Genomic DNA, 57671 nt, shown 5'->3' on the forward strand with positions numbered 1-57671 from the left:
TTTTTCATAGCACCCGGATATTGTTTCCAGCCCTCATTATCCTGCGCGGTAAATGCTTCAGCTGGTACTAATGATTTGCCATTCACATGCCCTATTGAGGTAGCCTCAATACAACTGAATGATGAATTAAAGCCAAGCCCTTTGTTCCAAAACTCAGCCATAGGTACATCCGCCACAGAACCAAGCTCCAGATCGGCGGTCGGGTTCATATCGTAGGGTTCGATAGATAGCTCCAGACCGAATTTATGCGCGTATTTTTTTACCTGTCCGGCATGATTTTCCAATACCAGTTCCTGGGCGGTTTGACGCAGGTCCCATAAAAAGCGTTCGCTTATTTCTTCGCTTTCAACAACATTCCCGGCATAAACAGGATAATAGGGCAATGGATCATACCCTCTCCGTTTTTTAAATTCTTCACGAAAATGGGGTGTCCAGTTCTGTGCTCCCATTTCCCAACTATCCATGTGTAACCTTTTTAAACCTCCCGCCTCTCCTACATCTGGTCTGCCAGTTTTATTTACCAATTTGCCTACGTAATTATCCAAATGGGCATTCAGGGCCACGGTATCAAACTTATCCGCTTCAAAACCCAAACCTGGCACAGGCGCCGGGCGGGTTATAGCGCCATTGTTTCGGCGGCCAAAACGTATGATAGTCCAGTTTCCTTTCGGGGCCGTCCAGTTCAGCGTACCATCTGCCCGTAATTTATCAGTAAGATCAATGATTTTACTTTTATCAATCGCCGCGTTCTTAGGCATATCTTTATATTCGGCAACCGTTGGCAGATACTGCTTCACTCCTTTTACAGAAGAATAAGGCGCACGGTAATACAGGGCCTTTTCATCAATATCTGTTATTTTTGAAGAAGGCAAAGATGGCGTTGGATAAGCAAGTACCGCTACATCTTCATAAAAATCATCCCATTGCTTTTTCAGCTCAGGAGTAAACGCTCCCTCCCCAAAATATGGTGGTTTGGGTGCCGGTATAGGCAAGTTGATTGCTCGTTTCCCTCCCCCGGCTATGTTTACTGTACTACTTACTAAATGCTGCATCGACTGCTCAATTGGTACCCATGGCCCACCACTACCTGTCCATCCGGGCCCGATACCTAATGTTATTTCAATGCCTAAACGTTTCGATTCTTTTACCGCGTGAGCAAATAATTCCTGCCATTCGTCACTTAAAAATTCCACCTTCCCACGTGGAATACCCACGTTTACTTCCAAAAATACGAGGTTACCGATGCCAGCTTTTTTCATGGCCTCCAGGTCTTCTGATATAGACCGGGCTGACATATTTCCATCCATAAAATACCAGTAAACACCAGGTTTAGCAGAATCTGGCGGATGAAGAAACCCTTGTTTAAGCTTACTTATCTGGGCATTAACTGCATTCAGATAACAAGAACCTAAAACAAGAACTGATATAAAAACTCTATGCATTATTAAATATCATTAAGAAAGAATTCAATTTATCGGGATTGGTGGTTTATACATCAAAAGTATGATATGGATTTTTTGCTGCTATAGCCTGGTAAACTTTTTTTTTATACTTTTTGACATATTGGATGATATGTTGTAAAAAAAACGCTCTCATACGCAGCCCTTTACTATTTTTAGAAACCTGTGTTCAAACTATTTGAACCAGAGCGGGCTTGAAACCGTACAATTGTAAACATAGGATGAGCACTTATAATTTAATGTTTTTTTGAAATCAAAGGCCAACTATAACTCTTAGCGGTAGTTACTCTTATATATGCGTTTTTTAATTTTTTTATTTCTTGGGACACTTTTTGTTTTGACCTCTTGCTCCAGCAAACAATATCAATCTCTCTTTGAACAAAATAAAATCCCTCCAGATAGCCTTGTGCAGAAAACACCATTAAACAACTTTACTTATCGCATAAAACCGCAAGACATACTGCAAATCAGAAATTTACAAAGCGTTAAGTATATCGTTGACGAAGCACCACCTGCAGGGAACATTACTACCGGTGGCAATGCCACTACCGGCCAAACCTATCAGGTTGAAGACGATAGCACCGTGGCCCTGCCTGTTATTGGTCATGTAAAGGTGGTAGGCCTTACCCGTGCCGAAGCGGCAAAACAAATTGAGGCTCTTTATCGTAAAAGTTTATTAAAAGACCCACAGGTTTATCGTGCCCGGCACAACCATCATCTGGAAACAGGGCCATATCTTAGAAGAAAACCTAAAAGAAAACGATATCGCTTTTTGGATAAATAAACATAACCGCTACAGCGATTTGGTGGCCCAGGAAGAAGTGGAGCGTATGCAAAATATAAGGCGTCAAACGCTCAAACCCAACCTATTTGGCTCGCCCGATGAGCGTACAGCATGGCTTAAGCAATTGTGGTGGCAACTGCCACGATATGTAAGGCCAGCGTTATACTTTTCTTATCGTATGATATTTCAATTGGGAATATTTGAAGGACGTACCAGTGTAATATTTCACTTTTTACAGGGCTTCTGGTTCCGGCTTGTGGTTGATATAAAAATTGACGAACTTCTTAAAAACAAACAAAAACAAGCCTCAACCAATCAGATCTCGCCGTTCAAATTCGCATTGAAGTTTGTAATGCTGTTCCTTGTATTGTACTACTTCAACATCTTGTTTCTCGGCGTTACAAGTCCGGGTAACCACTACAGTAGTTTTTTAGCCACACATCTGAATTATATTGAAGGTTTGCGTTCCCTTTTACTATCGTGCAGCGCCCTTATTATTAGCTGGCTTGGTTTTGATGTTATCCACAATCATATCGACTTGTTGGTGGCGGGTAAAGGCGCTATTCGTTTAGCTTATGATTGTCTGGGTCTGGCGATTATGAGCTTTGTAACAGCTTTTGTATTTGCTTATCCCAAAAAGCTAAGGCAAAAACTTATGTTCTTAATTCCGGCTATTTTGGGGATACAGCTATTAAACGTAACAAGGCTGGTTTTACTGGCTTTATTCTGGAACAGGAAGGCAAATAAGGTAATTGATCATCACACGCTGTTCAATATCATCCTGTATATCCTTCTCATGATCAGCCTTTACTTCTGGATCAAACACAACCATCACCGCAAAGACACCATAGCAGAAACCAATCTGCCGGTCTCTGCTTAACTTCCCTCCCCCCGTAACTTTTCCCGTTAAAATTTCACCTGCAGCTTCTCTGAAGTAAGTTTCCCGTCTTTATAGTATTCAAAAAACCAGCTGTCATTCTTTTTCAAAACTATTCCGTTTGCCGTCGCATTGCTGGCTATAAAATAATCCTGTACCGAGGTTTTCAGGAGCGTTAAAACTATTTTTGGTGTGGTGTCAATCAATTGATAGCCATTGGCTATCGCCTGTGCATATAAGGTTCCTACCGGTGCTGATGGCTGACTTACTACAGTTTCTTCCGCAGCAGATTTTACCGGCGGAGTAACGACTGGTGAAACTCCAGCAGGTGGTGTCGCACTAACTTCCGGGGAGGCTACCGCTGTTTCTGCCGCTGCTGTTTTTACAGCTGGTGGCGAAGCTACCGCCGTTGTAGTAACTGCCGGCTGTCCTCCCTGTTCGTGCGTAGCACCATTGTACACATACTTGGTTTCATCCATCGATGTAAAGGCATCCCTTAATGCGAGATTATAGGATACCCTATACTCCTTTTCCCGGCTCTTGCCTTCTTTGCTTTTAAAAACCACGTTATTTTGGCAATCTTTTAATACAAGTGTAAGATTGGTAGTAAACATGCTGTTTTTTTCTAATAAATCGGCAGTAAGCGCGCTGCATTTATTGTTTGCAATTTCTGTGGGCAGGTCTGCATTATCATAGTAAACAGTAAATCCTTTATCCGTTAATAGCGCTTTAGTAAGGCTGTTTAAATTATACTGATCATTTTGTTTTAGGATATTGAACTTTTCGGGCACTATGATGTACTTGTAATTATTGATTGTATTTTGGGCATATCCCGAAATGGAAATAAATAAAAGGGCCAGTAAAATATATCTTTTCATAAACATGGTTTGCTAATAATTATGCTAAAATTAGCGTTTTTTATTGTATCACAAATGGCTTTAATTACAAACATGCAAAACACTGGTATCCCAATCTCGCAATATATTTACAAAAATAAAATCATAGCATAAAATGTTTCGGCGGCTTATTCGTCTATATGATTATAATACCATATATGTACTCAATATTATTAGCCCTACACTCTTTAATCCGCTGGTTAGTACTGCTTAGTTTATTATTAGCCATTTGCCTGGCCTGGCGGGGATGGCTGCTCGGTAAAAAGTACACCTCTGTAAACGACCAGGTACGGGTAATAACAACAACAATCGCGCATATTCAATTACTGGCTGGCCTGGGTTTATATGTCGTTAGCCCAATAGTGCGCTATTTTTTAAATCATTTTAATCTGGCGGTTCATGAGCGACAGGTTCGCTTTTTTGGCATGGAGCATGTTACCATGATGCTGATTGCTATTGTTGTTCTTTCAATCGGTTCGGCAAAGGCAAAACGTATTACAAACGACAGCGATAAATTTAAAACCATGGCTATCTGGTTCACCGTTGGGTTACTGATCATTTTATCTTCAATCCCCTGGTCATTTTCGCCATTGATCAGCCGGCCCAATTTCCGTCCGTTTTAATATCGATAGAAAGTTTTAAGCCCGATATTTATACTACCGCTTTTGCTGTAAACATACCGCTGTAATATTTGCGGTAACCATATCCTAAAAGCAGATTAGGTACTATCAGTGTAACCCCCATTAACCAGCCCGATGGTACTAAAATGGTGTGAAACAACAACACGTTTAAACTGATGGGAAACAGTACAACCGCCGAAAACGGTGCATAACGGTTTATCATTAACGATATGCCTCCTACAATCTGTATGGTTTTTATCATCGGGTAAAAATAACCGATGCCTTTAAGTCCGGCTATGAAAGCGCCTGTTGCACCCGTGTGCAAAGGTTGGTACGGTATAAAACGAAAAAAGTAATCAAGGCCAAATACAAGATAAATAAAGCCAAGTAATATGCGGGAAATTAATACCGTAATTTTCATAAGGGTATGATCGTTTAATATGAATTTCAATAAACTTATGAATTAGATTGGCATTTTCAAATAACGCTATGGTATTAAGTTGTAACTCAAACCGTTTTGTGCGGTTCTGCAGGTTTAATGCCGTGCGTTTTAAATTAAATAATGCTAATTAACATTATTTAACTAACATTCATTTGGTGGTTTGAATTTGCTTTCTTTAATTTATAACGGAATGTTAGCATTGTTATCCCAAATCAAAATTTATAAGCTATCGCTTATCTGCCTGTTTGTTATCTTTTTACCATCGGCACTTTCTGCGCAAAATCTTTTTCTTTCAAAAATAGATATATGCAATACTACCGACTTCTGCATGGACTGCGGCGACCCGAAGGCAACTTGCGACCAGTTTACGCTTGATTATATAAGCGACCAGATAAACCGGAAATATATTTTAAAGGATGCCAATGGTTCCATAACTTTTCAGGTTTTGGTTGAGCCGTCAGGTTTCAGCTGTGTACTTAGCCATACCGATATAAACACAGGCCCGCTAACATGGGAACTCATCAGGTACCTCAATGGTAATATATGGCGGCCGGCGAAGGTAAACGGCAAACCAGTTTTCGCTTCCGTTAATGTTGTTTTCCGTTTTATCAATGGCAAGGTATCGGCCGCGATGCAAAGAATGGACCTGTCCGAGTTAAAGCCTGCTGGCGATCCCGGCGTTTATAACAACAGAACTGTTTATACTAACCCATCGTTAAAAAATTACGAATTTAAAACATGGACTAAGTACAACTCGCCCCTGCCAGATAACATTAGCCAGGCTGCTGTAATTGATAAATCTGATATTTTATGGTACGGTACAGCACGTGGATTGACCCGGTTTGATGGGCAAACCTTTAATCCGGTTAATGAATACAATTCGCCGTTTAACTCCGAAACTGCCGTGGGCGACATCACTGTAGATAAAGACAACAATAAGTGGGTGTACGTAAATCATAAAATGTTCAAGTACACCGATGCCGGTTGGCAGATATATGATTTTAAAAAGTTTTTATCGGCCGGTGTTACCCACATCTTAAATAGCCGCCGTGGTGATCTCCTGTTTACCACCAAAGACGGACTGCTGGCTTTAAGAAAAGACAAGGTTATCTTACTCAATAAAAAACTCATACCCCAGTTACCTTCAAGCAACGTTCTTTATGCCTTTGAAGACAGCAAAAAACGTTTCTGGATAGGCACATCAAAAGGTACTATGATGATGGATCATAACGTTCCAACTACCTATAGCAAATCCAATACCCCTTTGAAAGGCATGTACATTTCAGGGGCAACAGAAGATGAGAAGGGCAATATTTATTTCTCGCTGAGGGATTGCAACCAGGTTCAGGGCAATAATGAAAAAGAAGGCATAGCAGTACTGCGGGCCGACGGTACATGGCTTCATTATAATGACCAAAACTCCGGTATGCCCTCAAACCGTGTTAACGACATCTTGTATGACAAGTATGAGCATATTTTGTGGGTAGCCACTGAAGAGTCAGGCCTTGTAAGGTTTGATTTGAAAGATGGCTGGGAAAATTACCATAACAACAATTCTAATGTGCCCGGGCACACCATTTATCAATTGGTACAGGATTCAAAAGGGGTTATTTATGTAACCACTGCCAATGGCCTGCTTATGATGAAAAAGATATAAGTTAACATTTTACAAAAAACAAAAGCGTTCAGGTTTCGTAATTTGAGCGCTTTTGTTTTTTGTATGAAGCACAATTGTCAGCAACCGTTCAAAAAGAGGCATATGCGTATTTTTAAGTAGCTATTTTGATTAAAGTTGTAGATATTTGTTTAAACATCTATTATTAACTTATCATAAAAATGGAAATAGGAATTGACAGTTTTGCTGCGGCAATGTTTAATGATACTCCGGACAAAGCCGCCCGTAATGTTAACGTAATGGCTCAGTTGCTGGAAAGAATTGAACAGGCAGACCAGGCCGGGCTTGATGTATTTGGCATTGGCGAACATCACCGTAAAGAATTCCTGGATTCGGCGCCTGCCATGATACTCGCGGCGGCGGCGGCACGTACCAAACATATCCGCTTAACCAGTGCGGTAACCGTGCTTAGTGCGGCCGATCCTGTACGTGTATTTCAAAACTTTGCCACGTTAGATCTTATTTCCAATGGCCGGGCCGAAATTGTGGCCGGGCGTGGTTCTTTTGTAGAAGCCTATCCCCTTTTCGGCTATAAGCTGGAAGATTATGATCCGCTGTTTGCGGAAAAGCTGGACATGCTGATAAAGATCAGGGATAACGAAACCATAACCTGGTCTGGAAAGTACCGCGCGCCGCTTCATAACCAATCCATTTATCCGCGGCCGGTTCAGTCTTCGCTGCCTATATGGTTAGGTGTGGGCGGTACTCCGCAGTCATTTATCCGCGCCGGCGTTTTAGGGCTTCCGTTAATGGTTGCCATTATCGGCGGCGAAACACACCGTTTCAGGCCGCTTATTGATCTTTACAAAGAAGCCGGTGCAAAGGCCGGGCACCCGGAAGATCGTTTAAAGGTGGGCCTGCATTCGCTTGGCTATGTAGGTAGTACCAGCCAGGAGGCAACCAACGATTTTTTTCCCGGATACGCTGAGGTATTTACCAAAATAGGCAGGGAACGCGGCTGGGCTCCGGTAACCCGCGCGCAATACGACGCGCAAACCGGGCCAACCGGAGCATTGATAGTGGGCAGCCCAGATGAAGTAGCCGAAAAAATACTCCGCCACAGTGAAGCCCTGGGCGGTGTTTCGAGGGTAACCTTTCAGATGGACAATGCCGCGCTTCCGCAGGAAAAAATATTAAAATCAATCGGTCTTATCGGGGAGCGCGTTATTCCGCAACTGCGTTAACTTTTTATTACCTGAGTATATCACTGTCCTGAGCTTCTTTAATATATTGCTGTGCATCTGCCGGTAATAGCAATCGCCGGGCGGCCAGTTCATTTACGGCCCTGGTTACTGCTGCAACATATTGTGCATGCGTGCCATAACGCTCCTCAAGCGATAAACGAGGATCTCCAGCGGCAAGCCTTTCCGCTTTGGTATTTTTAAACGGAATAAGCTGCCCTGCCGCTTCTCCCCCGTCGTTAAGTCCAAAACCTTCCCTTCGCAAGGCCCATCCGGTTAAGGTGGCTACCGGCGCGGCAACCGGAGGTAAACGGATACCGGCTATCTCGTTACCATCAACATCTACTTTTGATACAAAACTTTGATAGGCAGACCGGTGTACCGGCTGCTCCGGATATTTGCTGATGACGCCTTTAGTAAAATCGGGACCGTAATCATAATAATATCGGGTAGTGACGATGCCATTGTAGGTAACGCCGGGTATAGTGGGCCAATTTAACACCTGGCGCGGTACTGTTCCTGTTAATGAGCCGGGGTTCACCACCGCAAGGGCCGCTGTTCCATTGGCTTTACGCGGCACCTGGCTTTCCGGTGGCTTAATACCTTGGGTAACCCAATCATCAAGCGCTATAAATAGGGCTCTTAAAACAGGTTCGGCCCTGGTTGGGTTTTGCAACTGCTGGCATACGCCTGTACTTTCTCCGTTGCCGCTGCCATGCTGCATGCCCGACAGTAAATAGAAACGGACATTATCAGGATCGGACAGGTCATTACCCATCAAATCGGTATGCAGCAACGAAGCCGCCTTAACCCAATATTCATTGGCCGAGTTAATCTCCATTACTTTGGGTTGATTTAATTTACCGGTATATCTTGCTATACGTCCCCCTGTTTTCCCGCTCAGTTTATCATGCAACACTGGGTAAGCAAAAGGGAAAATACCTTCGGGATATAAATGGTTTATCCGGTTTCGTTCTGTACGGCCAGGCTGGGCAAAACGGTAATTTATCCCTACACCACTCCCTCCGCCAAGCCAGTTTTCTATTCCGTCAAACACCCTTCTGCCCTGTTCATCCTGGTTAAAACCCAGTGTCTGAAAATCGTTCATGTACCGGGCAGGTTGTGATATGGCAAAACTGTAAGTATATCGCACATTTCCCGCCAGCGGATTTTCATGACCCGCACCATCTGTTTTGGCATATCGCAAAAACGAAACAAAGTCTCTCATTGCAGCCAGCCCCAAACCGGCAACCAACGGATCTTTGGCCGGATAAATAAATTCGTAAATGGCGCTTTGCTTAAACGAGGTCCCTGCCGGCAATAAGCGTATTGACCGTTCATCGGCATATTCCCAACCCGATGAAGGTATGCCCCTTGGCTTATCATTAAGTAAATCCCGAACAGTTAATACCGCCTTATCCTTTGCCAACGAAGCGGCAGTATAAGCCAGTTTATAACTGGTAATGTTGTCATTATCAAATGAGATATACTCATAAGATGGCCCGGTTATCGCCGAACCATCTTTATTTCTTGCCACCGGAACAGTAATGGTCATATTATGATTGCCTGCCGTTGCCGAAATATCCCAGCCGCACCAGGCAATGGTATAACCCATATTCAATAAAAACGCGTCGCCGGCTTGCTCTGCCGTTTGCGGATCATTGCCGCCGCTACTATTGTTGAGCCCGCCAAATAACTTACCGCCCCGGTTTGGCAATTCGGTAAATAGTTTGTGGTTACCCCGCTTCAGGTCAACCGGCTTTAGTATGTAAATATCCATGGCGTACTCCACCATACCACGGGCATTTCGCGGGGCGAGCCGTATATCGGTAATAAGCGCATTTTGAGGTAAGCGCGGATCAACCTCACCATAAGCTTTGCCAGTTAACTTTTCGTAAGCGCCAACTGATCCAAATATTTTACCACCATAGGCAGGTTCAATACTGTTGATCTCAATTTTTACGATACTGCCCCTCGCCTGCTGCATCAAAAACAGTCCGGCTAATAATGACAAAACAAACGTGCATCGTTTTTTTACGGCAAAATTCCTTGATTGATCAATTTTCATAAATAGCAAATTGTAGCCTAATTTATAGATGATTTATCAAAAAAGACCTTCGTAGCAGAGCTGTTACTTATCAATAAGATTTATTTGCATTCTACCGATCATGAAATATAAAATACAGGCGTTGTTAAAACCTGCGGCCTATCTCCGGATTGTGGATTAAACAATACAACATGCTTCTTAAAAGATGAATGTAAATATTTATCCCTTCGGATATCTCAGTAACCATAATATACTCATCGGCCATGTGCGACCGCGCTGAATCACCAGGGCCCATTTTTAAGGAGGGTACATTTAACCATCCCTGATCTGAACTGGTGGGAGAAACATAGGTCTTCAATCCCAGGGCAACACCCGTACGCACTACGGGATGCATGCGCTCCAAACACGATGGATGAAGTATTCCCTGCCGCGGAACAACTTCGCAGCTGGTATGATCTTTAATAATAGTCAGTACCTCCTCTGCCGAATAGCAATCGCTTAAACGAACATCAACGGTGAAGTGGCATTCATGAGGCACTATATTGTGCTGAATGCCGGCATTAATTTCGGTAACCGTCATTTTAACCGGCCCCATAAAGCCTGATTGTTTAGGGAACATAAAATCAGAAAACCAGGTAATATCGGGCAGGGCTTTGTACAAGGCATTGGTACCCTCATTTCTGGCTGCATGGCCCGCCTTGCCAAAAGTAGTGCAATCCAATACCATGCACCCCATTTCGGCAATAGCCATGTTCATTTGTGTGGGCTCGCCGACGATGGCAAAATCAATCCGGCCAATTTCCGGAAGGATGACTTTTAATCCGTTATCTCCTGAATTTTCTTCTTCGGCTGTGGCCGCGAAACATAAATTATAAGCCAGATCAGGAATATTATAAAAGTATATAAACGCCGAGAGTAAAGATACCAGGCAACCGCCGGCATCATTACTGCCTAAACCGTATAATTTACCATCAATAATTTCGGGACAATATGGATCGCGCGAATAGCCACCATTGGGTTTTACCGTGTCATGGTGTGAATTTAACAGAATTGTTGGTTTGTCGTTACTAAAATATTGGTTGTATGACCATACATTATGATGCAGGCGTCGGGTCTTAATACCGCGGTTTTCCAGAAATACCTGAATAAGATCGGCGGTTCGATCTTCGCTTCCACTTAGCGATGGAGTGGCTATAAGTTGTTTTAAAAGCAAAAGGGCATCATCTGCCAGGGTAGATGTAGGAGGCTCTTCTGTAAGTGGTTCATTAATTACTTGAAAAGACATGTTTTTATTATTAAATGTTAGAAAAGGTTAATTTTTTGAGGGGTTAAATAACATAGCTGTACATAGGCAGTTACGCCTATTTTTACTTTGCAGTATGTTATAATTCACACAACTTTTACAGCCATCCCAAAAACTTTGCTGCTGGGTTATTTCGGCGTAAGTAACTGGTTCAAAACCCAGCTTGGTGTTCATTTTCATGATAGCCAGGCCAGAGGTAATGCTAAATACGCTGGCCAACGGATACCTGGTTCTGGATAATTCAAATATTTGCGCTTTAATTTGGGAGGCGACACCCTGGCTACGGTGTTTTGGAGATACAATAAGGCCACAGTTGGAGACAAATGTTTCATTGTCCCAGGTTTCTATGTAGGAGAAACCGGCCCATTCACCCTTTTCGGTTACGGCAACTATCGCTTTACCGGTATTAATTTTTTCTATTATGCAGGATGCTGATCTTTTTGATATTCCTGAGCCTCTTGCTAATGCGGAGCTTTCCATTTCTCTGATGATCTGGTCGGCATAGACCACATCTGACGGAATGGCTGACCTTACAATAATTCGTTCATCTTCCATTTCTTTTTAGTTTGTTTCCGGCTGAAACCTGTTTTTGTGCTTTAACCGTACCTGCGGCATCACAAAACCAAAGCCAGATCATAACCATAAAAAAACCATCATCATAACAAATTATCCATCAATATTTTACAGTAACCTACAGCTCGTGAAATTGAAGATTCCACTCGGTTTAACCCTATTAATTTGATAGGGATTTATCAAAATCATCATTATTATCAGGTAAACTACAAGGGCAAAATATACTACCTGAGCAACTCATCTATTTTTAAAAACCGGTAGCCCCTGCTTTTTAATTCCGTTATAAGGTAAGGAAGCTGGGTATAGAACTTTTCCTTTCTTTTAGGATCGGTACCTATATGTGTTAACAAAATAAAGCCGTTCAACCCATTTTTTTTATTTTGTTCATAATCAAGGATCGATTTCATAACCGTATTATTATCCACATACCTGCTGCCCATCTCCGGGAAAGTATAATCGGCATTTGATCTTGTACCAGGCGTAAAATTAACCAGCTGCAGGTTTAACCTGTCTGTCCAGGATGCTATCGTATCGTTATACCATTCATAGGGAGGTAAAAAATAACAGGCTTGCTTTTTATCAACGTTAAACTTCTTCAATTCACGGTAAGCCTGCTTCAGGTCCTGTTCAAACTGTTGCCTGGTAATCAGCAAACTATCCCTGTTACTCCAGTCGCAATACAGCAGGTGTTTATCAGAATGAACACCCAGATAATTACCATCAAGTTTAAGTTGGCTGATCTGCTTTTTATAGTTTTCATTTCGATAAAAATTTCCGGTTAAAAAAAATGAACCATGAACATGCTGTTGCTTTAATGTACGGACAATAAGCTGAGCGCCATCTCCAAATTCATCGCCAGTGAAAACCAGGGCTATTTTTTTGGTGGTAGTGTCGCCGCGGATAACAGCGCCCATATATTTTGTAACCTTTTTACCGCCACTTTCCTCATAAGCTTTGCCCGCGAGTAAATAAACCAACGATGCCGTGCCGTCCATAGTAGGCTCATTGGTACTATAGTCGCCTTTATCATCATGATAAACCATCAGATCTGATTGAAAATCTGCATATGCGTCGGGCTTACTTAAGGTAAGTCCGCGCAAACTCTTGAATATACTGCCGTACACAGGGCCGTCAACCAGCGCCCCATCCAGCGGATAGTGATTTAAAAACGCAAGCGAGGAATGCGGGTCTTTTGGTGTATCGCCATTTGCAGGCAATCCATACACCATACACTTACCCCAGGGGTTGCAGCCAAACAACCAATCAATACAGGCTTGTTCAAGCGGTTCATAAGTGCGGTCGCCACTTAATTTGCGGTACAGGGCGCATTGTATGGCAAAAGACGTAGTTAAATTATTTGAGCACCAGATAAAAGGAATGCCGCGATAAAACGCATTATGCTGTGCTTTGGCCCAAACCCTGTCTATCCCTGTTTTATAATAACTTATGAGTGCAGCCTTTGTTTTCTTATCAGTTTCGAGGGCCAGCTCATAATGTCCGAAATTATGAAACGGATACCACTGGTAATGTCGGGCGGTGTCCTTCCCCATCCATGGCGTAACTTTTTCTTTTGTGGCATATTGAAGGGATTGTTTGATGTATTGTTTCCGGCCTGTTAATCTGTACAATTGGGCCGATGCCAGTTCCATATCGTCGGTCCAGTTGTCTTCTTCATAAAAATAAGGAGCGCGGTTTGGCGCGGTTTGGCATACACCCGGTTTTGCAAGCCCAAGGCTATAGGCAGAAAGCGACTTATCCCTAAACATGGCGGCCCGCGCCTGATTATTTTTATCATACACAACAGCAGCCAATGCAAAGGCGCTCGCGAATTTACCAGCGGTAGAAGCAAGCCCTGTCGATCTGTTTTTATATAAACCTAAGCCCTGAGGCTTATTGCTGGCAAAGTACACCGCACGGCCGTTCCCCTTTCCCATTCCATAATCAACCGAATCTTTATTGGGCAAACGCATGCCCGCATGGTCACGGTCATCTGCCAATTGGTTAAACATCCAATCCTTTTTAGGGTTCATTTTGAGCAACCAATCCAACCCCCATTTTGCTTCATCGAGCACATCAGCTACTCCATTGTTACCCTCAAGGCCGTTTGCCTCATACTTATCAGTAAATACACCAGGGAAATCACGATAAGCCGCAAGCAAATGATAGGTAGCATTAGCCGAAGTGGTTACATATTGCAAATAATCAGAGGCATCGTGCCAGCCCCCGGACACGTCAATATGTGTTCCATCGGACATGGGGCCATATACGGTAAACCCATCTTTAGTATGACAGGAGTCTTTCAAAAAAGGATTAAAGCCGCTTCGTTGCTGCCGCATATAACGCAGACAAAAGTCGGCCGTACCAGCGTAAATATTATCAGCCAGCCGAAATTCGGGCGATGCGATGTCGCCGCATTTGATATAGTAAATTCCAGGGCGATTAAATTTTGTAAAATCAAGACGACAAGATTGGGTGAAAGGGCCATAAGCACCGTAGGTGCTACCTGTGCTTCCGGTAAAAACAACTGCAGCCGTTTTAGTATCTATTAGCTCAAATATAGGCGCAGGCAAGCCTTTTTTACCCACCCATACCCCAACTTTAATTCCGGATAGCTGATACCCTAACTGATTAACCCTGATCCATGCTTCAGGTTGCTCCTTATTTTTAAAAGCAACTGTAATGAAAACCAACATACAGCTGCATGCTATTTTACCAATACTAAAGCCACGCATCATGCCTATATCAAATTTGTTTTAACGTAATATAGATTTTAGTTTGCTGAATAATAATAATTCAATGAAAAAATCAATTCAAATCTGTTCCAGCCTTTTGAATAAGCCCGAGAACAGGGTAAGAAAACGTGAAGTGACACTACACTTTATTGCATAAAAAAAGCGCTCCGTATCTCACCCCGGAGCGCATTCAATGTTCCTACAAACATCGATCAACTAAACTCAGATCTCTACAATCTAAGATCTTGGCAATTTCATAAAATCATCTTATTTATCACTCGATTTAATGAAATTTAAGCATATCAGTAACAAGCTTTTTACAGAAAATCGTATTTTAATATATGTTATATTAATTTCATAACATAAATAATACAATACGCAGTAATTAGCGGTAAACCAATTTTAATTATATGATAAAAATCTTATAAAACAGCTATTGGTATAAAACCAATTATGTTTTTGAGCAGGAAAGGATTTTATAGATACCGCAAATTTAATTTACATTTATAGTACACAAAAAACTACTTTCATAGTATCTATGTATATACATATATAAAAATACAGTAAACCTTTCTTAAGAAACAAGCCGTGGAGGCTGCTTAGGCATCATGATATGACAATCGGTTTCGGGCTGAAAATAGGTTGTATTATGAGGAATAATCTTAGTTACAGGAGCTTCAAAAACCGGATTTATGAAGGTTGCAGCCAATATGTGCATATGCACCATATTGATAAAAGGTACATGCTCTTTTTGCGGAACAGGTACTTTTTCAGATGGCTGAGCATGGATTATGTTTTGAGCATTTAGCCGGGTGGACTTATAATTTGGAATACACTTGAGGAACAAAGTATGCTGTGTTACCCGCATCTGAACGTAATTATAAGCGTTTTCACCGAAACGGATCTGCCCGCTGATATTTTCGTACCTATCCCAGTTTTTAATTCCAGGCAAATTAACAGGCACCTCAACTTCCTCTAAATCTTTAGTGTTATATAAACCTTTTGCAGCCTGTTCATCAAAGAGCTTATTGGTGCGGTAAGATAAGTACTGGTGTAAAATAAGACTACCGCCCAAACTGTAGAGATGGATACTTAAGAGTAGTATGGCGGCAATTTTCTTCAACAGGTATTATTTTTGATTTATAACGTAAATATAAAACAAATCGGCTATTTGTCCAATAATTTATTGATTATTTTAATGAAAATTTCCCAATATTTATACCTGTAAGATTGACAAATCTTCATATTATTTCATTTTATTTGAACTATGTCTGCCACCGGCGTTTTTAAGCAGTATAAAGGGAGTATCCATATTCCAGTCAGGTTTTACATCATCTTCATTCATAAAACCCTGAGCGTAATTGCCTAATAAAATATCGGGTTTACCATCAGAATTGTAATCTGCTACATCCATACAAATCCAACGGCCCGCTTTTTCAATTGGTAAATTATACGGTATAAAATGCATGGATTTGTCCTGTTCAAAATAAGTAAACCCTTCGGCCGGGTTGTTTTTCAGATCAGGAAAAAAAGCAATTAAAGCAATGTCAAGCTGGCCATCGCCATTAAAATCGGCTGCTATAGCTTTGGTTGCACCATTAACCGGGTAAAAATAAGCCTGCTTATATTTAAAATCGCCCTGGTTCAGGTAGATATAAACACCATGATAGGGTTTTAAAATTTTTGAATAATCACTATTATCCCCGCAGGTATAAAGTATATCAGGTTTTCCGTCACCGTTGAAATCAACCAGCTGAAAGCTGCTGGAGCCATAAACTGGTGGAAATCTCAATAAATTAGTTGCGGTAAAACCACCTTTATGGTCATTCAAAAACATCCATATCCCCTCATCGGCCTGCGCAAATAAACAAATCACATCCGGCCAGCCGTCATGGTTAAAGTCACCGGTTATAGCATGCTCCGCTCCAGGTATCGTACAGATCACATGCTTTTCAAATTTTCTATCGGGTAATTGTTTATACCAGTACAAGCCACCGGCATTGTGGCCAAACCCGCATATTATCCTGTCAGCAAGCCCATCTTTGTCAACATCAATTGTTAGGGATTGTACAGGTCGTGGCAGCTTATCAGCTATAATTTTTTTTTGTTTTTTCGCAGATTCATCAAGCCCGATATCCATAACGTAACCGTTTAGTATATCAATAGCATCCATTGAACCAATAAAGGTGAAAGCCCCTTGCTCCTTCTCCCCGGCATCTTTACTGAACTGAACATCAACAGCGGGCGAGCTGTATTTGTGCGTTGTTTGCAACTTTAAGCCGTCAGACCATTTGAAAACACTGCTATTTAAACGATCACTTGTATAAATGTGATGCCCTATGGTATCAAACGCAACCATAGTAGTTGTAGCCTCAGCCACTTTATCATGAATGGGCTTTAATAATGTAAAAACGCCCCAGTCTTTAACGGGAGCAACCGGAACATGGGCCGGCTTTAGCGCTTTGGGCGCAGAGGCTTTATAATAGTTAACTATTTTCAACCAATCTTCATAAGGTATTGCCGATTTTGAAAACGGATCGTTCACGTACTGGTCATCCGCGTAAACCTTTACCCCTAAACGTGGTGCCATCGCGGGTAATACGTGCTTCAGCCAGGTTTCCTGGTTAAGCATGGAAGGTGAAGGATATTCATGACAACTTTTGCAATATTTCTCGGCAAGAGCCTTTCCATCAGATGTAGCAACAGCAGCCGGCTTATCATTATTACAACTTAAGGCTATTGAACAAATACCAATTACCGATAAAATAATAACCGTAATGATTGCGCGCTGTTTACTAAATAACATTTTGATGGTAGATATTGATGGCTTTAAATATATGTTTTTGACTATAATAAAAAGAGCCGGCGGTACCGGCTCTTTTATAAAAAAATGTGATAAAGGTAATTTCTTGTCGAGTAGACCTGGGGAATTTCACCCCAAGTCCCTCATAGAACCGTGCTTGATAGTCTCCCATCACACGGCTCTTATTAACTAATACACCGGGGTCTGTCCTTGACTCCGCGTGTTTTGCTTTCATCCTTTGCTACCTCCTGATCGCTCAGTTTTGCGCCGGATATAGAAAGCCTGTTAATACATCCCCTTCGCTCCATTCCCATTACAGGAACTTCATTACTAATACGGGATGTTCCGCCCCCGTGCCATCCATCGGTACTTTCCCTCTTGCCGGTGCACCGACTTGAGGTTTTCCCTTAACATGATGGCGACAGGTTCTCGCGTTCCATACAAAAGCCTGTGTTAAGCTCGTGCCACTTATACACCGGATGCCGCAAAGCCTGTAAACAGGTTCCCGCCTTGCTTGTCCCTGGGTCGCTACTGTTACCCGGTTTTGACATCGTCTAATCCTTTCGATGCCTCATCAGTGGTTCACTTGCGTTCACCTTCTTAACACTTACCTGACACCTTTAATGATGCCTTTTCCGCTAACGCTCACTACCAAGGCACTTAACCAAAGCAGCTTAGCGGCGGTTTGGTACCCGCTCCTGTAAGCCGATACCGAGGGGCCGTCCCTCATCTTTTATACAGCTCGCAATCAGTGGTTCTGCGAACCTCTGATTTGCTCGCGACACTCAATAACCTGGATTTTGCTTTAATGCTGAAGACTTTCCGTCCGACTCCAGATCAATCTGAGCTTGAGGAATTGGATAGTATTCATTTTTATTTGGTGTAAAGCTTGCGCCACTCACATCGGTTATTACCTTACCGTCGAAACTAAAGTAAGTAGCCAGTGCTTGTTGTGCTATACCCCAGCGAGCAATATCGAAGAAACGGTGGCCTTCCATAGCCAACTCCAGTTTACGCTCGAAATAAATAGATTTCAAAGCGAGGGCTTTGCTTGAAAAATAACCGGCAGGATACTGGCTGATCACATACTTTGCTGCCGGTGTTGTGGTATATCCACCCATTGGGTTGGCCGCGTTTTTGTAAGTATACACAAAACCAGCCGGATTGGCCGCCCTTGCACGTACACGATTAACGTAAGCCTCACCTAAGTCGCCGGTACCCAATTGAGCTTTAACTTCGGCAGCCATTAACAGTACATCGGCAAAACGAATGATGTTGATCTGGTTAGCAGTACCCGGCGCCCAAGAATGGCTATCGCCATAGGTGCCTTTGGTAGCCTGGAAGTAAACGTTCTTTTTAGCTGAGTACGGACCAGCGGAACTTTGTTCGCGAATCCAATCCTGACCTGGATGATTACCCCAGTCAAGGAACGGGATACCCCGGCGACCAACAGTCCAATCAAGACGAGGGTCGAGGTTACCGGCATCCAGTGTGAACGGAGCGGCAGATGCAATTCCTTGATCGTTAACAACCGGATGTGAGTTATAAGCATCAAGGAAAGGCAAACCATTGTCATCGGTACGGAAAGAATTGGCTAAATCAAGCGTTGGCTGGAAAAAACCGCAGCAACCGAAGGGGCTGTTATATGGGTAATTCAGCATATCGCCATTATTGGCTTCGCTGGTGGTATTGGTACCGTCATTGGCTGCTTGTTGTACGGCAAACACGGTTTCCTTATTGTTTTTAGTAGCAGCGCTAAAATTATCAAAATAATTGGCGGTTAGGTCATAAGCCACGCCGGCAGAATTTTTACCTGATGTTATAACAGTAGTAAACAAGGCGTCAGCATCAGTATATTTCTTTTCATACAAATAGCTCTTAGCCAAGTAAGAAGCTGCAGCCCATTTGTTTACCCGACCAACCTGCGCCTGCGTTTCCGGTAAATTATCGTATGCAAACTTAAAATCAGCTTCAATTTTTGGCCATATATCAGCGGTATTAGGCTGCACAAAGTTGGTTGTGGTTTCATCAATATAAGGCACATTATTAAACATCTTTTTCAGATCGAAAAAATAATGTCCCCGTAAAAATCGGGCTTGCGCAACCGCCTGTGTTTTGGCGGCATCGGTCATGTCTGTAGCTGCAGCAGATGCCTTAATCACGTTATTACAACGGGTTATACCTTCATAATCAGCCCGCCATTTACTGTTCAAAAAGCCGTTGCTGGCATCAACTGTAAAACGCGCAATAGAGTTAATAGCTGGTTGGTCGGTACCAGAGCTCCCTTTATGGGCATCCCCCCCAGCTACAGCACCATAAACCCAGTTATCAGCGGCAGCTTCCCACGGGCCGCCACCGCCAAATGCCGTGTTAGTACCCTGCTGACCATCCAATGCCGAGTAAGCGCCAATCAGTAATCCATCCACACCGGCGGCTGTATTAATTGCTGCAGATGGCAAAGCACCCAGCACAGGCTGCTGTAAATATGACTTTTTACATGAAGTTTGTATGATACCGGCTGCCAATAAAGCGTAAACCGATAAGCGTTGAATATTTTTCATCTTTTTCTAATCTTAAATAATTAAAACTTAACCTGTAAACCCAATAAGTAAGTACGTACAGGCGAATAGTTACCACGGTCTACTCCAAAGTTAGTACTGCTGTTGGTGGCCTGGGTATTGATAACACCTGCATTAGTATCAACAGCCTGGTTGCCTGAACCACCACCCACAATTTCCGGATCAACACCGCTGTATTTGGTAATGGTAATCAGGTTGGCACCAGACAAATAAACCCTTAATTTCTGGATACCTATGCTTTTTAGTATTTGAGGATCAAAGGTATAGCCTAACTGAACGTTGCGTAAACGAAGATAAGAACCATTCTCAACATAGTACGAATTAGGTACAGTGCTGGTACTGAATGAACCATCGATCTCCTGTATTGGGGCTTTAGCATTCATGTGTGTTGGAGTCCATGAATCATACAGGGCGGTTTTGCTTTTTGCACCCAGGAAATTGGTATAAAAATCAGTCCACCATTTAACGTCATTCCAGATCTTGTTACCATATGATCCATACCAGAACATGTTCAGGTCAAAGCGTTTGTATGAAAAGTCAAGGTTTAAACCTCCGGTAAATTTAGGATTGGGGTTACCCAATAAAGTACGGTCATTAGCATCAATTTTGCCATCGCCGTTAACGTCAGCATATTTGAAACGGCCTACGGCAGCATCAGCCTGGTAAGTACCACCGGCTTTTTGATTAGCAGCGTCGATATCAGCCTGTGAGTTCCAGAAACCGGCTGTCTGATAACCAAAGAAACCACCTACCGGACCACCTACTTCGTTCCTTACGATAAAGCTACCGTTAAAGCGACCACTGTTTTGATCAAAATAGGGCTGACCAAGCGTTACTTTTTTAATAACGTTATGATAGGTAGTAAAGGTTAAAGTTGCATTCATCTTTAAGTCAGATGACAAATTTTGATGTGTAGTGATGGCTACGTCCACACCGGTGTTATCCATCGCGCCTACGTTGGAGTAAGGTGCACGGGCTGTACCCTGTGTACCGGGTAAGTTTGGATTGTACAACAAGTCGGTAATGCTCTTTTTATAATAATCGGCAGAGATCTCTAATTTCTGGTTAAAGAATGTTCCATCGAAACCAACGTTAAAGTTTTTATCTGATTCCCATTTGGCGTCTGGGTTACCTATCCTGTTTTGAGCAAAGCCCGCAACAGTAGAACTTGAGGTACCGGCAATATCATAATAAGAATTGGTTCTGTTGCCTGCATAAGTAGTAAAGGCGTTTGGTGGGTCAACGTTATTCTGATTACCCATTACACCATAACCAGCACGGATCTTTAAATCGTTTATCCAGCTAACACCTTTCAGGAAGTCTTCCTGAGATACACGCCAGCCGGCGCTTACAGCCGGGAACCAGCCATACACATCATTTAAAAAGCGGGTCGATCCGTCACGACGAATGGTAGCATTTAACAAATACTTATCATTAAATGTATAATCTAAACGTGCAATAAGTGGAGAATACAGCCTGTCTCTCTGCAAAAAGCTGTAAGCAGTTGGCGTACCGGTACCACTTGTTATAGTAGTATAGTTAGGATCAAATATAAAATAACCAGTGTTGGTTGCTCCCAGAGCTTGGTAGCGATTTTTAACTACCTCATTACCTACCAATAATTTGATATCATGTTTACCAATAGCCTGGTGATAAGTTAAGGTGTTAGTCCAGGTGTAGCTATAACCGTTGTATGAATTTTCAGCGTATGAATTGGTGGTATTGTTCTCAGAGTTCTCATACTCCGGATAAGTGAACGAGTGGTTGTAGTTTGAATAATACTCACCACCAAACTGGGTACGGATGGTAAAATATTTCAGGAAGTCGACCTCTGCAAATACATTACCGAATAAGCGGTTGGTAATACCGTAGTTGTTTGCAGTACGGTCGGCAATAGCCACCGGGTTGCGGGCATTACCTAAGTTAGCGGTATTTGAACCGGCGTAGTTTCCTTTAATATCATATACCGGTATGATAGGCTGTTCGCGGAATGCCATACCAATTGATGAACCTTCGTCGTTTTGGTTGATCTGTGGATTTTCAGATACGGCGTAAGAAATGTTTTCTCCTACACGGATATGATCAGTGAGATTATAGCTGGTGTTAGCCCTGACAGTATACCGCTTAAGATAAGTATTGAGCAAAGTACCCTGCTGGTTAAAGTAGTTCATAGAGAACAGGTAACTTGCTTTATCCGTAGACCCATTGATATTAAGGTTATGGCTTTGGATAGGCGCTGAGCTAAAAATTTCATGATACCAGTCAGTACCTGCTTTATTAGCTTTAGTTATACGATAAAAGCCTGATGGATCTCCCGAGGTATAAAATGGATTAACACTGTATTTTGCAGGGTCAACAGCGGGGTCGCCATCTTTAATACCAAATGGGCCAGACTTACCTGCATTAATATAGTCAGGTAGCACGTTGCCGTTAGGGCCATACAGATTGCTGCTCAGGTCAACAGGGATGTTTTTCAACTTCGCCGTATTCTGAATAGCCAGTGTTCTGAGGCTCATCATTTCAGTAGGGTTCAGCAGGTCATAAACGTTACCACCCTTAGGCTGCTGGGTACCATAGTAGGCATCATAGGATATATTTGTTTTGCCTTTACCCTTTTTGGTAGTGATAATGATTACTCCGTTTGAGGCGCGCGCACCGTAAATGGAAGCGGAACTCGCATCTTTTAAAACCTGCATGCTTTCAATATCATTAGGGTTAAAATCATTTACGTTAGTGGTAGGCACACCATCAACTATGTACAGTGGTTGGTTGTTACCAAAGGTATTGGCACCACGTATTTTTACCGCAGGCGCCTCACCTGGTTGACCAGATGCCACAACGGTAACACCTGCCGCCTGGCCTTGTAACTGGTTTTCAACCGAACCTGTAGGCTGCCTGTTTAACGCGGCAACACTTACCACTGCCACGGCGCCAACCAAATCTTTTTTTCGTTGTGAGCCGTAACCTGTAACAACAACTTCGTTTAATGAATTATTACCCGCTTTTAAGGTAATGTTGAGATTCGCATCCGAACCTACGGTGATATCGGTTGTTTGATAGCCGATATAGGAAACAGTTATTACATCACCTGGTTTCAGGGCAAGTGTGAAAGTACCATTAACATCTGTAACAGTACCGGTGGAGGTTCCTTTAACTCGTACAGACGCGCCAATTACAGGTTGCTTGTCATCGCTCCCGGTAATTTTGCCTTTGTACTTTGTTTGTGCAGTAACCACCAATGAAGATACCAGGAAGCATAACAGCATACCAAGATACCTTCCCTTTAGAAGTAAACTTTTAAGCATGATTTTTAATTTATTTAGTTAATATATTGGGTTAAGAACTTTGTTCAATAAACTGAAATTCAATTATTTGGCTTAAAGCAGTGGTAGAGACACCGCAACCCGGTTTTTGCATTTTTTGACCGAAAGCAATGGTAGAGGCATTGCCGGCATATTGCTTTAAAAGCAATGCCATAACAACTTTATATGGTTTATTGTGTAGGTCAATAACCCAATAATAGTCAAAAAAGAAAGCGTAATACCAGCTATTGTGTAGGCAATAACGGTTTATTAATAATAAATATATTCACGGGTTTGAGTTGTGAGATAAGCCTTGCGGCAAAACCCGGAATAATATATTAGCTTACGTATTTTGCAAAGCCCGTAATCGCTGTATAAACTGCCGGATTGATTGTGAGATAAAGCCATGCGGCTGTAATCCGGTTAAATAAATACATAGCGAAAAAGGCTATTATTTAATATATAAGCTAAGATTCTAAAAGTTTATTACTGTTTAGTTTCAACATTTATTTATAATCGTATTAGGTAGAAAATCATTTATCCGTTGCGTATAAATGATATTGGTTTGAGACTAAAATAGATATAGTGTACTACTTACACAAGCAAGTTTAAAGAATTGCGAATTAATTATTTCATATATGAAAAACAATTAATTCTTTTAAAAAGATTAACCATATATTAATAAATACACCGCAAATTGTTAATATATTTTAAATATTTGTAAAGTAACTTTTCAATAAAAAGCTACCCAATTAAGGTTAAAATCACATAAACAAAGGTAGCCGCCAAAAAAAATACAGCTTTTTTAATTTTTTTAAAATGTCTGAGGTTTCAAATAACAGATATTATAACTTAAATTTTGTCCGCAGTACCCATCTGTCCAATCCGGATCATATTGGCTAATTCTTTTGAGGTACGTATCAAGTTTTGTTCGGTATATGCCAGGGCGGTACCAATATCAGCCGGTTCATTACCAATGGCAATCAGCACATCAAAGCATTGATTAAGTTGCTCATTATCTTCGATGGGCAATTTACCGGCCATGCCAATTACAGGTATCCCCCGCGCTTTTGCCCTGCTTGCTACGCCGTAAGGGCCTTTACCCTGTAATGTTTGTTCATCTATACTCCCTTCTCCGGTTATAACGAGGTTGCTTTTTTGTAATGCTTTATCAAATCCGGTAAGTTCAAGCAGATAATCGATTCCGTTTACCAGTTTTGCGTTCAAAAACGCATGCACACCTGCAGATGCCCCGCCAGCAGCTCCGCCATACTTAGCAGCTGACATATTTATATTTAATTTTTTAAGCGTTACTTCATTTAAATTTGCCAATGCTTTATCAAGTGTTTTAACTGCTGCCTCATCCGCTCCTTTTTGAGGGCCAAATACAGCCGCGGCGCCCTTATTACCTAATAACATATTATCAACATCGCAAAGCACAACGATATCGCAATCGGCTATGCGCTTATCTATATTTGAGACATTTATGCTATGAAGCTTTGTAAGGTTTTCGGGCATATTTATCAAAGGTTCACCTTGTTGGTTTAAAAAGTCTATTCCAAGCGCCTTTAAAATACCTGTACCGCCATCAACTGTGGCAGAGCCGCCCATGGCTATTAAAATTCGCTTTACTCCTAAGTCGAGCGCTTTTTTAATCATTTCGCCGGTTCCGTAGGATGTGGCCCTGAGCGGATTGAATTCATCTCGTTTTAACAACCTTAAACCCGAAGCATCAGCCATTTCGATCACAGCTGTTTTACCGTCCTCAATCAACCCAAACGAGGCGTTGATATTTCTGCCTAACGGATCCTGCACCTGGACCGGAATATATTTCCCGTTTAGTTTTTGAATGATCAAAGCGGCCGTTCCGTCACCGCCATCGGCTATCGGGAAGCATTCTGTTGTGCACGTAAGTTTGCTTTGTTTTATTCCCTTTTCAATGGCCTGTGCCGCTGCCTGGGCAGTTAAACTGTTTTTAAAAGCGTTAGGAGCAATAAGTATATGCATAACGGATCAGAGTAAATAAGACAGGATATACACCATTACAAAAGAAGTTAATCCCATACAAATAGTGGCAATGGAATATACCTTCAACATTGTTTTCATTTCGAGACCTGAAAATTTCGCGATAACCCAAAAATAAGCATCATTGGCATGTGATATCATCATTGACCCTGCCCCCATTGCCAAAACGCAGAGTATATGTCCTTTATCGGTATCTAAACCAAGCGCATGTAATAAAGGAAGCACAATGGAGGCCGCCGTTATAATTGCCACTGTTGATGAGCCCTGTGCTGTTTTTAAAATAAAGGTTAGCAGGAAAGGAAAAAATATCCCCATACTGGCCAGGGGCAATGCGCCGCCTAAATGATTGCCAATTTTGGTTGCCGCCAGTACAGCTCCGAAAGCTCCGCCGGCACCTATGATCACCAATATACCACCAGCCTTTTCGGCTCCATCCTGCAATAGTTTGGCAACCGTATCTTTTCTCCAGCCGCGCCTGGCGTTAAACGCAAGCAAAATACCTATTGCCAGGGCAATTACCGGGTCGCCTGTCACCAGGAGAGTATTGATCCATTGATTGGAAGCACCGGGATCAACCACAAAAAAAGATTTTAAGGCAATTAACATTATAGGGATTACAACCGGCATAAAGGCTTTCATAACAGATGGATATGTAATATCATCACTAACCGAAAGCTCTTCTTCTGTTGTTGGTTTAGGTATTTTGCTGCCGGCGTAGTTAGCCCACAGATAACCGGCAAACATGGAAGGGATGGCTGCCATAACGCCGATCAATATCAGTTTACCAAAATCAGCCCCAATAATACCGGCTGCGGCTGCGGCACCTGGATGCGGCGGAATAAGACAATGAACGGCATATAAACCTGTTGCCAGCGAAACCGCCATAATGATCATAGAAATGCCGGTGCTTTTAGCAAGTGACTTGTTTAGTCCGCTTAACACAATATAGCCCGAATCACAAAATATCGGCAATCCAACTATTAGTCCGGTAAAGCTCATGGCAAGGGCGGCCCGTTTTTCACCGACGCACTTTAATATAGCATTGGCCATTACATGCGTACAGCCGGTATATTCCAATATGGCAGCCAGCGTAGTACCTAAAACTATAAGAACCCCTAACGATTTCAGGATATTTCCAAAACCTTCTTTAATAGCAGTAAGTACACCATCGAACGGTAAACCTACACCCAGTCCAACCAAAAAACAGGCAATTACCAACGCGAAAAAAGCATGCACCCTAAATTTAGCGGTGAACAGTACGATCATCCCTATCCCTATTGTAAGGCAGGCTAAAACTCGTACCAGGAAAATATCCATAACAGTTTATAATTTGGCCACAATTTACACCTTTTAATATTTCCCTTAAATACAATCTTTTATAATAGTATGATGTCAGGATAATTTAATGGATAGTGACTCAGCTTGAAATTAGTGTATAACTAAAAATAAATCGAGATTTGAAAGGCAAAGTAGGCAACCCTTCATTTAATATATTCATATGAACATACAAGAACAAATTGAAAAGTATATTACCGGCCAACCTGAACCAAAACGTAGTGACATGGAAAAGCTGCATAAGTTAGTGCTTGAAGTATTACCAAAATGTAAATTATGGTTCGATGATGGTAAAAACAGCGAAAATCAAACCATTAGTAATCCTACTATAGGATACGGGCTTCAAACAATAATATATGCTAATGGAAAAACCAGGGAGTTTTTTCAAATTGGTATGAGTGCAAATAAAACCGGAATCTCCATATATATTCTTGGCATCAAGGATAAGACATACTTAGCCCAAACGTATGGGAAAAAAATAGGCAAGGCGAGCGTGACAGGTTATTGCATCAGGTTCAAAAATTTAAAAGATATCAATATTATTATACTTGAAGCGGCAATACGATATGGGTTTGAGGCTACAGGTGAGAATTAAATTCCAAACTGAGACACTAAAGCGAACATGCACCGTTCGCTTACATAGCATACTGCATAATAAACATTTATGGAAGAAAATGTTTATTTTTTAAAAAGGGCTTATATATTATATAACTCATGGTTCAAAAACCCGTTCCTGAATTTGCCATGCGGGTCATATTCTGCCACTATCTTTTTAAAATCATTGAGCTTTTCATAACGCGACTCTAATATTTTGGGTGCCATGGTGAATATCTTACCCCAGTGAGGCCGGGCATTAAAAGGAGAAAGTTCCTTTTCTATCAGTGGTAATAATTTTAATACAGCGGCTGTTTCCTGTTTCCAGGTAAAATGGATGGCCACCGAGGTTTGGTTATGACATGGGCTCATCCATAAATTATCAGCGGCGATGGTACGTATTTCGGTAATAAACAAGTGCGGCCCAATCTGTTTACCTAAACGAGCTACAGCTGCAATGGCCTCTACCGCGTGGCGCAGCGGAACAAAAAACTCTGATTGAAGTTCTTTACCACTGCTTGGTGTAAAGCCCATTTTAAAGTGCGGCAAACGCTCATACCATGGGCCGGGTACGCCCATTTGTTCGGTACAGTTTTCGGCAGAGAGTGCTATTATTGGATGCAGGTTTTTTGTGGCAGCCTTTGCACCGTAGAACTCAGCGCTATTTTCGTCCTTGTCCACCCCTATTTTACTTTTTATCCAAACCTCATTTATACTATCTTTCTGCCAATCGGTAAACAAGCTGACGCTATAACCCGCAGAAACTATTTTTTCAAAATGCTGCTTTACCTGCGCCATAGGCATATCGGTAAAAACACGCTGGCGCATCATAAATGTTGGCTGTACTTGTAGTGTAACTTTGGTGATAATACCAATAGCGCCAAGGCCAACTACAACGGCATTGAGCTTTTCTGCATCAGTTGCTTTTGAAAGATGAACAACGCTCCCATCAGCAATTACCATTTCTAATCCGGTAACCGCGCTGGCAAGGTTACCATTCTTTATGCCCGATCCATGGGTTGCAGTGGTACACGAACCGGCAACCGAAATATGAGGCAACGAAGCAAGGTTATGTAAGGCAACCCCCTGCTCATGTAAATAAGGGGCAAGCTCGCCATATTTTATGCCACCTTCAACCGTAACTGTATGCGCTTTTTTATCAAGGCTCACTACCTTATTCAGGTTTTTTGATGATACCAGGTTATCTTTACTATCGGCAATAGTATTAAAACAATGCCTTGTGCCTAATCCCTTAAGCTTGTTTAGTTTTTTTACCTGCTGTTGTACTTCTGCAACCGATTTGGGATAGAATACATTATCGGTACTATAGGTTAAGTTGCCCGACCAGTTTTTTAATCTTTCGGGTTGCGCGAACGCTTCAAGCGATGATAACAAGGGTGTAGCCATTAAGGTAGTACTTAACTTGATAAATGTTTTTCTTTTCATAATTTTTAGGTTATAACAATGTAGCACTAAAAATTCAGAATAATCAAAAGAACGTTTAATTTTCACTTTTTCAAAGCGCCTGATTTTTAGTTATCACATAAAACATTTTAAGCTGCAAATGCTTTTATACATAATCAATTAAACCAATAAGTTTATACCGTTATGAAACATGCATTCATTTTTGGCACCAGCATTTTTTTAAGCACCCAAAACACCGTAGCACTTGAAAATGGTGACAACAACACCGAGTTTTTGAAGATCCTTTCTTTTTACAAGCATCAGCAAGGCATGGCAGATCATGTGCTCAGCATTAATGCCACCATTTATTCAACAGCCGGCGATGTGATCAGGGTAAGCGATAACAAGCTTGAAGAAGGCCCGATAGATGTTCATGTAGAAGCTGAGCCTAACCGGGTGTGGATATTTCAGCGCGGCCACCATGAACCTGTGTTGGATGTATATCAGCTGAATGAGCATGAATTTCACGGTTTATCAAGCCACATTTTAAACGAAATAGGCGTTCAGCACCCCGACGCGGTATTGACAATTAAAGGCAACTTTAAAGTTGGCGACGCACACCTCTTCATTGAAAATGAAAAAATGTTTGTAAACAGTAATGGCTATGCAAATGGTGTTGAAAATGCGCACCACGGCGTAATTCTATCGACGGGAGCTGAAGTTTAGCAAAGCGATATCCGCGGAAAGCCTGCCGTATTCTTAGTTAAAAATAGCCAACCATATAAAACCGTATATTTGCACCAATGCTGTATAGGCTTTTAAAATCGGTATTGGTTATTACCTTGCTTTTCACTTTTCAAATAAGTGCAAAAACAAGCCAGGATAGTTATGTAGTAAAAAAGCTATCCGTTAGCAACAATACTTCAGATTTAAAGAAAAGCACGCCACCGTTTAACATTTATGCCGAAGCGGGGGTAAATATTCATTTGCCCGCTATAAAATCATCGGCACACACGGCGGACGTTTTTTTAACAACCTGCAATTTTAATATTCTTAAATCTGCTGCCTGTTTGTATTCTGGCAGGCGCAGTTCTGTTTTTATATACCGGTTTTACCGGCTAATCCTCTTTCCTTTTCATGGTTTCTGGTAAAATAAGCTGATCATTTAATTTATTTTTTAACGCGGATTTATTGTATCCGTTTTTATCCATACTTAAATTATCAGCATGAACCATGTTTCGGAAAGTGCCCTGGTTGTGGGCATCCTATTATTAATATTTATCGTGCCTGTGTATGTCGTCGCCAGGTTATCCAGAAAAAAAAGACAAGCCAAATTAATTGAGCAGCTTCAAACCGTAGTGAGCTCACATCAGTTAGACTTAACCCATTCAGAATTGCTCGACAATAAAATCATTGGCTGGAGCAAGGAAGACAAAATGCTCCTTTTTGCTGTTCACCATGATGATGGTGTGATTATTAATGACCTGAGCGCGGCTTCGCGGGCTTATGTTATTAGAAACATGAATGGCAGTGCAGTAAAGTCAGTTATGCTCCAAATAGCAGATAACAATAACATGATTTTGTGTGGCATCCCCTTTTATGAACAGTTTACTGATAACGAACTGAAACTTAAAAGACTCGAAACACAAGCCAGGGATTGGGAACAATTACTAAATGTTCATTTTAAACGGTAACCACTATAACTATTTCCATTAATTTATCACAAAGTAAAGCCCTGCCGGTATAACGTGCCTGTTGCACAAGAAAGCATGAGGGCTAAAGTTAACGGGCAAATGACCAAAAGGTTGTTTGCCCGTTTCTGTTGAAGGGGAGCAGAGTCGCTATAAAGGCATTTGTAGTTCTGTGAAATCGAGTTATAAGATTATAAAACGGATTATCAAGACTCCCCGATGGTTTTGTTTTGCTATTTTTATTTGGCGAGGGCTTTAGCTTCAGTAGTTTTTTGAGGTTATAAGCAACGGCAGCCATAATCATACACTTGTTTGCCATCGCAATACCCTTTGTATTTACTTTTTTCATTCCGGTGAAATTGACCAGGGTACCTAATACCGGCTCGACGGTACCTTGCCTTACTTTCCGCATCTTCCGGCCTTTGCTGCTTTGTACACGCTGCTGCATCTGCCTGTATATATCCTTAATGGCAGACTCTCTGATGACCTTTGTACCTGTAGATGGATTGGTGCAGCTATCTTTGAGAGGACAAGTCGCGCAATCGCTAACCGAAGTTTTATAAAGCTTATGCAGGCCATTGCCTTTGGCTCTGAAATGTCGGAAGGTAAGGTATTTTCCCTGTGAACAGATACCGGTCATGCTCTTTATCATAGGTGAACCCTTCCCTGTCATCTTTGTAGCCTGAGCGGTTGGGTATATACCCTTCGATCTGATGTTCGATCAACGCTAAGAGCCCCGGCTCACTGCTATAGCCTGAATCCGCCAGGACTTCATGCACTGTCAATCCATTCTCTTTAAGGGTGTTTACCGTCTGCGTTAATATCTCGGGGAGACATTGCCCATCGCCTTTATCGGCATGGAATGCTTGTATGTGGGTAATTACGTGATTTGAGGTATCCACACTCACCTGGCTTAGGTAATTTAAGGCCAATACTTTGCCCGGCTTGTAAGATATGCGGGCATCAGTGTCGGATGGGCTTACCCTGGCTTGATTTACCGGCTTGGGTTTTTGTTTGGCAGAAGCCTGGCTGGCTGAAAGATGATCAGGCAGGTGAATGATATTATCCGAAGATAGCTTTTCAGTGTGTGCATCCAACTCCTTGCCATAGCCTGCAGCATCATCCAATATCTGACGTTCGACCACACTGGACAGGGCGGCATTGGCTTTCACCAGCACACTATCTACAGCCTGTCGCCGACCAGCGACCAAACCGTTATCGATACATTGTTTCAGTACCGTTTTGAAAATGGCAGTAAACGTTTCCTCCCCGTAAAGTTGGCGTGTCCGGCTCAGGGTGGAATGCCATGGTAGTTCTTCATCCAGGTCATAGCCGATAAAATAAAGAATATCCATGCGCATCCGTGATGTGATGATAATACGTCGGTCGCTATTCATGTTTTCCAGATAACCCACCAGCATCAGTTTAAAGAACACGACAGGGTCAATGCTCTTTTGGCCTTCGTTGCCATAATACTTCGCGGTCGAATCATAAAGGAAAGAGAGATCAAGTATGCTTCTTAACCGCCTGTAGAAATTGTCAGCCGGAACGTAATCGGAAAGCTGAAATCGGATGAATAGCTTCTCCTGGTAATCTTTTTTGCCTTGCATGCCTTTAATATACAAAACAAACAGCTGATTAACAAATACTTATAAGAAAAAAACACAATTGCCAAATTAGCAATTGTGTTTTTTGAAAGACCGCTGTTAGTTGTGCAACAGGCACGGTATAACCGCAGGGCTTTACTTATCATGAAAGTCTGTTATCTGTATAATTAATATGCAGCTATTTAACCCAGCTGTATTTCTTTCAGCGCTTCCGAAAATATTTCGTAAGAGCGTATCCTCGCTGCCTGATCATAAATATGCGAAGTCACCATTACCTCATTAACCTGCGTTTGCTGCAAAAAAGCTTGCATGCTTTTTTTTATTTTTTCCTTGTCGCCAATAAACAGGTAAGCCAGCATCTGGCTTACGGCATAACGTTCACTGATATTCCATACGTTATTCATATGATCTACAGGTGGTTGCAAAAGTTTGCGGTTCCCGGTAATTACACCCAGGAAAAATTGCTGCACTGATGTTGCCAGTCGCTCGGCTTCCGTTTCTGTATCTGCCGCTACCACATTTATGCAGGCCATTACATAAGGATCTTCAAGATATTCAGATGGTTGAAAATTTTCCCGATATATGCTTATAGCTTCTGTAAAATGTGTTGGCGCAAAGTGGCTTGCAAAGGCATAAGGCAAACCCATGGCCGCAGCTACACGTGCACTCTCGGTGCTGGAGCCTAAAATCCATATTGGTATGTCTAAACCTTCACCTGGAATAGCCCTTACTTTACTATCCCAGTTATCATCCGAAAAAAAGTTTTGAAGTTTTTGAATATCCTTGGGAAAATTATGAGGCATGTTAAAATTGGCGCCCCTGATAGCCTGTGAGGTAACCTGATCGGTACCGGGAGCACGCCCCAGGCCAAGATCGATACGACCGGGATACAGGGAAGCTAACGTTCCGAATTGTTCAGCCACAATGAGCGGGGCATGATTAGGCAGCATAATCCCCCCCGAACCTACGCGGATAGTTGATGTGCCACCCGCGATATGCCCTATAAGTATAGCCGTTGCCGAACTGGCAACATTGATCATGTTATGATGTTCGGCAAACCAATAGCGGGTGTAGCCTAACTTTTCCGCATGTTGAGCCAACTCGAAACTGGCGGCAAAGCTATCCGCTGGTGTGTGACCTTCTTTTACACTGGCGAGGTCTAAAATAGAATATGATATTTTTTTTGATTGTTTAATGTCCATTGCTTGAATTCTTTATATGCAGATCACTTTTCAAGGCTATCCAAACTGCATATTATTCAAATTTAAAAACTTCTGCAACGGAACGTATATATCGCTACGTTTATATGACTTTATATAAACCATATCGGAGCTTTCCGATATATCAATACTTAAGCTTAACCATCGGTTGCGGATCAAAAAAATGATTTAAAGGACCGTGACCATTACCGGTTTTTACATCTTTACCATGCGCTATTGCCTCGTGAACATAGATTTCAGCTTTTTTAATAGCGGTGATCATATCATAGCCCAGTGCTAAACCAGCAGCAATAGCCGATGATAATGTACACCCGGTTCCGTGCGTGTTGTTACTGTCGATGTAAACAGATTCAAACCTTATTTTAATTCCGTTTTTATCAAGATAAACATCACAAAGCTTGTCCTGGCCCAAATGTCCCCCTTTTATGAGTACCGCGTTACAACCCAGTTCAATAAAGCAACCAGCAGCAACTTCCATATCTTCAATATGCTTTATATCCAACCCTGTTATTAATCTTGTCTCATCCAAATTGGGTGTGATTAAAGTTATCAGCGGAAAAAGTTTAGTTTTTAAAACATCCACCGTAATATCTTCCATCAGTCGGTATCCGCTGCTTGATATCATTACAGGGTCAAAAATGATGGGTACATCAGGATATAACCTCAATATGGTTGCAATATCCATAGCTGTTCGAGCGTTGGGGATCATACCTATTTTAACAGCCCAAGGTTTAATATCATCCATTACAGCTTTAATCTGCTGCAATACAATTTCTGACGGGATATGATGAACAGCCGTCACTCCTATTGTGTTTTGTACAGTAACCGCTGTAATAGCCGAACTCCCAAAGCAGCCATACGCGCTAAAAGTCTTCAGATCGGCCTGTATACCTGCACCTCCGCCGCTATCTGAGCCCGCTATAGTCAGCACCGACGGATATTTATATAATCCCGCCATCATTGAAATATCCCATTTTTCACACTGTACATTTCACCCGTGTACTTTGATTTTATAAGCTGAATAGCCATCCTGCTCCGCTGCCCGGTTTGACAGTAAAAAACCAATTTTTTATTTACCGGAAGTGTATCTATCCTTTCTGTTAACTCATACAGCGGGATATTAATTCCACCAATGTTAAAATCCTCATATTCATACGTTTCCCGCACATCTATCAGGCAAATATTTTCTGGTTCCTGCTGGACCCAGTTGTTCACCGTATCCATGCTGATCTCCTGATTAAGCACAGGCTCTTCTATTTTACTTTGCTGTTTTTGGGTAGTAGTTCCGGTTTGTTTAACCACATTAAAAACCGTCATGCTGTTGTCGAGCATGTTAAGGGCTAAAAATTTACCCGAAAGAACTTCGCCAAGGCCACAAATAATTTTTATGACCTCATTAGCCATATACGTGCCAATAATTCCGGGTAACACACCTATTACGCCTATTTCGTCGCAATTAGGTACTTCATCATCCGCCGGAGGTTCGGGGAATACATCACGGTAGTTTGGGCCACCCTGATAGTTAAAAACGGCCACATGACCCTCAAACTTAAATATCGAACCAAACACCAACGGTTTGCCTAAATCAACACAGGTATCATTAACCAGGTACCGGGTAGTAAAATTATCAGAGCCATCTATAACTATATCATACTCATTTATAATACTTTCTGCATTTTCAGCGCTTAATTTCACCTGATACTCTTGTATAAAAATGTGAGGATTCAGGGCTTCAAGCTTTTGTTTGGCTACCCTGGCTTTTGGTTTACCAACGTCGGCGGCGTTATATAATATTTGCCGCTGCAGGTTACTGATATCGACAACATCTCGGTCAACTATGCCAATTTTCCCTACCCCTGCTGCCGCCAGATATTGCAGTACAGGGCATCCCAAACCACCGGCGCCGATCATAAGTACACTGGCATTTTTTAACATATTTTGGCCGTTTATTCCTACTTCCGGAAGTATAATTTGGCGATTATAGCGTTGTAATTCTTCCTTTTTTAACATTTTTAACAAATTATTTTACCAGGCAATTATCCCAGTCTTTCCAAACCGGTTCATACCCCTGCGCCCTGATCATTTTGGCAATTTCCTGCGGGCTACGTTCATCTGAAATTTCAAATTGTTCCAATGCCTCAGGTTCAACAGCATAACCGCCAGGATTGGTTTTAGAACCGGCACTTATAGACGTTATTCCCAGCTTAATGATATTATTCCTGAAATTTGACGACTCCCGGGTTGATATGGAAAGCTCCACTTCCTCATTAAACAGGCGGTATGCGCAGATCAGCTGCACCAATTCCCGGTCGCTCATCTCTACCTTGGGCTCCAGGCCGCCGCTGAAAGGGCGCAGGCGCGGGAACGACAGGCTGTATTTACTTTGCCAGTATTGTTTTTCGAGATAATTTAGATGGAGGGCGGTAAAAAAGCAATCGGTGCGCCAGTCTTCCAGACCAATCAGTACGCCTAAACCCATTTTATGGATACCAGCCTGCCCAAGCCTGTCGGGTGTTTCGAGACGATATTGAAAGTTGGATTTTTTCCCTTTTGGGTGATGTTTTTTATAATCTTCCTGGTGGTAGGTTTCCTGATAAACCAGTACGGTATTTAAGCCGTAAGGCGTTAACTGCCCATAATCTTCCAGGTCAAGGGGTTGCACCTCCATTGAGATATGCGCAAAATGCGGACGGATCAGATCGAGCGTTTTTTTAAAATAGTCTACGTTTACGGTAAGGTTAGCCTCTCCGGTAACCAGCAGCACATGATCATAACCCATATCCTTAATTACCGCCACCTCCTGCATAATTTCCATAGGCGACAATGTTTTACGCCTCACCTTGTTATCATAGCTAAAGCCGCAATAAGTACAAATGTTATTGCACTCGTTTGACAGATAAAGCGGCACGTATAGCTGTATAACCTTTCCAAAACGCTTCAGGGTTAATTGCTGACTAATAGCTGCCATTTGCTCGAGGTAAGGAGCGGCAGCGGGCGATACCAGGGCTTTAAAATCCTCTAATGTACGTTTGGATGCAACCAGTGCCCTCTCCACATCAGCTGAGGTTTTGGCGTAGATGCTGGCTTTGGTATCATCCCAGTTATAGGTTTCAAAAATATCGTTAAAACTACTCATCTAAAAAAGAGGTTAAAGGACTGCTGGCTATGGCATGTACAACCGGCAATGCAAGTTTTGCTTCAAATGCCATACGCCCTGCTTCAACAGCCATTTGAAAAGCAACAGCCATTTTTACCGGATCGTTTGAAACAGCAATGGCGGTGTTCACCAGTACCGCGTCGGCACCAATTTCCATAGCTTTGGCAGCATCAGATGGTGAACCTATCCCGGCATCAACAATAACGGGTACGTTGCTTTGGCTAATAATGATCTCTAAAAAATCAATCGTCTTTAACCCCTTGTTGCTACCTATGGGCGATCCTAATGGCATTACAACCGCAGTACCCGCATCTTCAAGCCGCTTGCACAAAACAGGGTCGGCATGAATATAGGGCATCACCACAAAGCCCATTTTGGCTAATTCTTCAGTAGCCTTCAGGGTTTCAATCGGGTCGGGCATCAGGTATTTGGGATCGGGATGGATCTCCAGTTTTATCCAGTTAGTCTCCAAAGCTTCACGTGCAAGCTGGGCCGCGAAAACAGCCTCCTTTGCATTTCTTACACCAGACGTATTCGGCAGCAAATTAATATGCGGATATTTTAAGCGGATCAGAAGATCATCCTGCTGATTGTTTTTTACATCTACACGCTTCAGCGCAACGGTAACCAGTTCGGACCCGGAGGCTAATAGCGCCTCCTCCATTAAAGCAGATGAGCTGAACTTACCAGTACCCGTAAACAAACGCGAGTTAAAAGTTTTACCGGCTATAGTTAACATATTTTATGCTTGGTTTAAAAGTTTGGCATTTAATGATTGGTATATTGATTTTACAGTTTGCGGTGCATCGGCAGCATAGGTTATTGCTCCCGACACAGCCACACCGTACAGTCCTGTTTGCATAATCGGCTCTATATCCTCCGGCAAAATGCCACCAATGGCAATTATGGGGGTGTTGATTCCGGCGGCTTGTACCTTCCGCATGATATCCTCATATCCGCTTAAGCCTAAAACTGGGCTAAGCTTTTCCTTGGTTTGGGTAAACCGGAATGGCCCCAAACCAATGTAATCTACCCCTTCGGCAATCCTTTGCTGTATGTGCTTAAAAGTATTTGCTGTTCCGCCGATGATCATTTGCGGGCCGATAATTTCCCGGGCCTGTGCTACCGGCATGTCCTGCAAGCCCAGGTGCAAGCCATAAGCGCCCACTTTTAAGGCAATTTCGGGATGATCATTTACAATAAGTTTGGCTTTATATTCAAAACATAACTCACTGACTTTAATCGCATAATCTAAAATTATATTATGCGACTGATCTTTAATTCGCAATTGTACCCATTTGCAGCCCGCATCAAGTGCGGCCTTAATTGCGGTGAGGTGAGTGCCGTCTTCGGGCTGCTGCGATATATAATGAAGTTTATCTATTATCATGATTTTCAGTCAGGATCTGTAATTCCTGTTTTAGGTTTTTAAAATTAGACAAGGCTATTTGGGGTTCATTCCAAATGGTTCCCAACACCGCCACACCATCAAAATTCATAGCTTTTATTTTATTTATATTTGATATATCAATACCACCTAAAGCAATTACATTCAAATTTTTACCTTGATTATCTAAATAAAAACTTTCAGCAAGATTGGTCATGTATCCCGGTTTGGAAATACTATTAAATACCGGACTCAGAAACGCATTATCAAACCACTTTAGTGATGGCAATGCCGCCATGTTATGTATTGATGTGCTTAATATGTATCCTTGCTTGTTCTGTGCTGCCAGTTTTCCGGCATCTGTATTTATCCTTTCTTGTTCTGTATAATGCAAACGTTCTATACCAAAGTCCTGCGCTAAAGCATGATGCTGGTGTAAGGCTATATAATGGCGGTACGGCTCATCTATCTGTGTCAACAACGCAGCTACCTGCTTCCCGCCATAACCGGGCTTGCGTACATGAAGGCGGGTTAAACCGGCTTCAAACAGCTGGTTAATGATACCCGCTTCATTCGGTATAGCTTCAGGATTTGATATGACTATTAGCTGCATAAGTTTTCATTTTATCAATAATTCCCGCCTATGTCATTGCGAGGAGGAACGATGAAGCAACCGCAAACTGTGCAGGTCTCTGTATAGCATGAGATTGCCGCGCTATCGCTCGCAATGACATATTTTTAGCTCTCATTTCTTAACAAATCAATTATGTCATTACGAGGAGGAACGACGAAGCAATCGCGAACTGCGTAAGCCTCCGCACAGCATAAGATTGCCGCGCTATCGCTCGCAATGACATATTGTTTTGTAACTTACAAGTATATCTCACTACCCTTTTCAGTAAATTCCTTTGATTTTTGTTCCATACCTTTTAGCAGTGCGTCTTCATCTCCTACGCCGTTCTCTTTGGCGTATTCCCTCACGTCCTGCGTAATTTTCATGGAGCAGAAGTTAGGGCCGCACATGGAGCAAAAATGGGCTATTTTGGCACCATCAGCAGGCAATGTTTCGTCGTGAAACTCTCGGGCTGTATCAGGGTCGAGCGAGAGGTTAAACTGATCTTCCCACCTGAATTCAAACCTTGCCTTGCTCAGCGCGTTATCGCGGTATTGAGCCCCGGGATGCCCTTTAGCCAGATCGGCAGCGTGCGCGGCAATTTTATAAGTAATCACGCCGTCTTTTACGTCCTTTTTATTTGGCAGACCCAAATGCTCCTTTGGCGTAACATAGCACAGCATGGCTGTACCAAACCAGCCTATCATGGCCGCGCCAATGGCCGAGGTAATATGATCATAACCCGGCGCTATATCTGTAGTAAGCGGACCCAAAGTATAAAAAGGAGCCTCGCCACAATGGGCCAGCTGCTTGTCCATATTTTCTTTAATGAGGTGCATGGGTATATGACCCGGCCCTTCAATAATGGTTTGCACATCGTGTTTCCAGGCTATTTTGGTGAGCTCGCCAAGGGTTTCCAATTCGCCAAATTGCGCGGCATCGTTAGCGTCGGCAATACAGCCTGGTCTTAGACCATCACCTAAAGAAAAGGCGACGTCATAAGCTTTCATAATTTCGCAGATGTCCTCAAAATGGGTATACAGGAAATTCTCTTTATGATGAGCCAGGCACCATTTGGCCATGATAGAACCACCGCGAGATACAATACCGGTAATCCGTTTGGCAGTCAAAGGCACGTAACGTAACAACACTCCCGCGTGAATAGTGAAGTAATCCACCCCCTGCTCGGCTTGCTCAATTAAGGTATCCCTGAACAATTCCCAGGTCAGGTCTTCGGCTTTGCCGTTAACCTTTTCCAAAGCCTGATATATGGGCACTGTACCTATGGGAACAGGCGAATTACGGATGATCCATTCGCGGGTTTCATGAATATTTTTCCCGGTAGAAAGGTCCATAATAGTATCGGCTCCCCAGCGGCAGGCCCATACAGCCTTTTCAACCTCTTCTTCAATACTGGAGGTTACTGCCGAGTTACCGATGTTGGCATTGATCTTCACCAGGAAATTACGCCCAATGATCATAGGCTCTATTTCGGGATGATTAATATTTGATGGGATAACCGCCCTGCCGGCAGCCACTTCCTGTCGTACAAATTCCGGCGTAATATATCCTTTAGGGGTGTTTGCCCCAAAACTATGACCCTGGTGCTGATGGCTCATTACCTCATACTGCCCGTTCAATTGTTCTTTCAACAAGTCGATACGCTGATTTTCGCGGATGGCAATATATTCCATTTCGGGAGTGATGATACCCTTTTTGGCATAGTGCATTTGTGAAACATTACGTCCGGCTTTGGCACGTAGTGGCCTGGACACATGCGCAAAACGAAGGTCATTTAAACTGGCATCGCTTAATCGCTGCTGCCCGTATTGTGAAGATATTTGATCCAGCTGCTCCACATCGTTACGGTTCAATATCCATTGTTCGCGTAAACGCGGTAAACCTTTTTTAACATCAATGGATGCATCAACATCGGTATACGGACCGCTGGTGTCATATACCGTTACCGGCGCATTGGGTTCTGTTTCGCCAAAACGGCCGTGCAATTTAGTATCGCTCAGGCTGATCTCACGCATGGCTACATGAATGTCATGGAACTGCCCTTTCACGTAAACCTTTCTGGATGCCGGGAATGGCGCGGTAGTAAGTACCTGTGTTGTCGGAATTTTTTCTGTTTTCATATGGAGGTGAGTTTTTAGCCGCCCTGGGTAGCTGTAATGATGATAATGTGATCGCCGTTGTTGAGCAACACTGTTTGCCAGTGGGCTTTGGAAACAATGGTTTGGTTAATGGCCACGGCCATGCCCTTAGCCGGGCTGCCAAGAATATCTGATAGCAAAGTTTGCACTGTGCACCCGTCCGGAATTGTATAGAGCTGCTGATTTACGGTGACTTCCATTCAATTTGTTAGTTAAGAAAATAACGATAGGAATGGCCCCGTTTAAGGAAGGAAAAAACAACGCGCACAGTTGCTTTCACTTTTCCCTTCGGCGGTACTAACCGCATCAGGTTCAAAGGGTATTATCTCAGTCCATTAAAGGACACCCCTAAAGTTGCTGTAAACCTAAGTAAAAGTTTTTTAAACCGGCAAGTCTTTTTGAATTTTAATTAAACCAACCAGTTTTCATCACATTCAATTTATCACATTGGCATGCTTAAAACTGAAATATTGGATAAACTTTTTAAATCGCTTTTCTGATTTGATGAATTGCTTGAGCAGGGTTAACTGATTTTGCGCCCTGATCATGTTTTGCTGTTTATAGGTGGTATGGTAATAAACATCGCCATTTAAAAAATCTGTCAGGAACCTGATGGCCTGCATGTAGATCATGTACTTGCCCGAAAAGGTGAAGTACTCTTTTTCGGCGGTTGTAAGCGCCGTACCCATTGCCGAAAGGTAGCCCTTGTAAATGGCGTAAAAACATTCCTCATTGATCTCTATCCGGCTAAAATCACGCTCTTCCTCATTGGCCGGGGAAAGGTATGTGCGTAGCATATCGCCTACATCGCTCAGGTAATAGCCGGGCATTACGGTATCCAGATCAATTACACACAGGCCGTTATGGTCTTTATCGAACAATACATTACTGATCTTGGTATCATGATGGATAACACGCAGCGGCAATTTATGATGTTCCAATAACTGCTGATAGACAAAAAGTATGTCCTGGTGTTTATAAACTTCCTTTATAGCATCGTCGGCTATTAGTAACCTGTTGCTATTGGTAGTGCTGCAAGCCTCTTTGAACTGATCAAACCGAAGTTGCAGATCATGAAATTGTGGCAGTGTATAATGTAAATTTTCAAGGTTAAAATCCTTCAACAAATATGTAAATTTTCCAAACTGCTGAGCTGCCTCAAAAGCCTCTTTCTGATTTTTGATCTCGGTAATGGTTACAGAGTTTTCAATAAAAGGGAAAAGCCTGTAATACCCACCATCGCTTGCTTTTACCATGTACCCGCCTGATACCGCCTTAACCGGGCCTACGAAAAGATAACTGGGTTCTGTTTGTTTTAAATAAGTTTGCAGCATGGCCACATTTTGGGCAATTGCTTCCGGGTTATTAAAAACACCGGTATTAATATGCTGAAGAATATAGTTTTCGGCACCGCACACCTTCCAGGTATGATTGATCAGTCCCGAACCAAATTCCGTAATTTTATAGTCATTTACATGGAGCCCATATAGTTCAAGGATCTGATCAAGCATAATAAAGGTCAAATAGTTATACCAAACGTACTTAATTGGTCGGCAAAAACCCTGCGCAAACGTTTGTGCTTTTTTTGAGGGGCTGTAAGCCCGGCCTTTTTCGCCTGCAATAACTATTTCATATAATACTATCGCTTATTTTCATAAATAAAAATCGGCGAACGATTTACGCAATAATTGATTGGCTGGAAGCGATTTACGCTTTTAAGCTCATAATTCAGTCATTATCATTACGGCGTCTGGCTTAAAACAACATATATCAAACGTTTGCGCGATAATTTTAATAATTAAAACAACATTTTTTTAAATACGATCAATAACTTCACTTCTGAAAAACACACTTGTAAACAAGCAAACCACACATAAACAATTCACATTATACTTAGCATAAATGGACAGAAGAACATTCGTAAAAAGCAGCGCAATTGCAGCGGCAGGGTTTACCATATTGCCATCGGGCAGTTTATTTGCAAATGTAACCGGTAAAGCACGACTTGGTTACATTGGCGTTGGCGCACGCGGGATGAGCCACATCGCCGAAGGCGCACTGCGCGATGATGTAGAAATTGTAGCAATATGTGACACTCAGGAACATTCGCTAAATATTTGCCGTGAGTTTCTGGCCAAAAAAGGCAGACCTGCTGCTAAAGAATATACCGGTAGCGCCGACGCTTATAAAAAACTGCTTGAACGGAATGATATTGACGCCGTAATTATTGCAACACCATGGCAATTCCATTACGAGCAGTCCATTGATGGCATGAAAGCCGGCAAATATGTGGGTTGCGAAGTTATAGCAGGCTTAACTGTTGATGAGCATTGGGATATTGTTAAAACATCTGAAAAAACCGGCATACCTTATATGACCCTCGAAAATGTATGTTATCGCAGGGATGTTATGGCTGCACTGAACATGGTCAGGCAGGGCTTGTTTGGCGAACTGATACACCTGGAAGGTGGTTATCAGCATAACCTGCGCGATGTTTTATTTAACGATGGCAAAGGTAAATATGGTGGCAAAGGTGTGGAATTTGGGCCAAAGGCTTTAAGCGAAGCACAATGGCGTACCCAGTTCAATATTGACCGTGACGGAGACCTTTACCCTACCCATGGCGCTGGCCCTGTAATGAACTATATTGATATTAACCATGGCAACCGTTTTACCAGCCTGGTTTCGTTCAGTTCAAAGGCACGCGGTCTTTCAACTTATATAGAAGAACTTGCTCCCGGTCACCCGAATGCTAAGATCAATTACAAAAATGGCGATGTAACTACCACTATGATCAATTGTGCCAATGGCGAAACTGTTATGTTATCGCACGATACGCATTTGCCCCGCCCTTACTCGCTTGGCTTTCGGGTTCAGGGTACGAAAGGTGTTTGGATGGACGTAAATCAATCAGTATATATTGAGCATCAAGCCAAAAAGGACGATGTTTGGGACCCGGCGAAGGAATGGTTTGAAAAGTATGACCACCCACTATGGAAAAAGCACGATGCCGAGGCAGCCGGCGCCGGTCATGGCGGTATGGACTGGTTTGTGTTTAATGCCTTTGTAGAGGCTGTTAAACAAAAGAAACAAACCCCAATTGATGTTTACGACTCAGTAACTATGAGTGTAATAGCCCCGCTATCTACGCAATCTGTTAAAGAAGGTAATAAAACACTGGAGTTCCCCGATTTTACAAAAGGGAAATGGCAAAACCGAAAAAGCACTTTTGCTTTGGACGATAGTGGGTTTTAGACCTCATCCAACCCTCTCCAAAGGAGAGGGCTTTAAAATATTTTTTTCAAGTCTCCCCCACTGGAGGAGATTTAGAGGTGGTTAATCAACCGGCAACCCATCTTCAAAGCCCGACTGATCACCATCGCCGGTACTCTTTTCTGTATCCAGGTTCCAGGCCGAAGTTAGGAAATAAGGAGTGTTGTTCATCGCGTCCTTATTACTGTAAGTACATTTAATTATCCTCGTTTCGCCCGGAGCGAGGGATATATAATTATCGCTGAATATTACCGGTAGTATATCATCCCCTTCTTTGCCTTTTAAGGCCCTCAGGTGAACAAAAAACGCTACCGATTTGCCGGTGTTGGTAATGGTAACTTCATGGGTGGTGCTATCACTGCCCGCGCTACCTTGTATATGGCTAAGTTTTAATGCAGTTTTAGGTATTTGCTGCAACGCGGTATAATCTGTGTAAGCAGACTCTGGGGTGGTGAACCATGTTGATTTCTTCCAGTTCAGTACCTCTGCTTTTTGGGATAACCAGTACCAATTAATGCTTTGTACATTACCAGCGTTATCGGTAAGCTGTAACCTCACAAAATAAGTTGGCGATAATCCGGTTACGGCTGGTATGGCAAAAAACATTTTGGAGGCATCAGCGTCGACAGCAGCGGGTGCAGTTTTGGTGTATTTTATTGATCCATCTATATTATAAACCGTAGCTTTTACCTGTAAGCCGGTAAACTTTTTAGCATATGAATTAATAATACCTACCTCCTTTGTTTTGTACGAATACATCACATGCAATGGCTCCATCGATTTTTTCATGCCGAAATAGGTACCTGCAGGGTACAGGTAATAATCATAAGTATGCCAGATGATGCCCGGCCAGGGGTTGCTCAACATCCACTGCACAACACCGGTAGCGGTATCGTATTTTTTTAATCCGTAAGCTTCCATCATAGCCCGATGGGCCTCATAGTTTTGCGCCTGTGCCTTGGCTATATAATTTTTAATAGTTGCTGATGCCCCGTAGCGTTCCGTTAATGCCTTGTCAAATACTTTTGTTGTACCGAACGAGCCCGTACCGCAATGGTATAACCAAGCTGCTGAAGACGTTGATAGCGAATCTTTTGGAATAAATTTGATCAGGCTTTCATAAGGAGGAATAGACGGGCCCGGCGATATTTCCGTAGCGAAACTCCAGGTGCCGCCAAATTTATGGGTACTGTCAGATTCCCAATAAATAGGTGGCACCCACTCATAAGGACCGGCCATTTTTACACCGCTATAGCCCGAAACTTTCGACTTGCCTTCATTAGCAGTTGCAATTACGGGATTTGGCCATTTCAGGGCTTTTTCAATCTTCAGATAATCGCGCTCAACAGAAGTATCGGTTGGTGGCATATCGCTGCCGTTAAGCCACACCAATAAGCTGGCTTTATTGCGCAGCCAGTACATTACGCTGCTGTCTGATGCCATGGCGACTTTACGCTCTGCTGCGTCCCAATGCTCGGGATGCTGCCATACGCCGCAGCACATCCAACCAGTCATTACCAGCATGCCGTATTTATCGCACAGGTCGTAAAAGTTATCATCCTCCATTTTACCTTCCGAACGGATGATGTTCATGTTCATATCACGCACCAGCTTCACTTCCTGCTCCTGTCTTTCGGGCGAACGGCGCTGAAAAATATCTGGTGACCATGCCGCTCCGCGGATCATGATCTGTTTGCCGTTCACCATAAACACTCTCGATTCGTTATTTAAAAGTTTGGAATCCATTTGTTTGATACCAAATTTCTCCCACAACGTATTGCCCACTTTGCCATCAACCTCAGCCGATAGGTCTACCCTATTCAATTCGGGCTTGCCGTACTGCCAGGGCCACCAAATACGCGGATTCTGTATATTTAGTTGCTTAAAAGCCTCGGACGTAAAGGTTATATTTTTTGATTCCTTAGGCATTAAATGTACTTTTTGTTCAAAGGCTACATCATTATTAATATGTCCTTTAATTACAGCATCCTGGGCGGTATTGGTATAGTTGGTCACTTGCGCATCTACCGTTAAATGGGCTACGGCTAATGATGGCAGATCAAATTTGGTGGTAACCAGTGGGTACTGCACTCCTACTTTGTCATAGGTTTTTAATTCAATATTATTTACTATCCCGCCGTTATAATCGGGCGGATAAGGTATCCAGTCGGCATAGTCAATTGCTAAGTCGCCTCTTGATTTGTTAGGCGTAAATGGTCTTACCACCTCCAGCGCAAGTACATTATTGCCAGTGTAATTGATGTGGTTGGTTACATCTAACTGAATGATCCTGAAAGGGCCTTTTATCCGGGTTGAATCGGCTATTTTTATGCCGTTGAGCCATACATTAGCTTTGTAATTAATACCATGCAAACGCAGTATCACATTTTTACCATTTTCTGCCGCAGGCAAGGTAAACTCACGCCTAAACCACCAGGGTTTGTCTAATTTGGCGTCTTTTAGTTTCATCAGGTTTCGCCCCATAAAAGGGTCAAAATCATATATCTTATTGGCCAGTAAGCCGGCAATTATAGTTGTGGGCACGCTTACCTTGTACCAGCTTTGGGTATCGTAATTTTCTTTTGAAATTTTATCGGCCGGTGCCGCATCGGTTACGGCCGACTGCATTTTCCAGTCATCCTTTAAGATCAATTGAAAATTTTCCTGCCTTGACTGCGAAAACGCCTGGCAAAAAGTAAAGGGTAAAATGAGCGTAAATATGAGCTTTTTCATGCTATAGCTATTTTATTGTTGACTATCATAATATAAGGCCGCGGCCCCTATAATGCCGCTATTCTGCAATTCCGACACTTCTACCTTTATACGTTCGGCAGTTTTTGTGTAGGCAAAGGTTTTGATCTCCTGCCACATGGTTTGCTCAAAAAATTGATACGCCTGCCTGACTGAGCCCCCCAGTACAATCAATTGCGGATCATAAGCATACATCACCTGTTTTATGGCATTACCTATGTGCTTGCCCAACTCTTTATAAAGTTCTAAAGCCTTTGCATCGCCTTTTTGAGCATCCTCAAATACCTGCACCCCATCTAATCCATACACATTAGTAAAAAACGAGCCACTGCTATAATACTCCAATATATTATCCCGGTACGGAAATAACCCAAACTCTCCCGCACCGCAGTTAGATCCGGCATACAGATGTTTGTTTATCATGATACCTGCTCCTAAACCGGTTCCCAGCGTTAACCCCACCATCGAATCGACATTATGGCCCTTGCCAAAATAAAACTCGCCTACGGCGAAGCAATTGGCATCATTATTCACATAAACGGGTATGTGGTAACGGGCTTCCATTAATTGTTTTAGGTGCACTTCTTTCCATGATGGTATATATTGTACATCATAAACAATCCCTTCGGCTACATCAACCACACTGGGTACGCCAATGCCAATAGCCGCAACGTTATTTACCTTCAATAAGGCATCAACCACTTTATAAATATCATTTAACACTTCTTCTACAGAGCCGTCACTCTTTATTTTTTGCGATACGATAGCTGACAGCGAACTGCCTTCAACAATCGCCCCGCGTATGTTTGTAGCACCCAGGTCAATCCCTATAACTTTAGTATTATTCATTAGCCGTTTTCTTTTTTATATCGATAGTTTTATTAGTGATAAGCGGTTTGGCCCAAAAGCCTACGCTTAGGATATAGCCCAGGGTAATGTACAAAAAGAACATACCCGCCCTTAAACCAAATGCATCGCCCAGCAGGCCGATAACAGGAGGTATTAAAGCGCCTCCGATAATAGCCGTAACCAACAGCCCCGCGAAAGAACCGTGATCTTTGCTGACAGAATTAAGCGCAAGCGAAAAGATGATCGGATACATTACCGAAGCAAAAAAACCAACCAGCGGGAACGCGATCAAAGCCACATTTGTTGGCCCAAACAGAGCCGCTGTTAGACAAATCAAAGCCAATATGGTGAAACCGATAAGCACTTTACGACTGTCCATTACCTTTAATAAAAACAATCCAAGGATACCTCCCGCAGTCATCAACCCCCAGAAATAAGCCACGGTATCAGCCCCTTTGGTTTGCGGATCGAGGCCATGGTAAGTATTTAAAAACTGAGATATCCAGTTGGCAATGCCTTGCTCGGTACCTACATAGCAAAACATAGCCACCAAAAACAGGATAACTATGGGTTGTTTAAACAAGGCAAAGTGCGTTTGTAAAGAGCCTACTTGCTCATCTTCCTTCAACTCAACCTTAGGGAATTTGGTAAACGCCAACAAGATGACCATGGCAAGACAAATAACCACGAAAAGCCAGTAAAGTGAGATCCAGGGTAAATTTTCGGGGACTAACGAATGCAGCAGCCCCATAATGCCCCCGTGATTATCTTCTTTTAATGCCTTAACCATATAAGAGTACACAAGCGGACTAAGGAAAGACGCTAAACCGAATATAAGCTGGGCAAGTACCGAGGTAAAAGCGTAATTCTCTTCGCCGCCGGATGTTCTTAGCAGTGGATTGATCACCACCTGTAGCATAGCCATTCCGCAGCCGATCAGGAATAAGGATACTATGGCGCTTAAATAATTTGGAACCGTAGCCAACAGCAGCGAGCCTAAAAAAGCCACTATAAATGCAGCCACCATTATTTTCTTCTCCTTAAAAGTTTCGAGCATAATGGCCGATGGAACCGACATAACACCATACGCTATGAAGAACGCCAGCGGGAGCACGCCCGCCATCGTATAGCTCAACTTAAATACTTTAATAATATCTGGTATTAAAGGACCTATTACATTGGTTAAAAACGAGATAACAAAAAAGATCAGCATGATCAATGCTACAATGTAGTAGTTACGTTTCATTGGTTATAAATAATGGTTTACAATTTTGATTGCGTTAATATCCGCAATTATTCTTTTAAAGATGCAACTTATTTAATTTGTTACAATTACTTTTTAAAAAAATTTAAAAACTAAATTAATTGTATATGGATGATGGGCAAGCAGGAGAAATCGCATCAATCCTAACAAATATACGCTATGCAAAATTAGATTGTCTTATTTTATAAAGCCAGGTTTTACAAATGGAAGAGACATTATCAAGGGTTGTTTTTTACCTTGAGCAATATTTTGCTGATCTTAGAATACAGCTTCAAAAACTAATCATTTACTGTGGATATTAAACAAATCATTAATCAGATCTATGTGATACCGGAAAAATCGGCGTTAAAACTCGAGCAGTCTATAGAGCAAATCAGTTTGCCAAAAGGGCGTATCCTTTTTGAAACCCAGAAAACCGGCAAAAGCGTTTATTTTATTAAAAAAGGCATAGTAAGAGCATATTTGTTTCAATATGATAACGAGGTGACCTTTTGGTTTGGTAAAGAAGGTGACACTGTTATTTCGATGCGGAGCTATGTTGAAAACAAGCCAGGATATGAAAATATTGAACTTCTGGAAGATTGTATACTGTATCATATCAAAACACGCGATCTGAAAAAGCTTTTTGATGAAGATATACATATCGCTAACTGGGGCAGAAGATTTGCCGAGATAGAATTGATCAAAGTTGAAGAAAGATTAATTTCCCGGCAGTTCAGTATGGCTGCCGATAGATATAAGGCACTCCTGGAAAACAATCCCGACCTGATCAAAAGGGTACAACTTTGCCACATAGCATCTTATCTTGGCATTACACAGGTAAGTTTGAGCCGGATAAGATCAGAGATCAGATAATTTCATTATTTATCCTATGTTAATTTTCAGGTTGATGCCCATCACGACCTTTACAAAAAAATAACATATTATGAATTGGATCTTATTAATAATTGCGGGCCTTTGCGAAGTGGCATTCGCATCATGTTTAAGTAAAGCAAAGGAAGTGACCGGATTTGAAGCTTACCTATGGTACGGCGGTTTTTTTATAACCATGACCCTGAGTATGGTATTATTAATAAAAGTTGTGCAAACCATGCCTATAGGAACCGCGTATGCTGTTTGGACCGGTATAGGCGCGGTAGGCACCGTATTGGCGGGAATATTAATATTTAAAGACCCGGCCACTTTTTGGCGCCTGTTTTTCCTGAGTACTTTAGTAATATCTATCGTTGGGCTTAAATTTGTTGCAGAATAAGGGTATCGTATTGCTTCGAGGAAAAAAATAAAGCCGGCGTCAACCTTATGGTAACCGGCTTTATTTTTATAGGCAAAACCGCTATTGATTTATCCTGAACGATTCTGTAGCGGTTATAGTAGTATGTGTGCAGGTCATGGCTTGGGTTCCGCCCTCGCTTGAAATGTATTTTCCATTGTTCCCCTTAAACGAAATAGTTCCGTTTGCATTGAAAACCCAGTCAAATTGTTCCCACGGGCCAATGGAGGCTCGGTTACAGTTAATGGCCTGCGTTCCGTTTTCTGAGGATACATATTTACCGGAATTTAGCAAAGCTACTTTTCCGCCTCCTGCATTAACAACAGTAAACTGCTCCCATCCCTGTGCTGCCGGGCGATTACAGTTCATGGCCTGGGTACCATTTTCAGAACTTACATATTGGTTATTTGAACCTTTTATGGTAACCGTTTGTCCGAAGGGGACTGTGCCGGTACCCCCTGCTACCGGCTGGGTTGGCCGTATTGCGGTAAGGCCAATTTGCCCTTTGAGCATTTTACCCCCATCGCCGGTTAAGCGAAGGTAATAATCGGCCGAACATACTGTACCATCTTCATCCAGTGATAAAAAATTAGAACCAGCCGGAACAAATGATGAGTTTTCTGATGTTTTAGCAATCTGGTTCCCCTCATTGTATTCATCAAACATCGATATATAAAGTCCCTGGGCACCGCCCCTGATCAGGTTATAAAACTGGGTCCACATTAAATCGCCGTGTGCCCTTTGCCGCAATTGCAGATCACCTGGCAACACGCAAGGCTGATAATCAATACCATTGGTATTACAATAAGCCTGGTCACCAACCTGATGGTCGTTATAAAAATTATTAGCCTCGGTTACATTGGCTATTTTGCCGATCATCCATGGTGATATCATATTCAGCGCATTACAGGTTGGTAAAAAATTGGGCTGTATATCAATTGCGTTGGTATCGCGCCATGAGGCCGGTACTCCACCTATTACATAACAACCCTGGCCTTTAAACCAATTGATCACATCTAAACAAACAGCTGAAGAAAATGGATGGTTAGCGTCCTTAAAACCCAGTCCCCAGATACATACTACCGGTTTCCCATTTTGTTTGGCATAGGCTGATGATGAAGTATATGCCGACATTTTATTAGTCCAATCAGTTTTGATCTCCGATTGCATATTCGTCCATCCGGTTATATCATACATGATATAAAATTTACGGCCACTGGCCTCGGCTGCGGTTTTTACCTTAGCGGTTATCGCGTCACGCACAGGTCCTTCCCCACCAGTAGGGTTAAAGCGTTGCAGGGCGGCACAGTCTATATTGTTTTGCTGCATCCACTGAAACTGTACATTTACAGTTTGATCATTAAAAGATGAGAATAATTTTGCCGGACTTCCATTATTCAAATTAGCAAAACCCGTTTGATACGAACTGGTATACTCACGCATATCAGGCCATGATTTGATGCCTATATTATTTGTTGATGGTGCCTGGCTTGCATTCGGCGCCCAATGCCACCAAATGTTAATTGGCGAACCATCGCCAATGGCAGCAAACCAGCCCTGGTAGCCCACCGTTATCTTCCCCACCACATCACCTACCGGCGAGGAGAATGTTTTTTTACTTTTCCCATCAGGGGCGATTGATGAATTGCTTTTAAGATCCTTTTTTGAGCAGCTGCTTATTATAGCCAATAAGGATAATAAAAATATGGCTTTAATATTTTTCAGATTCATAATTTAAATGTTTAATAATTGGTTTGATGTTGGTTAATACTCAAGAATAGGCGCATTTAACCCTAAGGGGGTACAAAAACATAAATTTTCATAGATATTACAGTCAATAAGTCCGGAAGCTTTGAGGATAAAGCCACTCAGTTACAATTGGTTATTACTATAAATTAAGCGCCCCGCTATTAAAAAAACCTTAATAAATACTTAATTAATAGGTATCATTTCAATTTATAATTAATACGGATGCAGTAAAAAGAAAAAGCCCGAACTCTAATGAGTCCGGGCTATGATTATCATTGTATTGATGGGTCTATCTACTGGCGCAAGTCCTATGAGCTTACCTCCATCCACCGCCGAGGGCGCGGTAAAGGTTCACAATGGCTTGTAGTTCCTGTAGTTTGTCGCTTACGCCGCTTAGCTGGGCGGCCAGCAGGGTTTGTTCAGAGGTGAGTACATCGGTATAGTTGGTTGCCGAGCTGTATCGTAATAATTCCTGAGTATAGTCAACAGATTTTTGCAGGGCTATGATCTGCTTGCTGCGCGCATCTTGCTTCTCTACAGCTGTTTCATGCGCATATAGGGCGTTTGAAACTTCCTGCCCGGCCACAAGTAAAGTTTTTTGAAAACTGTTTAATGCTTCCTGTTGCTGGGCTTGCGCGGTATGCAATCGAGCTTTATTTATTCCCTGGTTAAAAATGGGTTGTGTTAACCCAGCTGCAGCGTTATAGAATATAGATTTATTGAAAAAATCTTTTAAACTTAGGGTAGATAATCCGCCCGAAGCCGTTATGGTAAACGATGGATAGAAATAAGTACGCGCTAAATTGGTATTCTCAAACGCGGCCCTGAAAGCAAGCTCACTTTGCTGTACATCCGGTCGGTTAGTTAGCAGCTGCGTTGGTATCCCGGTTTGCAGTTCAATTACTACCTTTTGATCTGTGAGGGTACTACGTGTTATTGGGCCGGGCGGTCTTGAAAGCAAAATATCTAAAGCATTTTCTGTTTCACGGATACTTCTCTTAATATCCGGTATCGATACCTCGGCAGCATAACGGTTGGCTTCGCTTTGTACCACGGCGGCACCATTCACAACAGCTCCAGCTTTCAACTCTTTCATGGTTTCCACATCCTGGATGCGGTTTTTCAAAGTTTGCTGTGTTATTTCCAGTTGCTTATCGAGGGCCAGCAAGCTAAAATAATTATTTGCAATATCAGCTATCAGTTGGGTTTGAACAGCCCGTTTAGCGGCATCGCTTTGCAAAAAGCTTGCAAGGGCAGCCCGTTTGGTACTGCTTAGTTTACCCCATACGTCGGCCTCCCAGGAAGTACTTAAGCCGGCTTGATAAGTGGTAGTTAAGGTGTTGATATTAATGCCCGGAGGAAAATTTAAACCTGCCTGAGATTGTTTTGACCGTTGCACACTTGCATTACCACTTAAACTTGGAAAAAAGCCTGCCTTACTTTGCTGCAAAGCAGCCTGTGCTTCCAGAATTTTTTGTACAGCGGTTTTAAGGTCGAGGTTATTGCTTAAACCTTCCTGTATCAATGATTTTAAAATGGTATCGGCAAACAGGCTTTGCCATGGCACAGAAGCCATTGTGGCGGTATCTGTTGATTGCTGGTCGCGGTACAGGCCATTGGTATTTACATCCGGCCGCTTATAGCTTTTGGTTATCCGGCAGGAAAATAACGCCGCCGAAAGCAAGGTCAATAAAAATATATACTTTAAACAATTTCTGTTCATAACTGATCTTTTTAACCGACGATTAATGGGCCTTTTCTATTTCAATTGCATCATCGTCATCTTCTTCATCATGCTTTCGCTTCCCGCTTACTTTTTCCTGCAGGTGCTGAAAAATAATAAACAATATAGGGATCACAAATACACCGAACACTGTACCTACAAACATGCCTCCTACCGCGCCGGTACCTATAGACCGGTTGCCATTGGCTCCCGCCCCGCTCGAAACCATCAGCGGCATAATACCGAATATAAAGGCAAAGGAGGTCATCAGGATGGGGCGTAAACGAGCCTCTGCACCTGCTATGGCGGCTGGTATCAGGTCCATGCCCGATCTTCTTCTTTCCAGCGCAAACTCTACTATCAGGATAGCGTTCTTGGCCAGCAAACCGATGAGCATGATGAGTGATATCTGTAAATAAATATTACTATCGATACCAAAGATCTTTGCAAATAGGTAAGTACCTGCCAGACCTACGGGCAATGAGAACAATACAGCGAACGGCAGTATATAGCTTTCATACTGCGCACTTAGCAAAAAGTATACAAACACCAGGCAAAGCATAAATATGTAGGCCGACTGTGTACCTGTGCTTAATTCCTCACGTGTAATACCCGAAAACTCGTAGCCATAACCTGCAGGTAAGCTCTCCAAAGCGGTTTCCTGTATCGCTTTAATAGCATCGCCTGTACTGTAACCCGGATTAGGCTGTCCTGATACCGAAATAGCCGTAAACAAGTTGAAACGAGATATAGATTCCGGACCAAACACCCTTTTCAGCGAGATAAACGACGAAATAGGTGCCATAGTACCGGCACTGTTACGCACAAATATTTTGCTTAAGCCAGTTTCGTTGGCGCGGTAATCATAATCGGCCTGCACCATTACACGGTATTGTTTACCAAATTGGTTAAAGTTGGAGGCATACAGGCCACCATAATACCCTTGCAAGGTATTCAATACCGAATTTACAGTCACACCAGCCTCCTTACATTTGGCTACATTGATATCAACCTGAAACTGCGGAAAATTGGGATTGAACGACGAGTTCAAGTTTTGAATTTCACGACGTTTGCCCAGTGCGGCTATAAAATCGTTACTTACCTTATACAGTTCATTCACGGTATGGCCGCCTTTATCCTGCAGTTGAAATTCAAAACCGTCGGCGTTGCCAAATCCCTGCAATGTAGGTGGCGAAAAATAAAACACGGTAGCTTCCCGCAGCCCACTGGTTTTGCCGTAGAGCTGCCCGATAATACTTTCCTGGCTATCGTTTTTATCTTTACGGTGTTCCCAGGTTTTCAGCTTCATGATCACCATGGCATAAGCACTGCCCGACCCCGCTATGAAGTTAAAGCCTACCAGTTTAAGCGTGCTTTCTACTGCCGGGAAGGTATGGCCTATACTATCTATTTTGTTGGCAAAGGCATCGGTACGCTCCATTGACGATGCCGGCGGCAGGCTAATAGCAGCAAACACAACACCCTGGTCTTCGTTAGGTACAAAGCTGGATGGCGTGGTTTTCACCAGGTAAACCAGCGTAGCGGCGAAGATCACTACAGCCATAACTGCAATCCATTTTTTATGGGCCAAAAAGTTTACCGATTTTTTATACTTGCCGCTTACCGCCTCAAACGATGCGTTGAAGATGGTGTAAAACCGGTTAATAAAACCATGCTTGGGTTCCCCCTTTTTATGTGGTTTTAAAAACAGCGCACATAAAGCGGGACTGAGGGTTAACGCATTTACCGCTGAAAGCAAAATGGCTACTGCCAGCGTTATACCAAACTGCTTATAAAATACACCGGTAGAACCCGATATAAACGTTACCGGCAAAAACACTGCCGACATAACCAGCGTAATGGAAACAATAGCTCCCGATATTTCGCTCATGGCATCAATAGAGGCCCGGCGTGCAGATTTATAACCCTGATCGAGCTTGGCGTGCACCGCCTCGACGACGACAATGGCATCATCAACCACAATACCTATGGCCAGTACCAGCGCAAAGAGTGTAAGCAGGTTTATGGTAAAACCAAACAGGTTCAGGAAAAAGAAAGTACCAACAATAGCTACCGGTACCGCAATTGCGGGGATTAGTGTCGATCTGAAATCTTGCAGGAAGACAAATACCACAATAAACACGAGTATAAAGGCTTCAACCAATGTGCTGATCACTTTTTCAATAGAAGCATCTAAAAGTTCATTGGCATCAACCAGGTAAGCGATCTTCATTCCCTTGGGGAAGGTTTTTGAAGCTTCGTCAAGGATCTTTTTTGATTGGTTAATAACTTCCCTGGCGTTGGAACCTGCCGTTTGACTGATGGCCACACCTACCGAGGGTAAGCCGTTGGTGATGATGTGGAAGGAATAATCGAGCGAGCCTAATTCAACGCGGGCCACATCATTTAAACGCAGCAACTGTCCGTTACCTACCGATTTAATGATCATGTTGCCAAATTCGGCCGCAGTTTGAAGCCGCCCCTTATACCTGATCACGTATTGAAAAGACTGGTTACTATTTTCGCCAAACTTACCTGGGGCTGCCTCAATGTTCTGTTCATTCAGCACATCTGTAATATCATCCGGAACCAAACCATAGCGCGACATTACATCGGGCTTCAGCCATATCCGCATAGAGTAATCCCTTGAACCAAATACCTGGGCGTCGCCCACCCCGGTAACACGCTGTATCTGGGGCACCAGGTTTATCTTGGCGTAATTTTGCAGAAATGTTTCGTCGTAAGTTCTGTTTTCACTGTATAATGAAAATATGATCAGGTTACTGCTCTGGCTTTTGGCTACCGTAACACCAGATTGTGTTACTACAAGCGGCAATAAACTGGTAGCGCGCGAAACCCTGTTCTGTACGTTTACAGCAGCAAGGTCGGGATTGGTTCCTACTTTAAAATAAACTGTTATTGACGCCGAACCATCATTACTGGCGGAAGAGGTCATGTAGGTCATGTTCTCCACGCCGTTGATCTGTTCTTCAAGTGGAATGATCACACTCTTGAGCACCACATCAGCATTGGCGCCGTTGTAAAAAGCCTGTACCTGCACCGTTGGGGGCGCGATATCAGGGTATTGAGATATAGGTACGCTAATAAGACCCAATATACCCAGTATCAGTAGTAAAACCGAGATAACAGTTGACAGTACCGGGCGTTCTATAAATTTTTTAAGCATGATAGCGCTTTTACAGGATTGATAAATTAAAGGTCAATTACTTAAGGTTACCATAAACCGATCCGGCGCTTACCGCGGTAGGTTTAATAGTGGTACTGTCCCTTAAATTAGTGGCACTTTCCAATACTATTTTATCACCGGCATGCAAACCGCCAGTTACTACATAAAATTGTCCGGCGGTATTATCCATTACCGTAATTGCAACATTTTTTATCTTATTCTTACTGTCAACCAGGTAAACAAAGCGTTTATCCTGCAACTCGTAAGTAGCGCTTTGAGGAACAAGTAAACCCGCCTTAATGGTATTTGGGATCCGCACCGTAGCACTGCTGCCACTGCGGATAAGTCCCCTGGGATTGGGAAAATCGGCTCTTACGTTGGCAGCACCGGTAGCTGTGTTAATGAGCCCGTTAACCGTTTCCACACGACCGGTATGTCCATAAGTTGTACCATCAGACAATATCAGCGATACGTTGGGGAGCTTACTCAATTTCGCCTTGAAAGTGCTTGTGCCCGTGCTGTCTTTACTAAAGTCAAGCAATTGCTTTTCGTTCATTGCAAAGTAGGCGTAAATATTGGAGGTATTATAAACCGTAGTTAAGGGATCAGTAGTGCTGCTGGTTACCAAACTGCCTAATTTATATGGCAGTGAGCCAATAACGCCATTTACCGGGCTGGTAATGGTGGTATAACCCAAGTTAACCTTTGCATTTACTAAACTTGCTTTGGCTTGTGCCAAGGCAGCCGCTTTTGATTGCTCGGTATACTCGGCTGATTCCAGTTCATAATGGCTGATAATATCTTTTTCAACAAGCGGTTTAACTTTATTCAGCTGCATCTTAGCCAGGCTCAAATCGGCCTCGGCTGTTTTAATGCCGGCCTGTGCGGTGCGTACCTCCTGTTCATATTGCGGTGCGTTTATTTTAAAAAGCAGCTGACCTTTTTTTACTATCGAGCCTTCATCAACATATATCTTTTCAACATAACCATCAACTTTGGGCCTGATCTCAATGTTTTGCTGCCCCTGTATACTGGCAGGATAATCAACATTTAAAGTGGCCTGCCGTGGTTGCAAGGTAAGTACTTTATAATCTAATATCTGTTCGCCCTGACCGCCGGCGCCTTGTTTTTTGCTGTCT

47 protein-coding genes, 1 pseudogene and 1 riboswitch (2 of these 49 cut by a window edge) are annotated in these 57671 nt (G+C 42.5%); of the genes and pseudogenes, 12 read left to right on the forward strand and 36 right to left on the reverse strand.

Annotation, left to right across the window (positions count from 1 at the left end; genetic code table 11):
• Positions 1-1442, reverse strand: partial view of a glycosyl hydrolase gene (locus SNE25_RS22325; protein ID WP_321561226.1) — the start only. 1573 nt of this gene lie to the left of the window's left edge; the window shows 1442 of its 3015 coding nt (coding positions 1-1442); it begins with the start codon at positions 1440-1442; the stop codon falls past the left edge of the window.
• Positions 1443-1755: 313 nt separating this feature from the next.
• On the opposite strand from SNE25_RS22325, the gene SNE25_RS22330 reads away from it, so the two are divergent.
• Complete coding sequence (locus tag SNE25_RS22330) at positions 1756-2244, forward strand: polysaccharide biosynthesis/export family protein (protein WP_407666946.1); 489 nt, start codon at positions 1756-1758, stop codon at positions 2242-2244.
• Positions 2147-3124 (forward strand): annotated as a pseudogene (xrtY, locus tag SNE25_RS22335) (exosortase Y); the annotation flags it as partial. The gene SNE25_RS22330 and the pseudogene xrtY, both read left to right, overlap by 98 nt.
• Before the next feature lie 26 nt (positions 3125-3150).
• On the opposite strand, the gene SNE25_RS22340 reads toward xrtY, so the two are convergent.
• Complete coding sequence (locus SNE25_RS22340; protein WP_321561229.1) at positions 3151-3999, reverse strand: hypothetical protein; 849 nt, start codon at positions 3997-3999, stop codon at positions 3151-3153.
• Between the two features lie 176 nt (positions 4000-4175).
• On the opposite strand from SNE25_RS22340, the gene SNE25_RS22345 reads away from it, so the two are divergent.
• Positions 4176-4640, forward strand: coding sequence for a hypothetical protein (locus tag SNE25_RS22345; protein ID WP_321561230.1), 465 nt, complete (start codon positions 4176-4178; stop codon positions 4638-4640).
• 28 nt (positions 4641-4668) lie between these two features.
• Here the strand turns inward: SNE25_RS22345 and SNE25_RS22350 are convergent, their stop codons facing one another.
• Positions 4669-5058 (reverse strand): DoxX family membrane protein, encoded by a 390-nt coding sequence (locus SNE25_RS22350; RefSeq protein ID WP_321561231.1) that lies wholly within the window; start codon positions 5056-5058, stop codon positions 4669-4671.
• Positions 5059-5269: 211 nt separating this feature from the next.
• On the opposite strand from SNE25_RS22350, the gene SNE25_RS22355 reads away from it, so the two are divergent.
• Complete coding sequence (locus SNE25_RS22355; protein ID WP_321561232.1) at positions 5270-6736, forward strand: ligand-binding sensor domain-containing protein; 1467 nt, start codon at positions 5270-5272, stop codon at positions 6734-6736.
• A gap of 179 nt (positions 6737-6915) precedes the next feature.
• Positions 6916-7938, forward strand: coding sequence for an LLM class flavin-dependent oxidoreductase (locus SNE25_RS22360; RefSeq protein ID WP_321561233.1), 1023 nt, complete (start codon positions 6916-6918; stop codon positions 7936-7938).
• A gap of 7 nt (positions 7939-7945) precedes the next feature.
• On the opposite strand, the gene SNE25_RS22365 is transcribed toward SNE25_RS22360, so the two are convergent.
• The 13 genes from SNE25_RS22365 to SNE25_RS22425 form a co-directional block, all read right to left on the reverse strand.
• Entirely contained in the window at positions 7946-10003 is a 2058-nt protein-coding gene (locus SNE25_RS22365; RefSeq protein WP_321561234.1) for an alpha/beta hydrolase domain-containing protein, read from the reverse strand.
• 124 nt (positions 10004-10127) lie between these two features.
• Positions 10128-11267 (reverse strand): M20 family metallo-hydrolase, encoded by a 1140-nt coding sequence (locus SNE25_RS22370; protein WP_321561235.1) that lies wholly within the window; start codon positions 11265-11267, stop codon positions 10128-10130.
• A gap of 27 nt (positions 11268-11294) precedes the next feature.
• Entirely contained in the window at positions 11295-11840 is a 546-nt protein-coding gene (locus SNE25_RS22375) for a GNAT family N-acetyltransferase (RefSeq protein ID WP_321561236.1), read from the reverse strand.
• A 242-nt stretch (positions 11841-12082) separates the two neighbouring features.
• On the reverse strand, positions 12083-14593 hold the full coding sequence (locus SNE25_RS22380) for a glycoside hydrolase family 9 protein (RefSeq protein WP_321561237.1): 2511 nt from the start codon (positions 14591-14593) through the stop codon (positions 12083-12085).
• A gap of 571 nt (positions 14594-15164) precedes the next feature.
• The gene (locus SNE25_RS22385; RefSeq protein ID WP_321561238.1) at positions 15165-15713 is read right to left on the reverse strand and encodes a hypothetical protein; all 549 of its coding nucleotides are present in this window, start codon (positions 15711-15713) and stop codon (positions 15165-15167) included.
• A 123-nt stretch (positions 15714-15836) separates the two neighbouring features.
• Positions 15837-17396, reverse strand: coding sequence for an FG-GAP repeat domain-containing protein (locus SNE25_RS22390; RefSeq protein ID WP_321561239.1), 1560 nt, complete (start codon positions 17394-17396; stop codon positions 15837-15839).
• A 404-nt stretch (positions 17397-17800) separates the two neighbouring features.
• Complete coding sequence (locus tag SNE25_RS22395; RefSeq protein WP_321561240.1) at positions 17801-17944, reverse strand: hypothetical protein; 144 nt, start codon at positions 17942-17944, stop codon at positions 17801-17803.
• Positions 17945-18000: 56 nt separating this feature from the next.
• The gene (locus tag SNE25_RS22400; protein WP_321561241.1) at positions 18001-18123 is read right to left on the reverse strand and encodes a hypothetical protein; all 123 of its coding nucleotides are present in this window, start codon (positions 18121-18123) and stop codon (positions 18001-18003) included.
• A 55-nt stretch (positions 18124-18178) separates the two neighbouring features.
• Positions 18179-19954, reverse strand: coding sequence for a RagB/SusD family nutrient uptake outer membrane protein (locus SNE25_RS22405; protein ID WP_321561242.1), 1776 nt, complete (start codon positions 19952-19954; stop codon positions 18179-18181).
• Positions 19955-19974: 20 nt separating this feature from the next.
• Positions 19975-23277 (reverse strand): SusC/RagA family TonB-linked outer membrane protein, encoded by a 3303-nt coding sequence (locus SNE25_RS22410; RefSeq protein ID WP_321561243.1) that lies wholly within the window; start codon positions 23275-23277, stop codon positions 19975-19977.
• Between the two features lie 31 nt (positions 23278-23308).
• Complete coding sequence (locus SNE25_RS22415; protein WP_321561244.1) at positions 23309-23449, reverse strand: hypothetical protein; 141 nt, start codon at positions 23447-23449, stop codon at positions 23309-23311.
• 677 nt (positions 23450-24126) lie between these two features.
• On the reverse strand, positions 24127-25281 hold the full coding sequence (locus tag SNE25_RS22420) for a glycerate kinase family protein (protein ID WP_321561245.1): 1155 nt from the start codon (positions 25279-25281) through the stop codon (positions 24127-24129).
• Positions 25282-25287: 6 nt separating this feature from the next.
• A complete protein-coding gene (locus tag SNE25_RS22425) occupies positions 25288-26616 on the reverse strand; it encodes a GntP family permease (protein ID WP_321561246.1) in 1329 nt (442 codons plus the stop codon).
• Between the two features lie 181 nt (positions 26617-26797).
• On the opposite strand from SNE25_RS22425, the gene SNE25_RS22430 reads away from it, so the two are divergent.
• Positions 26798-27229 (forward strand): DUF1801 domain-containing protein, encoded by a 432-nt coding sequence (locus SNE25_RS22430; RefSeq protein WP_321561247.1) that lies wholly within the window; start codon positions 26798-26800, stop codon positions 27227-27229.
• 101 nt (positions 27230-27330) lie between these two features.
• Here the strand turns inward: SNE25_RS22430 and SNE25_RS22435 are convergent, their stop codons facing one another.
• On the reverse strand, positions 27331-28674 hold the full coding sequence (locus tag SNE25_RS22435; protein WP_321561248.1) for an FAD-binding protein: 1344 nt from the start codon (positions 28672-28674) through the stop codon (positions 27331-27333).
• A gap of 162 nt (positions 28675-28836) precedes the next feature.
• On the opposite strand from SNE25_RS22435, the gene SNE25_RS22440 reads away from it, so the two are divergent.
• The 3 genes from SNE25_RS22440 to SNE25_RS22450 all read left to right on the forward strand — a co-directional run bounded on the left by SNE25_RS22440 (position 28837) and on the right by SNE25_RS22450 (position 30326).
• Entirely contained in the window at positions 28837-29358 is a 522-nt protein-coding gene (locus tag SNE25_RS22440; protein ID WP_321561249.1) for a hypothetical protein, read from the forward strand.
• A gap of 77 nt (positions 29359-29435) precedes the next feature.
• Positions 29436-29783, forward strand: coding sequence for a hypothetical protein (locus SNE25_RS22445; RefSeq protein WP_321561250.1), 348 nt, complete (start codon positions 29436-29438; stop codon positions 29781-29783).
• A 75-nt stretch (positions 29784-29858) separates the two neighbouring features.
• Positions 29859-30326: a hypothetical protein gene (locus SNE25_RS22450; protein ID WP_321561251.1), complete on the forward strand. Its 468-nt coding sequence runs from the start codon at positions 29859-29861 to the stop codon at positions 30324-30326.
• A gap of 88 nt (positions 30327-30414) precedes the next feature.
• Here the strand turns inward: SNE25_RS22450 and SNE25_RS22455 are convergent, their stop codons facing one another.
• The 12 genes from SNE25_RS22455 to SNE25_RS22510 form a co-directional block, all read right to left on the reverse strand.
• The gene (locus tag SNE25_RS22455) at positions 30415-30963 is read right to left on the reverse strand and encodes a transposase (RefSeq protein ID WP_321561252.1); all 549 of its coding nucleotides are present in this window, start codon (positions 30961-30963) and stop codon (positions 30415-30417) included.
• Entirely contained in the window at positions 30890-31933 is a 1044-nt protein-coding gene (locus SNE25_RS22460; protein WP_321561253.1) for a transposase, read from the reverse strand. The genes SNE25_RS22455 and SNE25_RS22460 overlap by 74 nt, the downstream gene beginning before the upstream one ends.
• Before the next feature lie 179 nt (positions 31934-32112).
• Positions 32113-33132 carry an LLM class flavin-dependent oxidoreductase gene (locus SNE25_RS22465; protein ID WP_321561254.1) on the reverse strand — a complete coding sequence of 340 codons (1020 nt, stop codon included), beginning with the start codon at positions 33130-33132 and terminating at the stop codon, positions 32113-32115.
• Positions 33133-33274: 142 nt separating this feature from the next.
• On the reverse strand, positions 33275-34111 hold the full coding sequence (gene thiD, locus SNE25_RS22470; RefSeq protein WP_321561255.1) for a bifunctional hydroxymethylpyrimidine kinase/phosphomethylpyrimidine kinase: 837 nt from the start codon (positions 34109-34111) through the stop codon (positions 33275-33277).
• Positions 34108-35160 carry a HesA/MoeB/ThiF family protein gene (locus SNE25_RS22475; protein ID WP_321561256.1) on the reverse strand — a complete coding sequence of 351 codons (1053 nt, stop codon included), beginning with the start codon at positions 35158-35160 and terminating at the stop codon, positions 34108-34110. Before SNE25_RS22475 ends, thiD begins: the two co-directional genes overlap by 4 nt.
• A 10-nt stretch (positions 35161-35170) precedes the next feature.
• Complete coding sequence (gene thiH, locus SNE25_RS22480; RefSeq protein ID WP_321561257.1) at positions 35171-36286, reverse strand: 2-iminoacetate synthase ThiH; 1116 nt, start codon at positions 36284-36286, stop codon at positions 35171-35173.
• Positions 36279-37046, reverse strand: a complete 768-nt coding sequence (locus SNE25_RS22485; RefSeq protein ID WP_321561258.1) for a thiazole synthase — start codon at positions 37044-37046, stop codon at positions 36279-36281. The genes thiH and SNE25_RS22485 overlap by 8 nt, the downstream gene beginning before the upstream one ends.
• 3 nt (positions 37047-37049) lie before the next feature.
• Complete coding sequence (locus SNE25_RS22490; RefSeq protein WP_321561259.1) at positions 37050-37697, reverse strand: thiamine phosphate synthase; 648 nt, start codon at positions 37695-37697, stop codon at positions 37050-37052.
• Positions 37684-38307 carry a thiamine phosphate synthase gene (locus SNE25_RS22495; protein ID WP_321561260.1) on the reverse strand — a complete coding sequence of 208 codons (624 nt, stop codon included), beginning with the start codon at positions 38305-38307 and terminating at the stop codon, positions 37684-37686. The genes SNE25_RS22490 and SNE25_RS22495 overlap by 14 nt, the downstream gene beginning before the upstream one ends.
• Before the next feature lie 257 nt (positions 38308-38564).
• Positions 38565-40448 (reverse strand): phosphomethylpyrimidine synthase ThiC, encoded by a 1884-nt coding sequence (gene thiC / locus SNE25_RS22500; RefSeq protein WP_321561261.1) that lies wholly within the window; start codon positions 40446-40448, stop codon positions 38565-38567.
• Positions 40449-40462: 14 nt separating this feature from the next.
• The gene (gene thiS, locus SNE25_RS22505; protein ID WP_321561262.1) at positions 40463-40666 is read right to left on the reverse strand and encodes a sulfur carrier protein ThiS; all 204 of its coding nucleotides are present in this window, start codon (positions 40664-40666) and stop codon (positions 40463-40465) included.
• 66 nt (positions 40667-40732) lie between these two features.
• Positions 40733-40826, reverse strand: a riboswitch (TPP riboswitch).
• 74 nt (positions 40827-40900) lie between these two features.
• Positions 40901-41977 carry a phosphotransferase enzyme family protein gene (locus SNE25_RS22510; RefSeq protein ID WP_321561263.1) on the reverse strand — a complete coding sequence of 359 codons (1077 nt, stop codon included), beginning with the start codon at positions 41975-41977 and terminating at the stop codon, positions 40901-40903.
• A 391-nt stretch (positions 41978-42368) separates the two neighbouring features.
• On the opposite strand from SNE25_RS22510, the gene SNE25_RS22515 reads away from it, so the two are divergent.
• On the forward strand, positions 42369-43721 hold the full coding sequence (locus SNE25_RS22515) for a Gfo/Idh/MocA family protein (protein ID WP_321561264.1): 1353 nt from the start codon (positions 42369-42371) through the stop codon (positions 43719-43721).
• 81 nt (positions 43722-43802) lie between these two features.
• Here SNE25_RS22515 and SNE25_RS22520 read toward each other — a convergent pair whose 3' ends face one another.
• The 3 genes from SNE25_RS22520 to SNE25_RS22530 are packed head-to-tail and all read right to left on the reverse strand — an operon-like array spanning position 43803 to position 48585.
• Entirely contained in the window at positions 43803-46472 is a 2670-nt protein-coding gene (locus tag SNE25_RS22520; RefSeq protein ID WP_321561265.1) for a glycoside hydrolase family 2 protein, read from the reverse strand.
• A gap of 12 nt (positions 46473-46484) precedes the next feature.
• Positions 46485-47339 carry an ROK family protein gene (locus tag SNE25_RS22525; RefSeq protein ID WP_321561266.1) on the reverse strand — a complete coding sequence of 285 codons (855 nt, stop codon included), beginning with the start codon at positions 47337-47339 and terminating at the stop codon, positions 46485-46487.
• A complete protein-coding gene (locus SNE25_RS22530) occupies positions 47332-48585 on the reverse strand; it encodes a sugar MFS transporter (RefSeq protein WP_321561267.1) in 1254 nt (417 codons plus the stop codon). Before SNE25_RS22530 ends, SNE25_RS22525 begins: the two co-directional genes overlap by 8 nt.
• 309 nt (positions 48586-48894) lie before the next feature.
• On the opposite strand from SNE25_RS22530, the gene SNE25_RS22535 reads away from it, so the two are divergent.
• Both SNE25_RS22535 and SNE25_RS22540 read left to right on the forward strand, forming a co-directional pair.
• Complete coding sequence (locus tag SNE25_RS22535; protein WP_321561268.1) at positions 48895-49458, forward strand: Crp/Fnr family transcriptional regulator; 564 nt, start codon at positions 48895-48897, stop codon at positions 49456-49458.
• A gap of 70 nt (positions 49459-49528) precedes the next feature.
• A complete protein-coding gene (locus SNE25_RS22540) occupies positions 49529-49855 on the forward strand; it encodes a DMT family transporter (RefSeq protein ID WP_321561269.1) in 327 nt (108 codons plus the stop codon).
• 81 nt (positions 49856-49936) lie between these two features.
• On the opposite strand, the gene SNE25_RS22545 is transcribed toward SNE25_RS22540, so the two are convergent.
• The 4 genes from SNE25_RS22545 to SNE25_RS22560 all read right to left on the reverse strand — a co-directional run.
• Positions 49937-51604 (reverse strand): hypothetical protein, encoded by a 1668-nt coding sequence (locus SNE25_RS22545; RefSeq protein WP_321561270.1) that lies wholly within the window; start codon positions 51602-51604, stop codon positions 49937-49939.
• A 334-nt stretch (positions 51605-51938) separates the two neighbouring features.
• Positions 51939-53345 (reverse strand): TolC family protein, encoded by a 1407-nt coding sequence (locus SNE25_RS22550; RefSeq protein WP_321561271.1) that lies wholly within the window; start codon positions 53343-53345, stop codon positions 51939-51941.
• A gap of 22 nt (positions 53346-53367) precedes the next feature.
• Positions 53368-56532, reverse strand: coding sequence for an efflux RND transporter permease subunit (locus tag SNE25_RS22555; RefSeq protein ID WP_321561272.1), 3165 nt, complete (start codon positions 56530-56532; stop codon positions 53368-53370).
• Positions 56533-56569: 37 nt separating this feature from the next.
• Positions 56570-57671: the 3' portion of an efflux RND transporter periplasmic adaptor subunit gene (locus SNE25_RS22560; RefSeq protein WP_321561273.1), read on the reverse strand. It continues 65 nt past the right edge of the window; the window shows 1102 of its 1167 coding nt (coding positions 66-1167); the start codon falls outside the window, past its right edge; its stop codon occupies positions 56570-56572.

This window comes from Mucilaginibacter sabulilitoris, from assembly GCF_034262375.1.
In the GTDB taxonomy this organism is placed as follows: Bacteria; Bacteroidota; Bacteroidia; order Sphingobacteriales; family Sphingobacteriaceae; genus Mucilaginibacter; species Mucilaginibacter sabulilitoris.

What these genes read in the sequence shown, in the direction of transcription:
- thiC (WP_321561261.1), bottom strand. Translation starts at nt 40,448, where the DNA reads ATGAAAACAGAAAAAATTCCGACAACACAGGTACTTACTACCGCGCCA.
- SNE25_RS22445 (WP_321561250.1), top strand. Translation starts at nt 29,436, where the DNA reads ATGCTGTATAGGCTTTTAAAATCGGTATTGGTTATTACCTTGCTTTTC.
- SNE25_RS22475 (WP_321561256.1), bottom strand. Translation starts at nt 35,160, where the DNA reads ATGTTAAAAAAGGAAGAATTACAACGCTATAATCGCCAAATTATACTT.
- SNE25_RS22365 (WP_321561234.1), bottom strand. Translation starts at nt 10,003, where the DNA reads ATGAAAATTGATCAATCAAGGAATTTTGCCGTAAAAAAACGATGCACG.
- SNE25_RS22395 (WP_321561240.1), bottom strand. Translation starts at nt 17,944, where the DNA reads ATGTCAAAACCGGGTAACAGTAGCGACCCAGGGACAAGCAAGGCGGGA.
- SNE25_RS22550 (WP_321561271.1), bottom strand. Translation starts at nt 53,345, where the DNA reads ATGAACAGAAATTGTTTAAAGTATATATTTTTATTGACCTTGCTTTCG.
- SNE25_RS22370 (WP_321561235.1), bottom strand. Translation starts at nt 11,267, where the DNA reads ATGTCTTTTCAAGTAATTAATGAACCACTTACAGAAGAGCCTCCTACA.
- SNE25_RS22525 (WP_321561266.1), bottom strand. Translation starts at nt 47,339, where the DNA reads ATGAATAATACTAAAGTTATAGGGATTGACCTGGGTGCTACAAACATA.
- SNE25_RS22555 (WP_321561272.1), bottom strand. Translation starts at nt 56,532, where the DNA reads ATGCTTAAAAAATTTATAGAACGCCCGGTACTGTCAACTGTTATCTCG.
- SNE25_RS22355 (WP_321561232.1), top strand. Translation starts at nt 5,270, where the DNA reads ATGTTAGCATTGTTATCCCAAATCAAAATTTATAAGCTATCGCTTATC.
- thiD (WP_321561255.1), bottom strand. Translation starts at nt 34,111, where the DNA reads ATGATGGCGGGATTATATAAATATCCGTCGGTGCTGACTATAGCGGGC.
- thiH (WP_321561257.1), bottom strand. Translation starts at nt 36,286, where the DNA reads ATGAGTAGTTTTAACGATATTTTTGAAACCTATAACTGGGATGATACC.
- SNE25_RS22520 (WP_321561265.1), bottom strand. Translation starts at nt 46,472, where the DNA reads ATGAAAAAGCTCATATTTACGCTCATTTTACCCTTTACTTTTTGCCAG.
- SNE25_RS22350 (WP_321561231.1), bottom strand. Translation starts at nt 5,058, where the DNA reads ATGAAAATTACGGTATTAATTTCCCGCATATTACTTGGCTTTATTTAT.
- SNE25_RS22545 (WP_321561270.1), bottom strand. Translation starts at nt 51,604, where the DNA reads ATGAATCTGAAAAATATTAAAGCCATATTTTTATTATCCTTATTGGCT.
- SNE25_RS22485 (WP_321561258.1), bottom strand. Translation starts at nt 37,046, where the DNA reads ATGTTAACTATAGCCGGTAAAACTTTTAACTCGCGTTTGTTTACGGGT.
- SNE25_RS22490 (WP_321561259.1), bottom strand. Translation starts at nt 37,697, where the DNA reads ATGATAATAGATAAACTTCATTATATATCGCAGCAGCCCGAAGACGGC.
- SNE25_RS22540 (WP_321561269.1), top strand. Translation starts at nt 49,529, where the DNA reads ATGAATTGGATCTTATTAATAATTGCGGGCCTTTGCGAAGTGGCATTC.
- SNE25_RS22430 (WP_321561247.1), top strand. Translation starts at nt 26,798, where the DNA reads ATGAACATACAAGAACAAATTGAAAAGTATATTACCGGCCAACCTGAA.
- SNE25_RS22425 (WP_321561246.1), bottom strand. Translation starts at nt 26,616, where the DNA reads ATGGATATTTTCCTGGTACGAGTTTTAGCCTGCCTTACAATAGGGATA.
- SNE25_RS22390 (WP_321561239.1), bottom strand. Translation starts at nt 17,396, where the DNA reads ATGTTATTTAGTAAACAGCGCGCAATCATTACGGTTATTATTTTATCG.
- SNE25_RS22400 (WP_321561241.1), bottom strand. Translation starts at nt 18,123, where the DNA reads ATGAGGGACGGCCCCTCGGTATCGGCTTACAGGAGCGGGTACCAAACC.
- SNE25_RS22375 (WP_321561236.1), bottom strand. Translation starts at nt 11,840, where the DNA reads ATGGAAGATGAACGAATTATTGTAAGGTCAGCCATTCCGTCAGATGTG.
- SNE25_RS22410 (WP_321561243.1), bottom strand. Translation starts at nt 23,277, where the DNA reads ATGCTTAAAAGTTTACTTCTAAAGGGAAGGTATCTTGGTATGCTGTTA.
- SNE25_RS22455 (WP_321561252.1), bottom strand. Translation starts at nt 30,963, where the DNA reads ATGACCGGTATCTGTTCACAGGGAAAATACCTTACCTTCCGACATTTC.
- SNE25_RS22450 (WP_321561251.1), top strand. Translation starts at nt 29,859, where the DNA reads ATGAACCATGTTTCGGAAAGTGCCCTGGTTGTGGGCATCCTATTATTA.
- SNE25_RS22510 (WP_321561263.1), bottom strand. Translation starts at nt 41,977, where the DNA reads ATGCTTGATCAGATCCTTGAACTATATGGGCTCCATGTAAATGACTAT.
- SNE25_RS22435 (WP_321561248.1), bottom strand. Translation starts at nt 28,674, where the DNA reads ATGAAAAGAAAAACATTTATCAAGTTAAGTACTACCTTAATGGCTACA.
- SNE25_RS22415 (WP_321561244.1), bottom strand. Translation starts at nt 23,449, where the DNA reads ATGGCATTGCTTTTAAAGCAATATGCCGGCAATGCCTCTACCATTGCT.
- SNE25_RS22440 (WP_321561249.1), top strand. Translation starts at nt 28,837, where the DNA reads ATGAAACATGCATTCATTTTTGGCACCAGCATTTTTTTAAGCACCCAA.
- SNE25_RS22360 (WP_321561233.1), top strand. Translation starts at nt 6,916, where the DNA reads ATGGAAATAGGAATTGACAGTTTTGCTGCGGCAATGTTTAATGATACT.
- thiS (WP_321561262.1), bottom strand. Translation starts at nt 40,666, where the DNA reads ATGGAAGTCACCGTAAATCAGCAGCTCTATACAATTCCGGACGGGTGC.
- SNE25_RS22495 (WP_321561260.1), bottom strand. Translation starts at nt 38,307, where the DNA reads ATGCAGCTAATAGTCATATCAAATCCTGAAGCTATACCGAATGAAGCG.
- SNE25_RS22330 (WP_407666946.1), top strand. Translation starts at nt 1,756, where the DNA reads ATGCGTTTTTTAATTTTTTTATTTCTTGGGACACTTTTTGTTTTGACC.
- SNE25_RS22460 (WP_321561253.1), bottom strand. Translation starts at nt 31,933, where the DNA reads ATGCAAGGCAAAAAAGATTACCAGGAGAAGCTATTCATCCGATTTCAG.
- SNE25_RS22465 (WP_321561254.1), bottom strand. Translation starts at nt 33,132, where the DNA reads ATGGACATTAAACAATCAAAAAAAATATCATATTCTATTTTAGACCTC.
- SNE25_RS22515 (WP_321561264.1), top strand. Translation starts at nt 42,369, where the DNA reads ATGGACAGAAGAACATTCGTAAAAAGCAGCGCAATTGCAGCGGCAGGG.
- SNE25_RS22530 (WP_321561267.1), bottom strand. Translation starts at nt 48,585, where the DNA reads ATGAAACGTAACTACTACATTGTAGCATTGATCATGCTGATCTTTTTT.
- SNE25_RS22380 (WP_321561237.1), bottom strand. Translation starts at nt 14,593, where the DNA reads ATGATGCGTGGCTTTAGTATTGGTAAAATAGCATGCAGCTGTATGTTG.
- SNE25_RS22345 (WP_321561230.1), top strand. Translation starts at nt 4,176, where the DNA reads ATGTACTCAATATTATTAGCCCTACACTCTTTAATCCGCTGGTTAGTA.
- SNE25_RS22405 (WP_321561242.1), bottom strand. Translation starts at nt 19,954, where the DNA reads ATGAAAAATATTCAACGCTTATCGGTTTACGCTTTATTGGCAGCCGGT.
- SNE25_RS22420 (WP_321561245.1), bottom strand. Translation starts at nt 25,281, where the DNA reads ATGCATATACTTATTGCTCCTAACGCTTTTAAAAACAGTTTAACTGCC.
- SNE25_RS22340 (WP_321561229.1), bottom strand. Translation starts at nt 3,999, where the DNA reads ATGAAAAGATATATTTTACTGGCCCTTTTATTTATTTCCATTTCGGGA.